This window comes from Salipaludibacillus neizhouensis, assembly GCF_002886185.1.
Lineage (GTDB): Bacteria > Bacillota > Bacilli > Bacillales > Salisediminibacteriaceae > Salipaludibacillus > Salipaludibacillus neizhouensis.
This window is the reverse complement of record NZ_KZ614147.1, coordinates 75,097-132,767: the sequence shown is the minus strand read 5'-3', so window position 1 is coordinate 132,767 and position 57,671 is coordinate 75,097. Positions and strand designations below refer to the sequence as shown.

Below are 57,671 nucleotides of genomic sequence, written 5' to 3'. Positions count from 1 at the left end.
TTTAGCACGTAAAGCAGCGTCTGCAAAATGTTCAACAACCTCTTGTATTTTTTTTGTGGAAATTTCTTGAGGGATAGCATATTCTCCACTACCACCATGAGATACCAGTTTCTCTCCTTTTGGTTTAACAGCAGAAGGAGCAATAGAGTGAGCAGTATAACGATTATACTGAACTAATGCACCAGCATGTTGTAACTGTAAGAAGATTTTCCCGCCTGCTTTATGCACTGCCTCCACGACTGGTCTCCAAGCTTCTGCTTGCTCATCTGTTGCTATTCCTGGTTGATTTTCATAGGCTTGACTATGTGTTAAATCAGGATACGTCCCCTCAGTAATAATTAATGGAAATCCGCCTTTTACAAACCTTGCATAGTATTGAGCCATTTTTTCATTCGCAAATCCATTCGGTTCAGCACTTGTTCGAGTCATCGGAGAAATCACCATTCTGTTTGGTAGCTCAATTGAACCAATATTGTGAGTTGAAAAGATAGCTGGGTAGGTGGTCATCATGTATCACTCCTATTTATAATTTTCCTTACACATAGAAGTTTACATAGCTGTAAGCATTTAGTAAAATGATTAAAAGTGATATATCCATCAATATAAATGATAGGGGAGGAGAGAGAATATGGAACTGACAGATTTAAAAATTTTTCTTACTGTTGCTGACGAAAGAAATGTTTCAAAGAGTGCAGTTATATTAGGCTATGTCCAATCGAACATAACAAACCGTATAAAAAAACTGGAAACAGAGTTAGGAAGTCCCTTATTCTATCGTCATCCTAAAGGTGTAACGTTGACAGATAAAGGAGAGATCTTTTATGACCACGCTGCATCAATTATGAAGAGAGCAGAAGAAGCGATAGCTGCTGTTCAAGAATCAGAGGATTTTTCTGGCACGTTATCTATTGGTATGGTAGAAACATTGGCATCACATAAATTTATGAGTATTCTTTCTGATTTTCAACAAAACTATGCCAATGTTTCTCTTTCTCTAAATACAGGCACCTCTCCTAAACTACTTGAGCAAGTTCAGAAATATCAATTAGATGCAGCTTTTGTAACAGGGGAGGTAAAGGCAACGAATGTCTCTGTGGAGTATACTATAGAAGATATTGTTAGTGTGATTACAAGTAAGTCAAAACAAGAAGAAGATTATTCTCGAAATTGGGTGGTTTTTCCTGAGGGTTGTCCATTTAGAAAAACATTAAATCAATGGATGGAAAGAAGAGGAATGAAACCAATAAACTTTATAGAAGTGACTACATTAGACACACTATTAAATTGCGTGAAATCTGGTTTGGCTTCGGCGGTTCTCCCCATGTCAGTCATTTCAGAAGATCAAAAGAATGAATACAGCATGACGCTTTTACCAGTAGAACACCGATATATGAATACTCATTTGGTTAGACCAAAAGATCTTTCCATGAATAAAGTGCTGTCGTCATTTATTGAAAAAATACAGCAGAATGAACTTTAGAAATACTAAAAGATCTTACAATATATCATCTATAGGTGTTCGCATACATATAATAGGTTCATTTATATCCGCTCATTGCTTGACAATCAGCGGTTGCTTTAATGAGTGTCCTGCTGTGGAATATTATATATCCAAATATGAATAATTATCACAACACGGAGGAATAGACAGTATTCACCTCCGCATTGAAGCTTTATAATTAGTTACATTATCCTAAAAATCTAAAGCGCTTTTTATTTTGTATTCTGTCCCTTGCATTGTCAGCAGTCATTTAATTCGATTAAGGAAGTAGGGTGGATAAATGTGTTTCGGGATGGTACTTCTTTAAGGGTGTTGATCGCTTCAATAGTTCCACCATATCCGGATTCGCCAACAGTGGCCGTGCAAAGGCTGCCAATTGAATTTCACTGCTGCTAATGGCCTCTTCTGCGATATTCGGAGTCATTTCTCCTACTCCAATGGAGGCTTTATTCCAGTACTTTCTTATGAGTGCATGAAGTGTTAACGTGTGGTTCGTTAAAGGCTTCTTAAATGAAGGGGAGGAGGGATGAATGAGAGAAATTCCCGTCTTATAAAAAACATTTAATATTTCTTGAACTGTATCCTCCGGGTTCTCCCAATAATACAAAGGCAAGTCGTCTTTGTGTTCAGAAAAACGAACAATTACTTTATCAATCCCGATAGAGTTACCAACAGCTTTTATTATTTGTTCCAGGAATAGAAACTTTTTTTGCCCATATTCATCTTTTCTAAGGTTGGTTATATAGGATTGAAATTGATCAATCAGATAACCATGGGCTGCATGAATTTCCACCCCGTCAAACCCTGCATTCATTGCATTTTCCGCAGCAGCAGCGAAGTCGGCAATCGTTCTTTCGATATCGGTAATCGTCATTGGCCGAGGCGTTTCATAAGGCATGCGAATGTTATGAGTCTGTCCGTTTGCCTGCACTGCTGAAGGAGCAATTGGTTTTGTTCCCCCTGTGAAGTAGGAATGACTTAACCTTCCCACATGCCACAGTTGCGCAATGATCAGACCACCTGCTTTGTGTACTTCTTTGGTGACATCCTTCCAGGCTTCTACTTGCCGAAGAGTATATAATCCAGGTATGCCAACGGTTCCCTGTGCTTCTTTACTAATCGAAATTCCCTCTGTAATAATCATTCCTACGCCATAGAAAGCTCGGATTTTGTAATAATTAATTGTATCTGGATGAATGATCCCTAAATCATTTGCAAATCCTCTGGTCATGGGAGCCATTACTACCTTAGATTGAAGAGAATAATTTCCTATCTGTACAGGCTCTAATAATTCCACTGCTATCCCTCATTTCTTTTTATTTATAAGTTAAGTTTATAGCGAAATACGGATATAGTACATACGATTCCACTTGAATAATGAGTCATTAACTTATAAAATATTGATAAATGAATTAAAATACTTATAATTTATAAGGGAGGTGACGTCGTGGATGAAATAGACCATCAAATAATCATGTTATTACAGAAAGACAGTAAAACTTCCATGACTCATTTAGGGAAACAAATTTCGTTATCACAACCTGCAGTAACAGAAAGAGTAAGAAAATTAGAAGAGAAAAGTATTATTGAAGGATACAAAGCAGTAGTAAATCGAAAAAAAATCAATAAATCTATTACTGGGTTTTTATTATTTCAAGCAAAGAACTGTACAGATTTTGTTTCTTATTGTGAAGAGGTAGAGGACGTACTGGAAATTTATCGGATCAGTGGACAATACAATTTTCTGGTGAAAATCGTTGCTGAAACTTTGGAGGATTTGGAGAGCTTAGTCAATGATTTAGGTCGGTACGGAGAATCGACTACCTTAGTAGTACTATCTACGCCGATAGAAAACAGACCTATTGTCCCATCTGCATTATTAGAATAATAATTTTGCTTTGGGATTATATCTTCTGTTATTTAAGGAAAGCTACCGATTGTTTCAATAGAGTCTCTTAATTTCCAGGCAGCGAGCATAGAGTGGATTCGACAATTCGTGATAGTTAACGAACTTCAAGCAACAGCCTTTGATTTTTCACAATCAGGCGCAATCCCAGAATTGCTTACCGTTTGTTTAAGTGAATAACATCACATAATTAAAAGAAAACAAAACGCCCTTCTAAATAGAGTGTTAGTTTCAATTCGTTTAACTTATACTTTCTACTGTAATGTTATTAAAAGAAACAAGATCTTATTACTCTATTATATTGTGAACAGTAGTTCTATTATTTTCTTGAATTAAAATAGTTTTATTAAACTACTCTTGTTTTAAATTTAAACTTTCTGATTTGCCATGCCATTCAATAATAACATTAATTTCTTCATTATTTTCATAAATATTACTTCCGCTATTTTCACTTTCTACATAGCCGTATTCACTTAATTCTCTGCCCGTTACTGAAATATTGGCAATACTATAATTTATATTTTCAGGTATTGAATCTTCACCAGTATATCGAATGGTATAGTCAGCAGTTTCTTCATATGCGGTATATTTAACTTCCCAATTATCCCCTTCACCTGAAAAATGCGTGGTGGTCTGTGTCTGTAAAGAACAACCTGCAATCACCAGAATAGCCATAGAAACTATAATATAAAAAAACAATCTCATAATCCTATTCCTCCCTCTTCTTATTGGATTTCTTCACAAATATATTAGTTATAGCTAAAGACACACCTTTTAATTGTGTTAATATCCCCAATAGCGTTCTAAAGAGATTACGGTACTTCCACTAACGCACTCCCGATACTTGAATAAGCAATTATGGATTATTCAGCTAAATCTAATTCATAATAATAAAATTCAGAATCCCTTTTATATTCATTTTTTTCATATAACCTTTGAGCAGAATAATTATCTGCTGCTGTTTCCAAACTAATATTTTTAGAATCTGTTTCAATTGCGTATTCTTTTGATTAATGCAAAAGCAATTCTCCTACTCCTTTTTTTCTTGCTTTTGTATCAACATATAAGTCATTTAACACCCAAGCTCTTTTCATAGATATAGATGAAAATGTAGGATAAAGTTGAGTCAATCCGACATAGTTTTGATTGTCTTTAACGAAAAATATAACGGACTCCTTGTTTTCTATACGTTTTATGTAAGTCCTAGCACCCTCTAAGTCAGATTATTGTTCATAAAACATTCGATACAAATTAAATAAATTTGACACTCCACCTAAATCTTCAATGGTAGCTTGAAATATTTTCATAAAACTCCTCCTAAGAATATTTAATTTAATAGTATTCAATATCTTTTTTTAAAATTTCACAATCCTCCAGGTTGTTGAAGAATCTTCAACAACCTGGAGTTGAACTATTAAAGACGAATTATTTTAAAAAAATTCAAGTTTCTTAACTGTCTATTTATCTTTTATCCCTTGTGCAAGTTGTTTAACTTTCATAGGACCAATATAGAGGAGCATTTTCAGCTAGGGTGCCACTTACCTCTCCTCCTTCTTTCCTCCAGTATTCAAGCCCACCGACTAGTTCCTTAACTTTATATCCTAATTTTGAAAGTTTTGCGCATGCTCTGGTTGCACCATTACAAGCTGGGCCCCAACAATAAGCAACTATTACTTGATCTTTCGATAACATTCCTACTGTTGTTTCTGAAATTTTATTCCCTGGCAAAGAATTAGCTTGTGGAATATGGCATTCTTGATAAGATAATTCATCTCTAACATCAATAACTGTAATGCCTTTATATCCCTTTCTTAAATCAATTAATAAATCTGCTACATCCGTTTCAAAAGATAATTTTCTCATAAAATGCTCATATGCGAGCTCTGTTTCGCTAGGCTGGATGTCCAACGTCAATGAATACTTCGGTTCTCTTTTCAATATAATTCCTCCCCTTATTTAACTCTTCTTAAGTATAAGATGAAAATAAGTTATCGAAGCAGATAGTTATTGATATATACTATCAATATTATTGATAGTTGGGAGTGTGAATGAGATGGAGTTATTGTATTTCAAAACATTTGCTCAAGTTGTGAAAAGTGGAAATTATACTCGAGCTGCGTATGCATTAGACTATGCACAATCTAGCGTTACCACGCATATTCAAAAACTTGAAGAAATCTATGGAGGAATACGATTGTTGGAGAGACATGGAAAATCAATGGAATTAACGCCTGCTGGGGAACTTCTTTATAGCTATGTAGAGAAAATGCTGTCTTTGTATGAAGAATCACATCAGCGATTAAGTACGCAAGAAGTAAAAACAGTAAGGGTTGGTTCTATTGAAACGTTAGCAATTTATGAATTGCCCAATATTTTAGCCGAATTTAAGAAGAAGTATCCTGATGTGATGGTACAGATTATACCTGATTCAGAAGAGATAATAATCGAAAAAATTTACAATAAAGATCTTGATTTTGGACTGATTATTGATAAACCATTTAAATCGGAAAGAATTAACAGTCTTTCTTTAAAAAAACAAGCAATGCAAGTAGTTGTTCCACCTGATCATGCTTTTACAAAAGAGGATTTCATTACAATTGATGACTTTAAAAATGAAACTATTATACTAACAGAGGAAGGATGTACATACAGAGCCTATTTATTGAAACAGTTGGAAAGAAACCACATTGATTTCACTCTATCTATGGAGCTAAGCAGCATAGAGACAATAAAAAAGGCTATACAAAATAAATGGGGAGTTGGCTTTTTACCTGCATTTAGTATAAAGGGGCATGAGGAAGTTGTTGGGATGCCCTTTCAGGATGAAAACTTTCAATTTTATAGTCAATTACTTTATAGAAAAAGTAGTTCTCATGGTTCTGTATATCAATACTTGATAAGTCTTTTTCAAAAAGCCTAATTATTCGCTAAAACACGAAGAGCTTATGCTTTTTTATCTTTCATATTCCTTAACGTTTTAAAGACGTATTCTCTTCACGTTACACATTGGTAAACACATGGACAACTAATGATAAATATCGTGTCAGCGCTGGTAAAAAATAATGCAGAAGCGGAAAATTCTTTGGCTGAATTCAATAGTGGCTCTCTTTCCGCATTTATTGGCTCAGTCATCCACAATACTCAAGTAACTTTTAATTTGTGCAAATTTTGATGTAAATGCGTAATAATTGTTTATTTTATTCTAATTTAGTTGTATTTAGAAACAATAGATGAAGCTAATTTAAGATTTTGCAAGGAATTTCAATAGTATTTGTAGAATATTGTAAGTATGAGGGATATTTTAGAGTTTTTTTCTAATATCTATCCAATCACAATAGAATTGTGTCAGGGGACTAAAAACTATGTCAAATAAACCTATACCTCTTCATGAAAAGCTCTATAGATATCGGGAGCAATTCCAAGTAACGATTTCCGAATTATTTGAATCAACCGGAATATCTGAAGAGCGTCTTAAAAGTTTTGAGGGAAATGAACTAAAGCCAACTGGTGACGAAATATTAATACTGTCTGATTACTATATGTGTGACTTTAGATTTTTTATTTCTAATAAGAGAGTAGCACCTTTTGATGAAACAGAATATTTATTTCGAACTTTTGGAGGGGATTTGTCTAAACAAGACCGTTGGGCGATTCAAGAGGTCTTATTTTTAGCAGAATGCGAGTCTTTCCTCTTAGAAAGAATGGGTATTCTTGATTCAAAGCCATTCCCATTTGTAAAAGTCGGCACACACTTTAAAACTCATGGAAGTGAAGCGGCGTCAGGTTTGCGCATGCATTTAGGATATAAAGGAAACGAAATACCGGTTGATATATATAAAGACTTAAGGTCAATTGGATTAAAGGTATTTCGTAGAAAACTTCAAAACTCTGATATTTCTGGGTTGTATATAAATCATCCAGTAGCTGGAAAGTGTATCATTATAAATTATAATGAAGACATGTATCGGCAAAGATTTACAGCCGCACACGAAGCCGCACATAGTATTTTGGATGATAATAATGACGTTGTCGTTTCATTTAAAAAATGGTCAAAAGATAATCTTGTTGAAATACGAGCAAATACGTTCGCTTCAAATTACTTATTACCTCCCAATTTTGTTAAGTCAATTCCAGTAAAATCTTGGGATACCAAAAAAGCATTGGAGTGGGCCGATAAATTGAACGTCAATACAGAAGCCTTTGCAATTGCATTAAAAAACGAAAAAATTATAAGTGAAAAAGTTGAGGGTGAAATAAAATCTGTCAAGTTATCACAAAACATAAAATTGGATCCCGAACTTAGAAAGTTTTCAAAAAATGGTTTGAAGAGACAAAAAACATTACTTGAACAGGGTTTATCATCTTACTATGTAAACTTATGTTTAAAAGGCTACAGAGAAGGTATTATATCAGCTTCTAGACTTGCAGAAATGCTTTTAGTGAATGAAACTGAACTACGTAATCTTATGAATTTGTATAAAGAGGAGTTAAAATATGGCGATTAATTTTAGTGATTTTCAACTTGTAAATGTTATTGATACATGTTCGATTTGGAATTTACTTTCTTCTGACAAATTATATAGTGCAGCTTTAAATAGTGGATGTAGTTTTACTTGCACAAGGTTTGTAACATATGAGTGTCTCCATAAAAAACGTAAGCTAATATCTAGTGAAGATTTAGAACTCCAAGAGAGATTAGTAAAGGAGCAAAAAAAAGGACGATTTGAAGAATTTCATATAACTATAGAAGATCTTCAGGATGTTGAAATTTTGCAAAACAGCCATTGTATATCCAAAGGGGAATTGTCATCTATTGCATTTGCAAAAAGAATAAACCAAGCTTTTTTAACAGATGATCAAGAGGCTAGACAACTTGCAAGTAAATTTATGCAAAATGAATTAGTACAAACTATACCTCACCTTTTTGGGTGGTTTTTTTATAAAGGACAATTTTCTGATTCGGATAAAGAATTAATTATTACCCAGCATGAAAAATTAAAAAGAACATTATCAAAGCATTTTGAAAAAGCTTATTTATTAGCACTAGAAAAGAGATTGATGCATTTAAATGACTAACTTAAAGAGAGAAGAATACCTGTTACTTGCTCCGACGTCCTTGAAGAAAAGGAAATATAAGTTTACAAATGGTGGAGGGACTGGAAACCCACCTTATGATATTAAGGAAGCTGAAAAAATATTTTTACACCAGTTGGCGTAATTTTTAAATAGTGAGTTAGGTAGACTTTTTATTATTAAAATTATTTTTAATACGAGGATTGATATAATGTTAACGGAATATCAATGGATAAAAGATTCAATAGGAAAAGAAGATGGAGGGAATTTATTACTTGAGTGGTTAGATAATGCTAGGAATCATGATGAAAGTGTTCTATTTATTTGTGGAGCAGGACTTTCAATGACAGGGGCTACTCCAGCCCCTTCAGGTTGGCATGTTGGAGAAGCGTACGAAAATTATCTTAGAACAAAAGGTATTGACATTCCAAGTGAAAAGTCAGGAGATATTTCTAAATTATATGAATACTTTTGTTATCCAGAAGTCAAAGGAATAAAGGTGTTTTCCAATGAAAAACACAATGAGTTTATTGATGCAATTACATCCAGAAATCATTTATTCCGGTTTTCAGGAAGACCTAATTTCCAACATCATTCTTTACTTAATGAAGTGTTAGAGGCTAAAGGAAACATAAGGATTTATTCATTAAATTTAGATGAATTTTTTGATGTTGCTTCAATTTTTTCTGAAAATGGACCACACAATTTAGTTGTAAATGGGGCCAATCTTAAAGAGGAACCCATATCTAATCGGATTTTTAGGGATTGGAAAATTCTTGCTGCACATGGCAAAAATATTAAAAATGAACAGTCAGTTTGGTCAGAAAATATATTAGTTAATTCTATGGATGATGAAGTCCCTAAACATCTGTTAGCGGAGAAGCAAATAATTACAAAAGCAATAGAGTGCATAAAACAAGGTCCTTATTTTGAGAAGGTAATTTTTGTTGGTGTAGCTGCTCCACTAACTTATTTAATAAATGATTTAAAAGAGAAACTAACAGAGAATTTTCAATGGGCTTGGTTTAATCCGTTTAAACCGCCACAAGAGTGGTTGATTAATAGTGATTTAGAAAAGACATTTAACGAAACTAACGGGGTATGGGTGGAAACAGGTTTAACTGAATGTTTATGGAACGCACATTCCACATTTTATCAAAGATGGTTAAGTACATCATGTAACGAGAATATAACTGATATCCCATTACTTCAAAAGTATTCAAATGAATCTCATAAAAAAACTTTAGTGGAAAGTATTTATAGAGCAAGACGAATTTATGATAAAGGGTTACAAAGTTTTGTAGAAAATAAAAAAAATCCAGAATTTCTAAGTGAAATTAGTGATAGTAGAGATGTGTATAGCTATCCTCAAATGTTGACTGGTAACAGATATGAAGATTCAAATTTAGGGGAATCTTTGCATAAACTATTTTTGAGTCGAATAGAACTTTCTAGATCTCCAAGTGAAAACTTCCCTGAATTAACTGTTGCAAATAAAATATCAGATTCTGCGCCTATTTCAGCACACATTTTTAAATTTAATTCATTAGTACCAGAAAACGAAGTGGCTATTGGAATAGCGAGAACATTTGATGGTGTATTCATAAACTCGAACCATAGACATATTATAATAATAGATGTTCAACTTTATAATATTGAAAATTTAATTAGAGCTGTGGAAACAGAAGTTACTAGGAGATTCCCTAGTGATTACAAATATATAGACGTTACAACTGCTGACCAACTTGACATGTATCTAGATTCTCATGATTTTTCACTCCCACCAGAGAGAGCGAGGAGACCTTAATGATAAACAAAATCAATTCCCAAGAACTAATTGATAGTTTGTGTGAACTAATCTCCTCTGAAAATGAAAAAAACGGTGAATTTTATACTACAATATTACCTAGTAAAATTCAGGCTTTAGAAGGAAAAAGAACTCCTGAATTTGGTCATCCAGTAAATTGGATGATATCGGGATTTGCAGGAAACCATGCATTTGTTATTGGTGATCTATCTAGTGATAATATAGTAAAGGATGACCTTACCGAACAGAATTATTATCCTCCAATTCTAACTCAGGCACTTGCTTCATTGGGGTCTGAATATGTTTATTCACAACTTGCAATCGTATTGTTAAGTGATGATGTCGATGTAACAACCCTTAATTGGGTATATGAATGGAAGGATGACCCACGTTACTTTAGAAAGATAATAGTTCCTATTACTGGTGGTGACAAGATAAAAAATATTGCCAATCAGATAGTGGGTAATATACTATTTCCGTGGAGTTCAATAAAATCGTCATTATTATCTGATACGACCATAACAGGGCTATTTAATGATGATAATGAGGAGGAGGATAATGAATGAATAGATATAGATTAAAAAATATTGATATTGAAGGGTTTAGAATATACTCAGAAAGAAAGTCTATTAGCTTTTACAATAACTTAACAGTTATTTACGGGAGAAATGGGAGAGGTAAAACTACACTTCAAGATGCTATTAGTTGGTTGTTTAATAATGATTTAGTAAGGTATTCAATGTATAATCGTGAATGGTCTAGGGTGAAAAAAACTCATACTAGATCACTTATTCATCCTGAAAAGAGCACATCAATTACTGGATGTTTTCAAAATGTTAGTACAAGTAAAATAGAACAGATAACAAGAAACGAATCTAATTTCAAGTGTCCAGAATCTTTAGCTGTTTGGTTTAAAAATAATCAAAGAGATGATTTATTATGGGCAAATTCTCTTTCACAATCAAAACTTCAAGAGTTAGCAGTAGCCAAAGGTAGAGAAAGACTTGAAAATCTAGCCCCTTTATTAGATTTAACGAAAGTAAATAAACAAGTCAAAGATATTGAAGAACAAATAAAAGACAAAAAATACATATTAAAAGACAAAAAGATAATCATAGGAAAACTAAACAATAAAAATTATTCAGAGATGTTATCAAAGGTAAGAGAGTCTGGAAATTTATTAAATAGAACTGTATCCACTATTATTTTAATTGAAGATAGTTTACCTAGGGAAACAAATGAAGTATACGAAGAAATTAAGGAATGGAGAAAGTGGTTAGAGAAGACACTTAAAAATATATTCGATAAACAAAGTGTTATTCAAAGAAAAATTACTAATATTAGAGAAAGATATTTTGATGTTGAGCCATTAATAAATGGTGATAAAATAGAAACGGTTGAAGAGTTAGAAAGTAAGTTAAAGATAATTTCTATTGAACAGAAGGAAAAAGAAGAAAAAATTAAAAAATTAGAGTACAAAAGAGATTTATTAAAAAGAGATAATATTGAAATTAATAATTTATTTAGTAATCTTAAAAAGCTCCGAAATTCAAAGGAACAATATTTATATAAAAAAAATCAATTAAAAGGTACTTTGTTAGAAAGTGAAGAAAGATCAAAAGAATTAGAAGTAATTCAGAATGAAGTAAATTTGAAAAGTCAAAAATTTAAAAAACTAATGCAAAAATATAAAGATCTGTTAAAAGAAAAAAACTTAATTGAGGATAAATACAAAGAGTTCCTTTCCCTACAAGGCCATATAAATAATAAAGTCGAAACAATAAAAATAGATAAAGAATGGTTAAAAGAAAATTCTCCAGAGTCAAATAATCAATTACTAGAGAGTTTAGAAAGGAAATTAATTGAAATAGGAGGTAGCACTGAAATATTAGCAAAGCAAAAAATTGATTTAGAAGATTCTTTTAGTGTATTAACTAATTATATTACTAGTCAATATTGTCCTTTTTGTGGCGTAGAGCATAAGTCAACTGAAAAATTAGAAAGTGCTAAATCAGTAAAAAAAGAACATTGGATGAGACAGTTATATAATTTAGGTGAAGAAATAGAAGATGTGACAAATGAAATTGCGGAATTTAGAAAATTTAATTTTAAAAAGGAGTCCAAAGAAAGGTCAATTAATTATAATAGGAAGGACATAAAAAAATCAGAATTGAAAATAGATGATATAAAAAAAGACTTAGAAGAAGTAATCTATGTATATAAATTAAATAATAACTCAACTTTAAATATTTCAGAGAGCACCTTTGTTGATTTATTAGACAAAAATCAAATAAAAATTGAACAGGTTGACAATCAAAAAACTAGCTACAACAATGAACTTCTTAAAAATGAAGATCTAATGAGAGATATTGAGAGTGAAGTTCAGGAAAACAAAAAGATTTATAATGAGAATAATGATCATATTAATAATATTGAAAAGAGAATTGAATCACTAGAAAAGAATATATATTTAATACTTGATAAGTATGAATATACTTCTTTAAATGAACTGAATGAGGAGCTCGTATTAGATATTATATCCAATCAATCATTAATTGTTAACCAAAATTTAATAAGAAAAAATAGCGAGTTTAAGGAAATGAATTTTGAAAAAATTGAAAGAAAGCTTTATGTCCAGTATGGAAAACAAGATACTACTTTAGAAGAAGCAACTTTAGAAATTAATTACTTATTTGATCATCTTGATATCCTAGACTATAATTTACAAGAGTTACAAAACAAAACTGTATTGGAAAAGGAATTACAAATACTAAATAATGAAATTAGGGATTTAAAAGTTGAAAGAACAAAAGTAAGGGAAATCCAAAGAATAGAAACAAATAAAGAAATAGGGAAAATGTCGAGGAGAATATCTTCAATATTTGAAATATTATCAGATGTATCCCCTTGGAAAACGATTAAACCTGATGCAGTGGTACCAGATGAGAAAGAGCGCACAAATTTAATTTTTAGACCAATTCCTCATAATATAAAGAATGGTCTTCAAGAATATATCAGTAAAACAAATTCCAATAGTACATTTGCTTTTAGTGGTGGTCAACTATCATTGCTTGGACTATCAATTTTTCTTTCCCAGGTAGCAGATGAGGAAAAAAAAGCAGGTTATAATAATCCTTTCTTGGATACTTTATTTTTGGATGATCCTATTCAGATGTTGGATACGCTTAGAGATGATGCACTTGTTTCTCTCTTATGTGATATTTCAAGAGATAGACAAGTTATTATATCTACTAGCGATATTGATTTTGCAAATAAATTGATACTATCTAGCAGACCTATGTGGCACAATAAGTCTAATAGTTGTGGTGTAATATATTTTCAGCAATTGCAAGAAAGTGGTCCAGTGGTTTCCCAATTAGAACCTCATGATTGGGTTTCTTCTCAGAGAATTTATTTACCAAACATAAAACAAGTTAAATAAAGAATTAGAAAATAAACATTACTTTTAGTAAGTCAAAAAAGTGTGTGCTTAAGGAGAATAAACAAACCCTAAATTGTCCTGAGGGCTTTCTAGTTTTCTGTAGCTGCTATAGATAGTTTTTCTGTTTGTCAGCGAAAGTGCAGTGGTATATAGCATTAACAGGTTAGTATAGTTACTACTTTTTTTCGCTTAACATGTATACTTAACCAACCGCCATTTAATAATAATAAAGTTAATATGTGGTGAAACCTGAATATGTAATTACATTGGTGTTTAGTTGGTATCCAACTTTTTTGTCACCGGTTTTTGTTGTAATAATAAGCTAGTATCCAACTTTTATTTTTTAACATAAATAGTGACATTGCTCAAAGTCAGTAGAATCAACCTTTTCAGTATCCAACTTTTTTGTCGTTTAACAACTTGTGTTAAACGACAAAAAAGTTGGATACTAACAAAAAAAGTTAGATACTAACTAAAAAAGTCGTATACCAACAAACAAAGTTGGATACCGACAAGTCGTTACACACTATGTACTTCTTCTCAAAGTTGGGAATTCCAAGATTATATAATGAATATTAAATGATTAAACAAATAAAAAAATGGTTAAGATGCTGTGTCTTTGTAAAAAACATTTGCGCTATGTAAAAATCTCTTGTCACCTGTAAAAAACATTTGAGTTGGGATACCCATCACACGCTCTTTCCCACTCTTTTTTCCAAGCCCGAGATACGACCTTCCCGTCGTTTTCTCCGGCTTTTTTTCATGCCTTTCTGAACCGACGCACATTCCCCTCACGTTTTCCCCACGCTTTTTTTTCACGCTTTAAAGACGCTCTCCAGCCGTTTTTTTGCATCTTTTCCTCTTGCTTTTTAAACTTACTATATCGTTTAAAACGCTCAGCGTTATGTTAAAAGAATTGGAAACTGACGGACTTATCATACGTGAGGAATTCCCACAGATACCTCCCAAAGTTGAATATTCATTATCCGAGCGTGGTCGCTCATTGATTCCAATACTACATATGATGTGTCAGTGGGGGGAAGTCAATCGGTAATCAGTCGAATAAGTTTTTTCAAGTCTAAAAGATTCCCAGAGTATTAGCACGGCTTCCAGCTTGTTTATGGCAAACTAAATATGTAGGGGACGGCAGTTAATTTATGAGGGCCCCGCGGGGCCCTCATAAATTAAAAAACGCCACTTGCTAACTTCTCAAAATAACTTTAAACTCCTCGTTGGACCAACAACGTTTGACAGGAGGATATTAGGAGATGTTAGAAGTGACTCAGATAGATTATATCAGACGCGAAGTGAATCAGAAAGGCAATAATTATTCCAGTGTAGCTACCAGGGTCGAAGTGGACCCACGTACAGTAAGGAAATATGCCAATCAAGAAGAGTTTCAAGTGAAGTTGCCACAAAAGAGGAAAGCAAGAGTGATGGATCCAGTGAAACCTATCATAGATAAATGGATTGGTGAAGATCTGAAGAAGAAAAGGAAGAATCATAGAACAGCTAAAAGAATGTATGAGCAGTTGGGGGAATTTCATAGTTTCAGAGGCTCCGAGAGATCTGTCCGTGACTATGTTTCGAAACGGAAAAAGGAGTTAAAAGATTATCAAGAAGGTGTAGCTCTACCACTAGAGTCTTTCCCAGGAACAGCTCAAGTGGACTTTGGTACAGCATCATTTAAGTACCAATCAAAAATCATTGATTTGCCATATTTGGTTGTGTCCTTCCCTTTTAGTAACACCTTTTATTTTCAAGTATTTCCTTCGGAAAATACAGAATGTTTACTTGAAGGATTACAACGTATATTTCGTCATATCGGTGGCGTTCCAACAACTATTCGATTCGATAACTTGTCACCTGCGGTCTCAAAAATCATGGGAAAAGGAGCACGGAAACTGACCGATACCTTCGAAAGGTTTGTCTTACACTACGGTTTCCGATATGAGTTTTGTAATCCAGGAAAGGGAAATGAAAAAGGGCACGTAGAAGCGATGGTTAAATACGTGCGGAACAATTTTCTTTTGCCTGAATGTACGGTGGCTAACTTAGATCACTTTAATAAGACGCTTTGGAATAAGGCAGAGGAAGACCGGCATCGCGTGCATTATAAGAAGCAGATACTTCAATCAGAGTTATATAAAGAAGACCAAAGTAAGTGGCTTCACCTTCCTGAGAAAGATTTTGAATGTGCTTATTACCAGGAAATGAAGGCTGATAAGTATGGCATTGTGAGTTTGGACAATAAGGAATATTCTACCTCTCCGAGGTTTGCGAAACAAAGAGTAAAAACACGTCTTACCTTTAATACTGTCGTGGTATTAAATGAAGACAATGAACCCATTGTCACGCATTCTCGGCTATATGGTGTGAAGCGAAAATCGATGATATGGCAGCCTTATCTTGAATTATTATCAAAACGTCCGAAAGCTATTAAATATTCAAGCTTATATGATCAATTCCCTTATGCTTGGTCTCAATACTTAAAAGATTGCACAGAAGAGGAACGGAAAATGGGGTTACGTTTACTAGCGAAACTCTTAAAAAATGATGATTTCACATTACTGAACAAAGCGCTCCAATTGGCTTCCTCTCATGGTCATCCTAGCGCAGATCAAATTAAGCACTGTTTTTATTCGTTAATGAATCAAGACCGTTCTCATATGGAAATTACTCCTCGTATGAAGGTGCCCGTCTTGCCCAACGCATCTCGCGGCCTTTCTCATTATGATGCCTTTTTTCAAGAAGGAGGTGATCGTAAATGAAAGAGCAAATCGAATCCTACGCCAAACAGTTGAAGCTTAGCTGGATTCGTGAACATTATCATGAAATTGAAGCTGAAAATAACCAAGAGTACTTATTGAAGCTATTTGAAATGGAAGCTAAAAATCGTGAAGAGCGAAAGATTAACTTACTATTAAACCAAGCTCAGTTGCCGAAAACAGGAACGTTGCCTTTTCAATGGGAGCATATACAAATTCCACAAGGAATTGATCAAGAAACGATATTAAATGGGGATTTTATTAAAGAGCAAGAAAACCTCATTTTATACGGAGGAGTTGGTACAGGGAAAACCTATTTGGCGGCATTGATATCCTTAAATGCCATACACAGGTTTGGCAGTCGGGTGAAGTTTTTTACAGTGGCAGCTTTAGTTAATAAGTTAATAGAAGTCAACCAACAAGGAACTCTTCCGAAGTTCATGAAGATGATTGAAAAGCTGGATCTTTTGGTGCTCGACGAATTAGGATATATCCCCTTAAATAAAGAAGGTGCAGAACTGTTATTTCAAGTGATATCTATGTGCTACGAAAACCGTAGTCTATTAATAACAACTAACCTTCAATTCGGTCAATGGAACCATGTTTTCGGTGATCCCATTCTAACAGAAGCCGTTATTGACCGATTGATTCATCATTCTCATTTATTAATGTTTACGGGAGAAAGCTTTCGATACAAAGAATCTTTATTACAACAATAACTAGAGACGGCAAGTGGCATGCATTTTTAATTGCCATTCCATACATTTTTTACTTGCCAAATACATCCAGCTGGTGTTGAATCATTGTTTGAAGAAAAACGTTGGATCACTCCTATAAAATCGGGTTTCCCCTTCTCTCCGTTGACATACAGAAAGAATCTAAATTCATTTCTCCAGAGGTACTTACCTTTACATCAGTATCTCACCTAAAAGTGCGTACTTACATACGATGTGTCTGTATCCTATACTCAAGTAGAAACAAATTTGAAGGAGGAACACCACTATGAAAACACTTGTTGTAGTAGCACATCCGAGTATAGAAACATCTACCATAAATAAACGCTGGGTAGAAGAACTGAAAAAATATCCAGAGGATTATACAATACATGAATTATATAAGTCCTATCCGACAGAAAAGGTAGATGTAGAGAAGGAACGGCAATTGATTGAATCACACGAAAATCTGGTTCTGCAATTCCCAATTCAATGGTTTAACAGTCCGTCTCTTTTAAAGAAATGGATGGATGAAGTTTTTGATTACGGCTGGGCTTATGGTTCCAATGGCGGGGATAAATTAAAGAACAGGAAAGTTGCTTTGGCTGTTTCAGCGGGGATTAGAGCAAGTGATTACAGTAAAGAGGGCAGATATGGTCATACATTGGAACAGATACTGATTCCGTTTGAAACAACCTTTTTCTACTGCCAGGCTAATTATCGTCCCATCCATGCATTTTATGGAGAAGAAAATAAGCCAGGTGGAACAGAAGAGGAAGAGTTAAAGCCAGGAGAAAATGGATTAGAACACAATACAACAGAGTATATAGCATTTTTGAATAATCTATAATCACTCATACCCGGAAGGAATCAAATTACTCCGAGCTTTTATGTTTATTACTTAATAGTACTCACAAATTTTATTATCATATGAAGGTACGGTAGAATAATCTACTTCGGGGATAGCTCTCTTCTAATCAAATAGAAGAGAGTTTATCTATATGTCTATTATTTATGCTCCTCCGTTTTGATTCAGTTCTCCCCAATCACACATCATATTCAAAATAGGAAGAAGAGATTGTCCACGTTCAGAAAGTGAATACTCTACCTTTGGAGGAATTTGTGGGTATTCTTTTCGTATCACAATCCCGTCGACTTCCATTTCTTTTAACATCACACTTAATGTCTTATACGAGATAGAGGCTATACCGCGCTTTAATTCATTAAATCGCATTACCTCATTTTCAGACAACCAGTATAAAATAATCATTTTATATTTGCCGCCAATGACAGACAGCGTATATCCAAAGCCAGTATCTTTTAAGGTAACGTCATTCGGAACACAGGTTTTCTTCATTTCGTTTTCCATATATTTTCTCTCCTTAACTATTTTTCATTATTTCTTATATATTTTCTGAATAATTTTTATTTTTTTCTATAAATTTCCCGTGTGATAAACCCATGCACACATATTACTTAATATATGCTCCAACGTTTTCCCGTGTGTTGATAAAGAATATTCTACCCTTGGTGGAATCTCCTGATAAACAACACGGTTGACCAATCCATCTTTTTCTAATTCTCTAAGTTGTTGTGTTAGTACACCCTGTGTTATTTCAGGCATTAACCCGCTTAATTCCCCAAAACGTTTTGTACCCTTTTCTAAAAGGATAAATAATATATGCGGCTTCCATTTACCGCCGATTGCTTGGAGTGCTGAAACAATTCCGTATTTTGATAGATCTTTCAAAAGAACCTTCCTGCTCTTTAATTAGAACTTATCTTCCTTACTCATGGTACGACAGAAATTCCTAATATGTAAACTTGGATCTTTAAAATTGTTAGTTACAGCTTTTTTATTTATGCCTAATCCGACTTATTGTTTGGAGTTAAAATAACTTATTTCCTCAAAACCGTTAACTAGGTCCGAATACGGTCGTTTCAATCCTGTATCAATCCAATTCATTAAAAGGTTCCACATTCCTCCTGCGTTAAATGCTAATGCGAACTCGAAATTTTCTTCACTTATTAAATACGGAAATTTGTTTTGAACTAACCGATGGATATCAGGCAAACGGGAATTAAAAGCTTCTAATAGAAACGTGGATAATCCATTTCTACGCAGAGAACAAAAGAACTCTAAATTATCATTACAAAATTCCAAAAAGATATTTGAAACTTTTCTCATATCCACGTCTTCGGTTTGCTCAATTCGATTAATATAGTCCTGTGACAGAACATCGAGATGGAAATTAAGAATATCTTCTTTTGAACTGAAATTCCGATAAAATGTACTTCTGTCTAATTCAGACTTTTGAGCAATTTCTTTTATTGTAATTTTGTTGTAGGGTTTTTCTTTCATTAGTTCTAACAAAGCAACAACCAGCCATTTTTGTGACTTTAGAGCGATCGGGTTATCAGTTGAATATTTCATAGTGCCTCCTATTCCTAGCATACAATAGAGGTATGTTGTACTTATCGGCTTCCTATTGATATTTACCTTTTTCTAGAATACGATATAACTACAAGTACAACAAGTGTTGCACTCTAAGGGAAAAATGCTCAAAACAAAAATTAGAATTGGTTTTATAAAAGGTATAGGGAAATTAGATAAATCAGAGAGGAGTGTGGGACGTGTCAAAACTAGTTAATAAGGGGATTGTAAAGGCAGCCAGCTTTATGAACATGAAGAATAGAATCAACTACTTTAAGGTAGCACCAGAAGCGTTAGAAAGAATCATGGATCTAGAGAAGTACGTAAAGAAAACATCGATTGACCGGCAATTGAGAGAACTCCTGAAAATAAGAGTCTCTCAAATCAATGGTTGCTCTTACTGCCTTAATATGCACACTAAAGAAGCAAAGAAGCTGAGAGTAACGGATGAGCAGATAAATCACTTAGACACTTGGACTGAGACGAATATATACAGTGAAAAAGAAAAAGTTGCATTGCAACTAGCAAAAAACATGACACTAATTTCAGAAAAAGGAATTAATGATGAATTATATAATCTAGTCAGAAAATATTATGACGAAAAAGAATATGTAGATTTAGTTATAATCATCAATCAAATCAATATGTGGAATAGGATATCCATTTCTATGGGAAACAAAGCTAACAATTTTTGAATAGGTTTGGCTTCACTAAAATTGGGATTTCCCTCTTAGCTAACTCTAGAAAATTGCCGATGAGATTCTAATCAATTATGAACAAGCTAGGGGCTTTTGCCAAAGAACATATGCCTCAAATCTGAGATAAGGGCAAAGTCAGATGGTATTTTCAAATAGAAAAGTCATAAGTAAAAGGATTGTCGATTTAGACAATCCTAATGTTAGCCTAAATAATGGACACGGTAAATTGGGAGAAATTCTAGTATAATCATACCTAACAATCTAACGGGAGTGTCCAACATGAGAAAAACGTATGATAAGGAATTTAAAGTTCAAGCAGTTCGTATGGTAAAGGAGGACGGGAAAAGAATAGCGGAAGTCGCTAGAGAATTAGATCTGGCAGAACAAACACTGCATAACTGGATAAAGAAATACGAGATCGGTAACGAAGCAGCCTTTGTAGGTAGCGGAAATGTAAGTGCCGAAGACAAAGCTGAAAGTGACTTTAAGAAGCGTATTCGAGATTTAGAAGAGGAAAATGCCATCTTAAAAAAAGCTATGGGCATCTTCGCCAAAGACCAGAAGTAATTTATGACTTCATTAAACAGCACCGACACGATCACCGTGTAGCGAAGATGTGCCAAGTATTAGGTGTTTCTAAAAGCGGCTACTACGCTTGGTTAAAGCGTCCTAAGAGTAATCAAAAAAAGAAGCGAGAAAAGTTAACCTCACGTATTAAGAGAATCCATTTAGAGTCAAGGAACACATACGGAAGCCCAAAGATCACAAAAGTATTACAGGGCGCAGGGGTCAGGGTTTCTCAGAAAACAGTGACACGGATCATGAAGGAAAATGGCATCCGTTCTAAAACGGTTAAAAAGAACAAAGCAACAACCAACTCTAAGCATATTCTACCGATCTACCCGAATCTATTAAATCAACAGTTTACCGTAGAACGTCCAGGCCAAGTGTGGGTAGCTGATATTACGTATATATGGACGAGCGAAGGTTGGCTGTACTTAGCATCGGTTATGGATCTTTATTCAAGACGTATTATAGGCTGGGAAATGGATGGACGGATGACGAAAGAACTTGTTGTAACAGCTCTAAAACGAGCGATGATTACACAGCCACCAACATCTGGCCTTATCCACCATTCCGATCGCGGAAGCCAATATGCCTCGAAATCAAATGTTTCACTTTATCGGTTGAGTATAATCTTCATTCGTTCGATTTCCATAAATATTTTCGAACGAATTAAGACTGGAAATTAGCTTTATAAAATTTGAAATTCATTCAACTAACATGTCTGTTCATGATTACATCTTATCGATACCTGAAATAGCGATCCAAGATAAGAGTATAATTGATCCACAACCAATATTAATTATAGATAGAGATTTCAAAACGTGTTTAGACAAACCTATAATACCCATAATTAAACCTAAATTTGTATAGTTAACCAAATGAAATCCTGCAAGTATTCATTGTAAGACCCTACCAATCCTAGAATATTAGTCAAAAACATTAAAAAACATAATATTTGTAACAATAGGATTGCTTGAATCCCTTTTGACATATAACCATCCAACTTGTTTACCCGCTCACTTATGATTATCAATTGGTTCCATCAAATTATAGCTATCACCACCCAGATGACCAAGAACATCAATAATTTTTTGAAAAAAAACGGGATGGCTATCTCCTTTATAAATTTCGTTATAAAGCTTACCATCCTTGATGAAAATGACTCGTTTACAATAGCTTGCTACGACTGGATCATGCGTTACCATAAGAGTGGTTGTCTTTTCACTCCGGTTAATATTAGAAAGAGTGTCCATTACAGCTTTGGATGATCTTGAATCAAGATTTCCAGTAGGTTCATCAGCTAAAATTAAGGAGGGTTTATGAATAATCGCTCGAGCGATAGCAGTTCGTTGCATTTGTCCGCCTGAAATTTCATAGGTTCTTTTATTTAAAAGAGATTCTATACCCAGTTGTTGAGAAATACGCGCAATTTCTTTGTCCATTTCTTGAGATTTCACCCCGTTTAAAACCAAAGGCAAAAAAATATTTTCTTCCACCGTCAGGGTGTCAAGAAGGTTAAATTGCTGAAATACAAAACCAATTTCATTCCTTCGAAAAATTGCTTTATCTTTATGAGTCATAGCATGTGGATTACTCCCGTTTATCGAAACTGTCCCATGAGATGGCATATCAATTGTTGCTAATAAATTAAGTAAAGTCGTCTTCCCACTACCTGAGGGACCCATAATTCCAACAAATTCTTCTTTATCGATTGAAAAATTGATGCGATCCAGAGCGCAATGAGAAACCCTTCCTCTATAAATTTTACTCAATCCTTTTACATCTACAATTTGCATATAGCTCCCCTCCTAAGTAAGCATAGTGTAACGCTAACACAACGGTTGATGAATTGATTAACCTTACAATTCACTTACAAACTTGTAATTCAATTTACTCGTTTAAAATAAATTTGAACGATTGTGCCTTGATTGAGATTAGATTCTATTTCGATACGATGTCCTAATTCATCAATAATTTGTTTAACAAGAAAAAGTCCCATTCCTGTAGATTCTTGAAACGACCGTCCATTTTCACCAGTAAAGTAAGGATCAAAAACACGTGGTAAATCACTTTTAGGTACCCCGACTCCATAATCACGTATCGAAACAACAATTTCATCTTTCAATTGTTTGGCCTCAAATTGGATTTTCTGCCCAGCACACACCGTGTATTTAATGGCATTAGTGATGAGTTGTGTAAAAACAAAAGATATCCATTTTTCATCTGAATGGATGTAAAGTTTTGAATCAATCATAATTTCCGGATAGATATGATTCCTTATGAATAATCGTTTCTGTACAGAAGTTGTTTTTCGAATCAAAGAATAGAGACTAAGAGATTCCACACAAAAGTCATTCTCAAAAGAATCCAGTCGCGAAGTATATAAAACGATATCCAATCCGTTTTTCATCCTCTCAATCTCATCGTTAAGAGACGAAGAAAATTCATCATCTCGCTCTTGTGCCATGAGGTGCATCACGGAGAGAGGCGTTTTCATTTGATGCACCCATTGATTTAGAAATTGTATGTGATGGTCAAATTTTAATTTATAGCTTTCCATTTCTTTTAGATAGTATTGGCGTAGTTCATCGTGAAACTGATCTAAATAGCTAGGTAGTGGAGAAGCTTGACGTTCCATACTCAAATCATTCAATGATGTTAAAGGTGTTGAAAGGCGTTTATAAAATGTTTGATTTCGTATGTAGCGAACGACTAAGTAACAACCAAAGAGTATGAGGCTTAAACTCGATGCATACAAAGCTGTAGGTCCATGTCGATAGCCATCAAGCCAAAAAATCATCAATATGAGCAATAATTGTCCGACATACAAACAGCAAAAAGAAACATGATCACGGAAAAATAGCTTCATTCTCCTTTCCCCCAATTAGGAATGAGACGATATCCTTTGCCCCTCACGGTCAGAATGGCATTTTTAATGTTTATATTTTGAAGCTTTTTTCGCACACGGTTAATATTAACGTTAAGCGTATTATCATCTACAAATGCTTCCTCATCCCAAATTTTTTCAAGCAATCGGTCACGACTAATGACTGATTCAGGCTTGCTTAAAAATTCACTTAGCATTCTTGTCTCTGTATGACTTAGCTCGACCATATGGACACCGAAACTTATAACCATGCGATCCACATCAAGGGAAACTCCCTCAAAGTTTATCGTTCTACTAAGTTGGTTCGTTGCATAATCACCATAAGATCGCCTTAACTGACTTCTTATTTTTGCAAGTACAATCTCGTAATCAAAGGGTTTTGTAATAAAATCATCTCCACCGTTTTCCATAGCCATCACCTGTTCCATCTTTTCGTCACGAGCAGAAATAAATAAAATGGGACAAGTAGAGAACTGACGTATTTGTCTGCACCAGTAATAACCATCGAATTTTGGTAAATTAATATCCAATAAAACAAGATGTGGAGAGAAAGCTTTAAACTCTTCAACCACGCTTTCAAATCTTTGAACAACGCTTGTTTCAAATTCATATTTCTGAATATAGTCTTGTAGGAGAGAGACCAACTTCTCATCATCCTCTACAATGAACACACGAAACATAGATTTCACTCCTCCAATGAATTTCCCCGTACCAATAACTTGATTGAATAGGTGCCCCTTATTTGGAACAGTTAATTATAGCATATATTTCCATGATTTATAAATATGGTTAAACCTTTAAACAAGATCTATCTTCATTATCTTACAACATCGTAAGGTAATGAAAGGTTAAACAATGGTAGTCAAATCGCATTCCCCATATAGTACAACTATAGACAATTTGCTCAGAGACGTCTTGCATCGAACAAGACGAGTACCGGTGTCTTTGACAGTACATAAAGGCAGGGATAATGATGAATAAGGATGTTGGAGAAACATTAGTTGCTACAAAAGATTTAACAAAAAAATTTGGAGATCAGTATTCAGTTGACCATGTGAATTTAGAAATTAAGCGCGGTCAAATTTTTGGTTTTCTTGGCCCGAATGGTGCAGGGAAAACCACTTCAATCCGTATGCTCCTCGGACTAATGAAGCCAACAGAAGGCGAAGTAAGGCTATTTGGCCAAACATTTCATAAAAATCGAATTGATATTCTTCGAAGAGTAGGTGCTCTCGTCGAAGCGCCTTCTTATTATCGAAACTTAACTGGATTCGAAAATTTAAAACTCTCTAGTAAAATATTAGGATCTTCTAACGCCCGGATCGAAGAGGTGCTGGGAATTGTTCGATTATCTGAAGTTTCCCACCAACCAGTGAAGCAGTATTCTCTAGGAATGAAGCAAAGACTAGGAATAGCCCTCGCTCTGCTTGGTTCTCCAGAGCTATTAATATTAGATGAACCTACAAACGGGCTTGATCCAAGTGGCATCCATGAAATTCGGCAGTTGATTAAACGAATGCCCGAAGACTTTGGTATAACGGTGTTAATTTCTAGTCACAACCTTGCCGAAATCGAAATGATTGCTTCCCACGTAGGCATCATTCAGTCCGGAAAATTAAAGTTTCATGGCACAATGGAAGAGTTGAAGAGAGATCAAAAACCACGTGTTGAAATCAAAGTCAATAATTTGATGGGGGCAAAAGATCTCCTACGCCAGCAAGATGTTCAAGCAAGGATTGTTGAAGATATGCTACTGGTCGATCAACCAACTGACACGGTTTCAGCAATAAACAGAAAACTTGTTAGCAATGGATTCGAAGTCTTCCATTTGGTAGAGAGCGTCAAATCTCTAGAGGAAATCTTCTTGGATTTAACGGGAAAAGAGGGGGCCATCTAGATGTTTCATAATGTACTTTCAGCTGAATGGGCAAAGCTTCGCAACAATCGGATTGTTTTTCCAGTCATTTTAGCTCCAACTCTAATTTTGCTATTACAATATGCAAATTTTAAAATTCGGTATACAAGTGTAGTGAAAGAAGGAGATGTACCTTGGACGATTTTCATTGAACAACATGCAGTGATCTGGGCCGTTCTAATACTTCCAATCCTAGCAGCCGTGTTATCTAGTATGCTTATCATGAGCGAAAATTCAGATAACAATTGGAAATACCTCTTGGCTCTTCCGATCAAACGAAGAGATGTGTATTTTGCAAAAATCACGTTGGTCATCTTTTTCTTACTGGTAAGCTCCCTTTTGCTTGGCATTGGTATTTTAGGTAGTGCATCGATCCTCCACTTACCTGGCGATATACCGTATAGTCAACTAATACAAACACTTAGTGCTGCATTGATTGGCACTTTTGCTGTGCTAACCATTCAATTTTGGCTTAGTATTAAATTCGATAATCCCGGTATTCCCTTAGCCGTATCCATCTGTGGAACGGTAGCAGCCATATTTCTATTACAATCAGCCCTGACACGATGGCTACCTTGGGTGTATCCTTATTTGGTACTTCCGATCCGGTTAAATGAAGGAATTAATATTACCTGGTATATGGGGCAGTCCATGGTGGTTGGTCTCTTATGTTTAATCATAGGGTATCGTGAATTTGCCCACCGAGATATTTAAATATATGAAACAGAAACGAAGGTGAATAGAGCATGACGCTTGGTAGAGTATTAATGATGGAGATGATGAAGTTAAAGCGCTCTTATGTTTGGCTATTAATGTGTGTAGCACCACTATTAATGGTGACGTTTGGGGCTTATAACTTTGTCCGTTATCAAGATGTCTTCCTACAAGGAAATGCGGTTCCCTGGGAAAAACTACTAGGGCAAATCGTAACATTTTACGGCCTCTTACTTCTTCCGTTATCGATCGCGGTGATGGCCGTTTGGCTTGCCAGAATTGAACATTCAGAAAATAATTGGAAATACTTGTTTACTATGCCAGTGAATTTGAAATCGATTTATATTACTAAAACAATTATTCATATAGGACTCGTCGGTCTATCCATGGTCATTCTTTATATTGGAACTATAGGAGCTGCGATTATTGTGGGTGTTGGGAATATCCCCTACGGTACGACGGCCGTTAATGTCCTCATTTGTTGGATAACTTGTCTACCCATCCTTGCTTTACAGATGATTCTAAGTATAAAATTCCCTAATATTGGAATACCCATTGGTATAAGTTTAGCTGCATCGATTACAAGTGTTGTTATTACAAACAGCGCCTATGGAAAGTATTATTTCTGGTCTCATCCCTCTCTGACTTTAATCCCAAATTCAGAAGGGATGAGGAATCTTACTATACCCTATTCACTCACCATATCCTTAGTAGCCTTTAGCTGCATTATGGTAATAGGATATAGGTTCTTTCGAAAACATGAAGCATAACTATACCTAACATTAGCTCACCAGTAAGGAGGCTATTATGACTTTTCCAAGATTAGCATTCATTAACGTTGTGAGAAACAAACAAGTTTATTTAGCCTACTTTCTTAGCAGTGTATTCTCGGTTTCTGTTTTCTTTATTTATGCTCTTTTTGCATTCCACCCTGCTTTCACCACCGAGATCATTGGCGGATATGTCTCTGTGGGTATGCATTTCGCAGAAGCGATTATTTATGTGTTTTCCTTTCTCTTTGTTCTTTATTCGATGAGTTCATTTTTGAAATCCCGAAAAAAAGAATTTGGAATTTTTGCAATCAATGGAATGTCGGATAAACAATTGCGTAACCTGATTTTTTTGGAAAATATGCTCATGGGATCTGCAGCCATAATTTCAGGGATATGTATTGGACTACTGTTTGCAAAACTACTGCTTTTAATTAGCGAATATGCCTTAGGAATGTCAAATGAGCTCCCTTTTTATTGGCCCTGGGAAGCCATTCTCCTAACTTCCATTTCTTTTGGTGTGCTGTTTTTAATCATTTCATTCTTTACGACTTCTTTTGTCCGGGGTAGTCAATTAATTGATCTCTTCACAGGAAACTCAAAACCGAAACGTGCACCCAAAGCATCTCCTGCTTTATCCATTTTATCTGTTTTTCTTCTAGGAGGAGGCTATGCTATCGCGTTGCTCGTTCAGGAAGCTATGGTTTTCTTCGCCATGATACCAGTGACCATAATCGTCATAATTGGAACCTACTTCTTTTACACCCAGCTTAGTGTATATATTCTTCACAGCATAAGAAAACAAAAGAAAATCTATCGACACAAAGTGAATATTATCATTGTATCGAACCTAATTTATCGTTTACGCGATAACGCTCAAATTTTATTTATGGTAACGGTTGTTCTTACCATAACCTTTTCAGCGATTGGAACCATTGTTGGTATTCGAACCATGCTTCTTGAATCAACGAAAATTACTCAGCAAGGTATTGATATTGTCTTGTTTATTGGCTTTTTTATAGGGGTAGTATTTTTCATATCTTCCGCAAGCCTATTGTATTTTCGACTTTACACCGATATGAAGGAGGACAAACGCGAGTATGAAATGCTTGCAAAACTTGGGATAACAGAAAAAGAGTTATCAACCATCATTACGACTAAATTAGGAGTCCTATTTTTTATTCCATTATTCGTTGCCACCATTCATGGCTTCATATCCCTTATTGCAATGCAAAATATGTTTAGTTATTCACTTATGAAAGAATCCATGTCGGTCATAGGTATGTTTATAGCCTTACAAATAATCTATTTCATTATAATAAGATTTCAATATCTCACAAAAATTAAAAGCATGTTATAAGTGAAATTATAGAATAGGAACTTTGGGAAACTTAATCTAGCGTTTTTAAAAATAAACACTACAAGAATATTGATAAAATTCGAATACCGTAGACGGTTGGTTTAAACGATTGGAAGAAAAAAATCATTATGTGAATTGAGCAGGAAATGAAAAAGCGTATGATCACCAGGATCGCGATATTGCTTTATTCATTTTTAACAAAAGAGAAGGAAAGTTGGAGTTAGAAGGAATATTAAATTATTTAGAATCTCCCGTGAGTCCTTATGCCATACGGCCGTTTCCTAAGGAAGAGACAGAAAGTGGTCGGGCATATAAGAGAAGAAATGGAGCAAGTCGCTAGGGAAATTGCAGCTCTCCAGGTAGAAGAAATAAAACAACACTATCAAAAAGTTAAATGCTTATGGGAATTTCTGAAAGCGGAAAGACGTATTATCAAGATTTTCAAGAAATCAACCATCACATGTTCCTTTCAAACACTATGAAGGAAGAAAGTGAGTTATTGGTTTCAAGGATTAAGAAACGCTCAATCCCTATTCCAACTCTAAAAGAATCTCTAGTGTCAGGAGAACAATATTCCATTAACAGTAATAAACAGATAACAGTAATACAGCAATTGATTATAATTGTAATGACAATAGTAATCAGTGAACAGTTGCATAATGCGTAATATCTTGAATTCAAGTCTTTCGGAATTAGGGTCGATTATTCAATTAGAATTACCGTCCTTTTTTGCTATAGTATAGGGCATGAATATAGTAGATTCAGTTTTGGTTAAGCGGATTAACCTTTATTTTCTTTCATCAATGGAAGCGTTAGTTATCAGTATGTATGTCAGAAAATTATGATAGTATAGGTGTTATGATAGATATACCAATGGTAATCGTATAATTAAGATCTCTGGTAATAATAGAAGTAGTTTATTAGATAGATGAAGTTTACGTGCAAGCAATAATGGAGGTTAGCATGGTTCAATTTACTGAAAAACTTAATAAGGTAACAGAATATATTAATAAAATGATGGATGATCAACAAGCTGTTGGTTTGAGTGTTGCAATTGTTAAAGACGCAGATATTATTTATTCCATAGGTGTTGGGAACCTATGCGGGCTATCGATGGGGATACAAGGATGAGCATTCAGAGTATTTCTAAGAACTTTGTAGCCCTGTCTTTAATGCAGCTCGTAGAGGATAACTTAATTTCCTTAGATGATCCAGTCGTGAAATATTTGTCATATTTCAGAACAAAGGATAAGCAATAGAGTGATACTATCACAATAAGGCATGTATTGTCTCATACGGCAGGATTTCCTTCAGATTTAGGAATTGCCAACATGATCGCTCCAAATATTAGAGAAATATTTTCAGATACACCCACAGAGTTTCAAGAAGCATTAGACGAATATAACCTTACAGAAGAAGAAATTAATAGGGTGAAATCCAGAGAGGATGTAACGAAGTGGTTTGAAAAAGTAGAGTTGGAATATCCGGTGGGAATGGGATGGGGTTATTGTACAGATTCCTACGTGATTCTAGCAGATTTGATAGAAAAAGTGACAGGTGAAAGCTGGGAAGTATATCTTCAAGAAAATATTCTTACTCCTTTGGATATGAATCGTACAAATAGTGATGCCCCTTTAGTACAAAATGATAAGAATAGCGCCAGATATTATTTAGGTAAGGATAAAATAGAAACTCCTTTTCCAATAAACTCAATTTCTGCTCCAATCGGTTATTTATATTCCACGGCAAATGATTTAGGGAATTATTTAATCTTCCATTTGAATAAAGATTCAAAACTCTTACGTTCAGACCTCATTGAAGAAATGCAGAAACCTGTTCACCTTGTCAGTGAAGAATGGCAATTCCATAGTGATGTAAGAAGCTATGGTCTCGCATGGTTTACTGATACATATAGAGGGTGCAGAATAGTCGAACATGGAGGTGGTAAACTAGCTGTAAGGTCGTTAATGACAATGGAACCTGAACTTAACTTAGGAGTGGTTGTGTTATTGAATTTTGACGGGACTATGCATCATGAAATTTGTGATAGGGTTTTAGACATTTTTATTGATTCCTAAACATATATCTTGAATTCGAGTCTTCAAGTATTGGGGGCTTTTCCTAAATTAAGAAAAGCCTCTAATCTTATTTGGAACTTTTTCCTTTATAGAGCGTAATACACATAAGGCTTTTCATTCAAGGGGGAAAGAAATGAATAAACTGATTTTACATATTGAAGGAATAACTGTTTTGCTCGTATCTGTATTTATCTATTCTCAATTGGATGCTGCTTGGTGGATGTTTTTTGCTTTTTTATTAGCTCCAGATTTTTCGATGCTGGGATACATGATAAATAATTCGGTTGGTGCCGTAACGTACAATATATTTCATTCCTATATCTTACCTTTATTCTTATCAGTAGTTAGTATTTTTATTGTAAATGACTTATTGTTGGCGTTTAGTATGATTTGGATTTCTCATATTGGGATGGACCGATTTATAGGTTATGGATTAAAATACACATCAAAATTTAAGGACACTCACTTACAAAGAGTTTAGTTAGCGTAGTTGCACCTTCAAAAGAACTTATAGAGAAGTATTTTGAACTAGATAATTTTGTTCCTCATATGACATTAGGACAAACAACTTATAGTTTATCAAAGCAAGAAGAGCCATTTATAAATGTGAGAGATGTGGTCAATTAAAAGAGTTATGAGAGGTATGTAGAGGGGCCAGTATATATCTATATATTTTGATTTCGAGTCTTCCAGTATTGGGGGCGATTGTCTAATAGAAAATAATTACCTTTCTTACTTAATAACTAGACAAATTTAAAGGGGGGGACATTAGTTGGATATCGGACAAAAGTTATATCAAGCAGCAAAAGAACTTATTAAAAAAAGATACTGAATAGGTTACACTTGATTGGACAATTTGGTTAAGGTCAATTAGACTTGGATCAAATAAAAACCTAGGAGAATCAAACATGACCAAACGAGTGAGAAGAAGCTTTTCAAAAGAATTTAAAGAACAAATAGTCCAGCTTCATGGAGCTGGAAAACCCAGAAGTGAGATTCTCAAAGAATATGAGCTAACGCCATCTGCCTTTGACAAGTGGGTTCGTCAACACTCGGAGAGCGGATCGTTTGAAGAGAAAGATAATCATACTCCTGAACAGGAAGAGTTAATCCAACTACGAAAAGAGAACCAAAAGCTCGCCATGGAGAATGATATTTTAAAGCAAGCAGCGCTGATCATGGGACGAAAGTAGATGTGATTCGGAACAACCGCCACAAATACTCGGTATCAGCGCCATAAATGCAGGTTTATGCGCTATTTTTGATAAACTTTAATTCAAAGCTGCAATTATTTGTTCATGAATAATAAAGTTTCAATAAATAATAAAGTCGTTTAAAAATTTGTGTGAAAAACATCCGCTCGCTTATAATTGAAATAAGCGAGCGAATTTTACAATAATTATTCTAGTTTACAGAAGTTATAGCAAAATGAAGTGCTTCCCGAGTCAAATAAAAAGTTTTCTTCGTTTTTTTTCGTTCCTGTGAAAAAGAAAAAGGCAAAAAAAGAGGGGGAATTGGGGGTGTTGGGGAAGAACTATTTAGCAGAATGGAAAGAAGAGAAGTGTATAGAGCCGAAAGGGTTTGGTGCGGATTTGGGCAGGGAACGAACTTTTAGGCAGTTTATTGCATTATATTGAATAAGAGGTTGCATAAAGCTCTTATTTTTTATGCAACCGCCAGGCTTCTTTAAAATTAAAAAAATGTAATTTAGGATTAATCATGACCACAGTAAATTTGTTGATCTTTATCTATACCGTTTATCATTGCATACTCATTACCCCATTCACACATTGTGTTTAATACTGGAACAAACGATCTTCCAAGACTTGTTAAGCTATATTCTACTTTTGGTGGTACCTCTTTAAATATTTCTCTTCGAACAAGTCCATCTCTTTCTAACTGTTTCAATTGATCTGTTAAGACTTTTTGTGTGATTCCAGGTATTAATTCGTAAAACTCTTTTGTCCTTACTGATTTTTGACTCAAGAAAAAAAGGATTAAACATTTCCATTTTCCACCTGCAATATTCATAAAAATATTGATTCCAGTATTATACTTAACCATGTTTTGTCCCTCCCGAATAGGTACAAAAAAGTGGCTATACCACATTTTTGTGCGTTATTTTCTCTTTTATTATTACCTACTATAATGAAAGGAGCAACAAATAAAAATTTTGGAGTTGATAAAATGAATGTAAAAAATATTTTGGAAAAAAGACGTTCAGTTAGACATTATGATTCAAGTTATAAAATAAGTTCAGAAATTCTAACCTCATTAATTGAAAGTGCAAGTAAGTCACCTAATGGTAATAATATTCAAGCAACTCGATATTTAATTATTGAGGATCAGGACTTAAGAAATTTATTATTCCCTATAGCCTTTAATCAACAACAAGTAGTAGAAGCATCAACTTTAATTGTGATGTTGGGGGATTATCAAGCATTTGATAAGAATAATATTATTGAGATACATGAAGAAGGATTTCAAGCAGGATTTTTTGATGAATCGCTAAGAGATTATCTAGCGAATGCTGCAATTAATTATTACGAAAATAAATCCAATGAAGATCTAAAGCTAGAATTAACTAGAGATGTAAGTCTTGCGTCAATGTCATTAATTTTGTTAGCAAATGAAGCAGGTTTTGAAACAATTACGATGTCAGGCTATGATTCTAAGAAATTAAAAGCAATCTTAAATGTTTCTGAAAGGTATTTAGATGTTATGCTTATCGCTATTGGTAAAGGTACTAAACCCGGTCATAATACCGTAAGGCATAAAGTAAATAAGGTAATATATAGAAACGAAATAATTTAGTGTCTTAAAATTCGAGTTATGAAAACCTCTCTAGTTTCAAGAGAGGTTTTTTGGTGCCTTTTTATTCAACGGGCGGTTTACTTGAATAACAGAAAAGAAAATGATCAAACTTTTTTATAAAAATTGTATATTAATTCACAAGGAATTAATACATCTTGATCAGTCTTTTTTCAAAATGTATTATTTCAATTTACCATAAAATGCAGCTCACACGATACTTTTAATCAAACTTTGTTTCAAAGCTACATGTAGTTGTGTAACGGTTCCGTTTAGGGAGAGAAAAACTAAAAAAATAATGAAAATAACAGTTGAATTAGTGTTACTATTGAAACGGAATTAACAATCTAAATCGCAAAGAAAAACGCTTGAATTCCAAGCGTTTTAAATTTATCTATTCAACTGTTCACTTGGTACAAGAAAAAGCCAGAATGACTGGGTTTCTTAGTCTTCTTGAGAACTCTTCAACATTGGTAAAATGTTCGCGTCTTGGCGTTCCTTCGCGTAAGTCAACTACTGAAAAACCACATTTAGTAAGAGTTTTAAAGTAATGTTCTATTGTTCGATTGTATTTCACTACTATTTGTTCAATCCAAGGTTCTTTTCTTTCCCCTTCGAGAAAATAGTCATCAACTATCCAGTTCCCACGCTTATCTCCTGCTTGTTTGCTTATAAAAGATGAAGTAGTGAGGGGATGTTGAACACTAAACACAAACTTACCATTATCTTTTAAGGTTTTAAGGGGTATTGCATAAAAAACAAGACTCCTTAAAGTCTTGTTCTAAACCATTAATCCCATATATTAGGGCGGTCAATACCCATTGTTCTCATATAATCTAATAACTGACCAGTGTGAACAGATTCGTGGTAAGCGATACGCAATAACATATCCCCGAGTGTCCTAACATAGCCTACGTTTGAACGGTCTATTTCTATATTCTCTAAATCGCTTTTACTAATTGTCTTAATGTATTTCAAGAAATTTTCACGATATGGCTGTGCAAATAAAATTTCGTTATCTACTGATGTAAAATCCTTGTTTTCAAAAGGATTAGATAGATTGGTTAATCCTTTACTGCCTCTTGCTATAAGAAGTTGGTGATAAAGAAACTCACCTTCTACTAAATGTCTAATCATTTCTGCACAAGTAAGAGCATCTTCATCAGGTTTCCAATTCAGCATTTGCTCAGGAATTGCTTTCCAAACCGTTATACTCCTACGTCTTACTTCCTCAAAGTTTAAAAGTATTAAATCATTTACATTCATTGAATGGTATTCCTCCTTGTTTTGTACGCTGGTAGATTATACCAAACTAATTATAACAGAGTAAGCACAACTTTTTAATGGGAAACAACAAAGTCTTCGAAAACAGCCTAAAATTACAATTTCCCTTTAGGTTAATTGGTATGCTATTTGCTGTGTTTATTTTTATTAATTAAAATGTAATTGTAATATTATGTTAAAATAGATGCAGAATTTGTGACGCATTGTCGTTAACGGGGTTAATTGAACAAGAAGGGAGAAAAAAGGAATGCAACCAATTGTAAATTATTGAAACACGATTCAGAAATTCTATCTACGTCTAGTACTTTTAAACAATTACGTCCTCATTTAAAAGAGGATACATTTTTAGAAAAAATTAGAGGATTACAAGATAATTATGGTTTTAATTTAGTTGCCGTTATTGAAAATAATGAAGTTAAAGCATCTGCTGGATATAGGGTTAAAAACAAACTATTCAAGACCGTTGTTAATTTGTTAGTTAACCTTTTTTTGCAGTTATTATAACATCCTATATTATCGATTCTTGGTTGGAATGGCTATCGCTATTATTCCATGCTTAATCAACATTAACTAATAAAAAAGAAAATGGGTGGGGGAGTATGGACAAGATATTACATGGTATAGCCAGTTTGATTAACAATAATGATAAAAAAATAATCATTGGGATTTCAGGTCATGGTGCTTCTGGAAAGACAACGTTTGCAAATGATCTTGAAAAACTATTGGAACAAAAAGATGTGAATTATATTAATACTGACCCATATATTATTGGCTCTAATCTTAGGAAATACTCTGTTATAGACTATGAATACATAAATAGGAATCATCATTATAAAATGACAGCATGCCACCCTACTGCTCATAATTTATCAGCTTTAGAGAGAGACATAAACATGATTAAGAATGGATTTGATCTTTATACAATAGGGACACATTATATGGAAAGCACTTTTCTCTCTTCAAAAAATAAAGTGACCATTGTTGAAGGAATGAGTGTTGCATTTATCAATCTAGATTTGTTTGATTTAACCGTTTATCTATATACTGATGGAGAAACGGAGTTAATGAGAAGAAGTGAACGAGATGTTTCGGAGAGAGGAACTGATATTAATTATCTAAGGCACTCTCATGAAGAGCGTAGAATTCAATATGATTTGTTTATGCATCCTTTTCACCGAAATTTTGATATTGTTTTAAGAAATTCCAATGAAGAGGTAATCGTGGAAAAAGTTAATTTTAATGTTGAGTAAGTTTATAAGTTAGATATATTTAAAGATTAATGTATCAGATGTTCTTGAACAATAGGATCACGAACCAGCATGTGGGGAGAGGAAGAAGGACTAACATTCCATTATTTTGGATATCGTCTAAGGATGTAATTGATATTATAAGAGGTCATGGAGATTATTTAGATCTAATATTTACTTAATTTTATTACAGGAACCGATTCCCGAATAGAGAATAAGGATCTTCTTGTTGGGAAAAGTACGTGTTTAATATATAAAGTATTTGGGGGAGGACAATGAAATTTTATACCGCATCAAGTTTTAAGAATATAGAAAATGTGCGTTTTGTTAGTAAGGAACTGATAAAGAGAGGCTATATTCTCACATATGATTGGACTAAAAATGAAAGAGCTTCAACGATTGATGAGTTAAAAGTGATAGGTCAGGAAGAAAAAGATGCAGTAATTGAAGCAGATTTTATTATAGTCCTACTTCCTGCAGGGAAAGGAAGTCATATTGAAATGGGTATAGTACTTGGGCAAAGCAAAAAAGTATTTCTTTATTCACCAAATGAAGAAGTAAATAACTATACTACAACAAGTACGTTTTATCATCTATCTGAGGTAAAGAAGTGCATTGGAACCCTGGATGATTTAATAAATATAGTATTTAAAGAAACTAAAAAACATGATTAATAAAGTAAGGTGTTTTCACTTAAATAAATAGCTGTAGAAACAAACATTTTTTAGCAGGTTTTCAAATAAATAATTTGTAAGACATTGGGGGTATGAAAATGGGAATTAGAAATTCAGCAAAGGCTGTTATAGTTCAAGATGATAAATTGTTAGCAATTAAGAAGCAGGATAAAGACGGCTACTATTTTCTTTTACCTGGCGGCGGTCAAGAACATGGGGAAAACCTTCATCAAACATTACAAAGGGAATGTATAGAGGGAATCAATGTTGATATAGAAATTGCTGATCTAATATTTATCCGAGAATACATCGGGAAAAATCATGAGCATTTTGAATTTGATTCAGAAGTGCATCAAACGGAATATATGTTTTTATGTAAGATTAAAGAAGAAAATAAAGAAATAGGCAATGGAATAGTCCCTGATGATGGTCAAATCGGTGTAGAATGGTTGCCGTTATCAGAGTTTTTGAACTACAGACTTTACCCTCAGACAGTGAGGAAATACATAATTGATTATATTGCGGGTAAGGATTTACCTGTTTATTTGGGGGATATAAATTAAAAATACAGGTGGAACGATTTGGAGGAGGGGTAATGCGGAAAGTGGAATTAATGCCGTTTAACGAAGGTTGACTGTGAATTGGATGACAGCTCAACAAGTATATGAACATCCTAATGCTCCCGAGTATTTAAAAGAGAGTATTAAACGGGCAGAGAAAAATGAAGAGTAAGTTTGTAAAGGCGTAAGTATGAATAAAAACATCTACGTAATTAGACAATGTGAAGCGGAGGGGCAATCTTCTGATGAGAAAGTCTAAGTAATCCAGATGAGTATGGAGGGTTTGATTAGTTTGCAAACAAATTTGTATTTTGTTAGACATGCTCATTCTACATATAACTCAGACGAGTTAGGAAGACCTTTGTCTAAACGTGGGTTTATCGATGCAAACATTGTAACCGAATTACTTAAAAGAGAAGCTATCGATTATGTCTATTCAAGCCCATATAAACGTGCAATCCAAACAGTTGAAGGGATTTCAAAATACATAGATAAAGAGATTAAGCTATTGGATGGTTTTAAAGAACGCATCTTAGCGGAACACCCTGTAGAAGATTTTGAAGTAGCCATTACAAAAGTTTGGAAAGACTATGATTTTTCATGGAAAGGCGGAGAATCGAATAGGATTGCTCAAAAAAGGGGTATCAATGCTACTTTCAAAGTATTAGATAGCAATATAGGTAAGAATGTAGTAATCGGTACTCATGGTAATATAATGGTGTTAATTATGAACTATTTCGATAATCAATATGGTTTCGATTTTTGGAAAGAACTCGAAATGCCGAATATATATAAACTATCGTTTAACGGAAAGAAACTCATAGATGTTCAAAGAATATGGGGGAAAACATAGTGAGGTTCACCCTTGATGGGATATAATAGTAAATTTGAAAGTAGGTGTTGTGGATATGTTTGCACCTCAGAATATTCTTAACGTATGGAGGAAATTTGATGGTTTTCCTATGGAAAGATTAACTAAATTATGGTTTTATAATCAAGAGAGTCATAAAAAACAACGGGATGTTGCATTAATGAAGAAACATCGAAGTCAGTATGGTATATCTGGAAACTGTTTTGACCTTGCAATATGGTTGCTCGATGAATTACAAAAAGATGGAATTACTGCATATCCAATTGGTCAACAATTAAACAGTGAAAATGCTCATGTTGCAGTAATCGCTGTGGATGAATCAGGAAATTTTTATTTGTGTGATTTAGGTGATCAATGGATAAACCCAATCCTGATTGATAAAAATAATGAAAATTATACAGATAAAAAACTTAGCGGGTTTTTTCCTGGTGCAGACGTGCAGGTGATACCAAAAGGACAAGATTTAGAAATTCTTTATCACAGACCAAATGGTAAGGTTTCTAAACAAGTATATAATATTGACCCAATAGATATTGACTACTTCTTGCTGGCCGCTGAACATTCTCAGAATTTGATTAATCCAAAGCCTTTATTAGAATGTAGAATTCCTTATAAAAATGAAATAGCACATTGGGAATTTAGCAATTGGGAAAGTTTTTTAAGTACAAGTGAAGGTTTATTTGTTGAACAGGAGTTAGATTCAATAGAAAAATGGGCGTATAAAATAAATGAAGTTTCTGGATACGATATAAAATTTTTGATTAATGTTTTGGAACAATATAAAGAATTTTCACAGTAACAAAACTACGTTGCTTTAATGGATAAAACGGAAATAATGAAAGTATTATGTTCACTTCTTATGCAAGTTTGCCATACAAGATTTAGACAGAAATGAATAGGGTACCTACGTAAAAAACATTTGAATTATGATATCCATCATACGCTCTTTCCCATGACATTCCTTCGCTCTTTTCCTCGATCTTGAAGGGATCAGAACACGCTTAATTTCCCTTCTATCTCATGCTTTGTGGACAATACTCAACCTCAAAACATTAATACGAAAAAAGAGTGAAAAAAAGCTCGATTTTTTCCTCTGCGTTCTGACCTTTATATTGTAAAACTTAATACAAAAGACAATTGACAATCAAAAAGAAGTAATATAAAGTTTACCTAACGAATATTAGTTAGGGAAAGAGGTAAGATGAATTGAGTAATTCAACCAAAGACGAAATCAAAAAAAAAGCTCTTTTGTTATTTGCGAGTCAGGGCTACGATGGAACATCTATGAAGGATATTGCAATGCAGGTGGGAATTAAAACACCTTCAATTTATGCACATTTTAACGGGAAAGAGGAGTTGCTTTTTTCAATATACGAAGAATTAGCTAACGAGTATATGGACTTAATAAATGAAATGATGAATGCGGCAGAAGATATGAGTGAGGAAGCTCAGCTTTATTATATCTTTGAACGGTACATTACTTACTACATGAAATATCCAGAAATACAGTCGTTCTGGAATCAAATTACGGTTTTTACTCCACCCCAATTAAAAGAAACGTTTTTTGACCATGTAACGAATTACAATTACTACACACAAGATAAGATAGAAAAAATCTTTATAGAAGGAATAGAAAAGGGGGTGTTTCGAAATGGAAATCCCAAACAAATGGCTTTATCTTTTCGAATTATGATGGAGGGGGTTTTTAATTACATGATGGTAGTGCAAGAAATTAGCGATGATAATTTTATACGAGACTTGTGGACAGATTTGTGGTTGGGCTTAAAAAAATAATGATACATGAAAAGGAGAGGGCAGATGAAAGTAAAAGTTAATATAAGAAGGGCAACTGAAAAAGATCATTCTTTTCTTGCTTGGGTGATTTTTAGGGCAACCCAGTCCCATCTCGAAAAGTGTCCCTGGCCAACAATTTTAGATGAAGACGAGGGTGGATCGTTAAATTTTTTAGAGCATCTGGTATGTACTGGACCAAGCCACTGGTGCCATTTATCCAGATTCTGGATTGCTGAGGCAGAAGATAAACCAATAGCAGCAATGAGTTCATATATACCTGATAAACACGGAAATGACGTCTTAGAAAGAGCTGCTTTTCAGGTGATCTCTGAATTGGGGTATTCTGAGCTACGCATAAACAGCATCCTTGAACGGCTTTTGGCTTTGGAATCGGGGTTTCCCGATGACTTGCCTGGGGCTTGGGGGATCGAATGTGTTGCTGTTGACCCGGAATATCAGGGGCTTGGTATAGTTGATATGCTTTTTGAGCAAGTACAACAAGAGGCACTTAAAGAAGGGTTTAAACGTGCCCAAATCTTATGCTTAATCGGGAATACGGCGGCAGAGAAAGCTTGGAAGCGCAATGGGTTTACGGTTCAGGGTGAATACTTAAACGCGGATTTTGAAGCTTTAATCGGTACACCGGGCGTCAAGCGTTTTGTAAAGGAGCTTAAGCATGAAAGATAAAATATTAGTTATTGGTGGGTATGGAAAGGTAGGGCAGGTTATCTGCAAAGACCTGGGGAGTAAATTCCCAGGTAAAGTTATTGCAGCTGGCAGAAACTTTGAGAAAGCAGAGCGGTTTACTCAAACAACTGGCGAAAATGTTATTCCACTAGAATTCGATCTCTTCGCTAATAATGCTAAAAACAAAATATTGAAGCAGGCATCTATTGTGGTAATGTGTATAGACCAAAGTGATACTAATTTTATAAAAGACTGTTTGATAAATGGCATCCACTATATTGATATTACTGCATCCTATAGTATTTTATCAAAAATTGAGGCACTAAATTATACAGCTAAAGAGTCAGATGCTACTGCTGTTGTGAGTGTTGGTCTATCACCTGGACTGACGAATCTATTAGTACAACACAGTAAATCTTACTTTGATACTATAGATAAAGCTGATATTTCTTTAATGCTTGGGCTGGGAGAGAAGCATGGAAAAGCAGGAATTGAATGGATGATTGATAATATAAATGCTTCCTTTGAGGTTGTTGAGGATAGCAGAAAGAAGAAAGTAAAAACCTTTGAAGACGGAAGAAAAACTACTTTCCCTGACAATATAAAAGATAGAACTGTCTACCGTTTTAATTTCGCAGAACAGCATATTTTACCGAAAACCCTTCATATAAAAAGTGTCTCAAATCGTATTTGCTTTGACTCTCGATTTGTTACAGCTTCTTTTGCTTTACTTAAAAAGTTAGGTATATTAAATGTTCTTAAAGTGAAATTAATAAGGAATGCAACTGTTCGCATATTTGAAAATGTTCACTTGGGATCAGATCTGTTTAGTGCCAAAGTAGAAGCTTCAGGAAAAAAAGATGGAAAAGCGACAGAATTTGAATGCTCGGTAATTGGAAAAAATGAATCTAGAATTACTGGTAAGGTAGCAGCAATTTTAACAGAATTCATGTATACAAAGGAGTATCCATCAGGGGTTTACCACATCGAACAGATTGTTAGCTGTCAAGATATTATTGAACAGTTACCTGAAGATATCAAATTCTATGTTAATAGAAAGCGAACCTAACGCAAGTGACATTGAAAGAATAGTTTTGTTTTTCCTTCTCTTAGGAGATAGAGATTTGTATTTTAAGGTGACTAACTTTTATTCACTTGTAGAAGAACACCATCCTCTATCCAATTTTCAATCATAACATTGAAGTAATCCGGATTAGCTAAAGAGATTCCATGACCAACTTTAGGGATAATCATTCCTACACAATTAGTATTGCTTGAAACGATATCTTTTGCTGATTTTTTCATTATTGTCTTTTCTCTCGCGCCAACAGTAACCAATATATTACACTCCGCTTTATGAAAGCCTTCTGGTATCTGGAAAGATATATTCTCTTCTAATATTCTAACAAGTGTTTCTGATTTCATTGATGAACTCTCTTTATAATATGTTTCAAAGTATTCCTCCTGGAGATAAAGTGTTTTGGCTTGAAGTTTTGAAAATTTTTTATTCTTGATAAGCGGAAATGTTAATTTAATAGAAGGAGCGATCATTTTTTTTATAAATGGAGAGGGTCTAACTAACGCACTATTTATTATTGTATAATGAATCAAACTTGGTTTCATACTCAGCATTTGAATGGTAACTTGTGCCCCCAACGAGAATCCTATGACAATGACTTGTTTTTCATAAGCTAATTTTTCTATTAATTCAATAATCCTCTCAGCACTATTTCTAATTGTAAAGTTCTCAATATTATCGCTTTTGCCTTGCTCTGGTAAATCTATTGCAAGACAATGGTAATGACTGAAGTGTTTAATTTGCTTATTCCACATCCAACTACTTACACCACCACCATGCAAAAATACCATTAATGAAGCATTTTTATCTCCATACTCTTGATAATGTAGACTCATACCATTCACCTCTCTAATGTATATTGCTAAACTATTTCTACTAGTTTTTTTCGGTTTATAAATAGTCCGGTAAATGATGTTTATACATTTTTATTGCATTAGAATTAGACTTTAAGGTTTCTATTGTTTTATAATTTGGTTCTGCATAAATAGATGGGTAATCTATTTCGTCAAATTCTTCTTGAACAGAGAATGCCAATTTTTCCTCCGTTGTAGAAAATTCTGCTTGAACTCCAGGTTTATTTCCACGAGCATCTAACCGAATCCATTGATTAAATTGACTAAGAAAGATTCCGTTAAGTGTGTGGAGAGAATACCCCTTGTCTGGTGTGTCAAAAATCATTAGTCGTTGATAACAAAAACCCGTAGGTATACCTTTTGATCTTAATAGAGCAGCTAATAAATTTGATTTAGCATAACAAATTCCTTCCTTTACTTTCATAACATCTGAAGCTTTACATGTTACTCGTGTACCTTGAATATCCCAAGAGTGCGAAATTTCATCTCGTACAAATAAGAAAGCTGTTTTAATCCGTTCCATTTCTGTCTGTCTATTATTAAATAATTCCTTCACAATTTCTTGAATGAGTGGGTGTGTAAAATTTATTATATCTGTTTCTACCAAATAGTCTTCAAGGTTTAACGATTTAGGTATAAGCTTCATAAATTAAATGGCTCCTTTTCCTTTTATTTGCATAAAAACATTCGGTTTATCTAACGCTTCAAAACCATATTCCGAGTATAAAGAATGACCATCATCTGTACTTAACATTATTCTACGAATATCTAACTCATGGTAATCAGTAATGGTTTGAATTAACCACTTTCCTAACCCTTGGCTACGATATTCCTTTATGACAAATACATCAGTTAGATAAGCAAAAGTAACTAAATCCGATATGACTCTTGCGAAGCCAATCAAGGTCTTTTCATTATAATGATTTACATGATACATACCGAAACAAAGTGCTGAATTTCTAATGGATTTAACTACTTCATCCATAGAAATCCCTTTTGACCAATACGACTCTTTACTCAAAAAATTATAAATTACATTAATATCTAAATCGTTTTTATCTTTTGTTATAAGAAAATCTCTATATTTCCATTCTTCATTAAGCAAAAAAACACCTCCATTAATGTATAATAATAATGCAATTAGTATATTTATACAACATTAGTTATAGTTTTTTCTTAAAGAAACCTGCCACGTAAGTTTAAGATTGGCAGCGATGCTTGTTCCACTATTGCTGTTAGCTTAAAAGAAAATTTATTCAAACAGAAATACTTTTGGGTCTTTGTTATAACAGTGAACAAGCATAGCGTGTAACTGACCTCTGTGATGATAAACGTGAGCTAAAATTTCTAATAACCATTCATATCTGGAATATGTAACACCCCAAAATGAAGTAATTTTTTGTTGAAGTTCTCTCTCTGAATAATTCAAATAGCCTTCTTCAAGTAGTTGATAGTTATGTAAAATACCAGTCTTTATGTCATTTAAATTCTCGTATTTAACAGATGAATAGAATTGGTTTATTTCACTTTGTGCTGCACCATTTGCGATTAGCAAATCTGCTCTACATATATTGGCAATGTGTTCTAACAACTCACCGATTGAATGTTTATTAGTAAAACCTCCATACATATTAGTTGGACATTCATTTGGTGGTGTTAATACACGGTTGTATGCAACTGAATATCATAGTGAAGTTTGTGGTCTTGTCTTGGTTGATTCTACACCTGAAGATTATAGAGAAAGATTTCTTCCAACGATGCCAAAGGAGTTTCAACAAGCATACAACAAACAATTTGTTTACGAAGGTAATTATGATGAATTTGTGGAAAGTTTAAATCAGCTAAAAGAATCTAGAAGGACATTAAATGTACCATTAATTGTGCTTTCAGCTGGCAAAAAAGCTCATTATTCGAAGGAATCACAAGTTCTATGGAATAAAATGCAGAAAGAGATTCTTGGGATATCATCAAATAACAAATTCATAATTGCTGAAAATAGTGCCCATTATATACAGAATGATGAGCCAGACATCGTCGTGAGTGCAATAAAGGCAATGATCGACAATATTTAAAATTTGAATTTGATAGGTTGTACTTAAACCAACGAGTATGCGTTACTTTTACAGTAAACATGTAAGAAAGAATCATAGGGGGCAGCATAATGTATCACGAACTAAATGAAGTGGAACATCGTCCATATCCGCTTCCAAAAAGTCCATGGCTTATGACGCAAGTATGGGATCAGTTGCTATTCATGCATTGGCCTATTCCTGTTGAGGAACTTAAACAGCATATACCACCAGAACTTGAGCTAGATACATTTGATGGGACGGGCTGGATTGGTATTGTTCCATTTGCAATGAATAATATTAGAATGCATGGATTGCCACAGATTCCTTATGCTCAGTCCTTTCTTGAATTAAATGTGCGAACATATGTGAAATATAATGGCAAAGCAGGTGTTTATTTTTTCACATTAGATGCAAATCATAAGCTAGCGGTAGCCGGTGCACGAAAATTATTCTCCCTACCATACGTTAGTGCTGACATGGAAATGACAGAAGTAAATGGAAGGGTTGATTTTAAAAGTGAACGAACCCATCGAGGTTATCCGGATGCAAGCTTTCATGTAGCGTATCGCCCAACTTCGCCGGTCTTTACTGCTACCAAAGGAAGTATTGAGGATTGGTTAACAGCTCGATATTGTTTATGGACAACAAAAGATAAGCATGTTTACAGAGGAGATATTCATCATGCTCCATGGGATCTCCAAAAAGCAGAAGCAGAAATAAAAATCAATAAGATTGCACCATTTTTAAAGGATGCCTATTTCGATAATGATCCGCTGCTTTTATATGCCCCATCGAATCGTGCCTTTGTGTGGAAGTTAGATCGTATCCGTTAATATAGTTAAGCAGGGGAAGGTCCCTTGATTCAAACCTACTGCTAGGGGAGCGGAAGAACCTTTCCCATATCTTATAGTTTTTCTTGTCCTAGGTGGATCAAATTAGATGGCAAATGTGGCTCTAACCTATGTCCTTCTTCAATGTTTAACCATAAATGAAAAAAAGCCCTACAGATTATCATTTAGATAATCTTGTAGGACTTTTTTATACTATCAGTTAATTGATAAATCGTTTATTTGCTTAATATCCGTTCGCTTTATGAGTTAAGGTCGAAACGATCTGCGTTCATGATTTTGACCCAAACAGAGACAAAGTCGTTAACAAATTTCTCTTTGTTGTCATCCTGGGCATATACTTCGGAAAGTCCGCGGAGAACGGAATGTGAACCGAAAACAAGATCTACTCTCGTTGCGGTGCGAACAACGTCCCCAGTTTTGCGGTCGCGTCCTTCATAAATACCGCCGTCTAATGGTTTCCACTCGATTCCCATATCAAGCAGGTTCACAAAGAAGTCGTTTGTAAGGGTGCCGACACGATCTGTGAAAACGCCGTGCTGTGTACCACCGTGGTTAGCTCCCAGAACACGCATACCACCAACAAGTACTGTCATTTCATGAGCAGAGAGACCCAATAACTGAGACTTGTCTACAAGAAGCTCTTCTGAAGTTACCGCATACTCTTTCTTCTGGAAGTTACGGAAACCATCCGCTACTGGCTCAAGAACTTCAAAGTTTTCAACATCAGTCTGCTCCTGTGTAGCATCGCCTCGTCCCGGTGTAAATGGAACTTTTACATCAAAGCGTGCATCTTTTGCCGCTTTTTCGACTGCTGCAGTTCCGCCTAAAACGATTAAGTCAGCAATACTTACCTTTTTATCCAGTCCATTCTGAATATTTTCAAGGACAGATAGCACTTTTGAAAGCTGTCCCGGTTCGTTTCCTTCCCAGTCCTTCTGTGGAGCAAGTCGAATGCGGGCACCATTTGCACCGCCACGATTATCTGAGCCACGGAAAGTGCTTGCGGAAGCCCATGCCACTTTAACTAGCTCGCTTACTGTAAGCTCAGAGTCAAGGATTTTTACTTTCAAATCTTCAATTTCTGCATCTGTTAATTGATAATCAACGGATGGAATCGGATCCTGCCAGATGAAGTCTTCTTTTGGGACTTCTGGACCAAGATAGCGATCACGAGGACCCATATCACGGTGAAGTAGCTTAAACCATGCGCGTGCAAAGGTATCAGCAAATTCATCTGGGTTCGCATGAAAACGACGGGAAATCTTTTCGTAGGCCGGATCCATGCGCATTGCCATGTCTGCCGTAGTCATCATGATTTTTACTTTTTTATCTGGATTTCCTGCATCAGGTGCCATATGTTTCTCATCCGGATTGACAGGTTCCCATTGATGAGCACCGGCAGGGCTCTTCGTAAGTGCCCATTCATATCCGAATAGTACATCAAAGTAAGTCATATCCCACTTTGTCGGAGTTGGAGTCCAAGCACCCTCAATTCCACTAGTGATTGTGTAAGGACCATGTCCAGTTTCATGAGTACTCTTCCAGCCGAAGCCTTGTGATTCAAGAGGAGAGCCTTCTGGTTCTTCACTGACATGAGTAGGTTCTCCTGCACCGTGTGCCTTACCGAATGTATGACCACCGGCAGTGAGTGCTACGGTTTCTTCATCGTTCATTCCCATACGCTTAAAGGTTTCACGGATATCACGGCCACTTCCTAGTGGATCAGGCTCGCCGTTTGGACCTTCAGGATTCACATAGATCAAGCCCATTTGAACGGCAGCAAGAGGATTCTCAAGCTCGCGTTCACCGGAATAACGCTCGTCTCCGAGCCATTCTGTTTCAGGGCCCCAGTTGACATCTTCTTCCGGATGCCAGATATCTGGACGTCCTCCGCCGAAACCAATAGTCTTTCCGCCCATTGATTCAATCGCTACATTCCCTGCAAGAACGAGTAAGTCGGCCCAAGAAAGCTTGTTGCCGTACTTCTGTTTAATCGGCCAAAGTAGACGACGTGCCTTGTCGAGGTTTCCGTTGTCCGGCCAGCTGTTAAGAGGAGCGAAACGCTGAGATCCGCTTGCACCGCCTCCGCGGCCGTCTCCCATACGATATGTTCCTGCCGCATGCCAAGACATGCGGATAAAGAATGGACCGTAATGTCCGTAGTCTGCAGGCCACCAATCCTGACTATCCGTCATAAGATCAAGAAGATCTTTCTTCATTGCATCGTAGTCGAGCTTCTTAAATTCCGAGGCATAATTAAATTCTTCCCCAAGTGGGTTAGTTTTTGTGTCATGTTGATGAAGAATATTCAGGTTTAGAAGGTTTGGCCACCAGTCTTTGTTTGAGGTGCCTTTAATAGATTTACCAGGCATACCTTGATGGTTAACCGGGCACTTTCCAACGTTCTCATTGTCTTTCATGTCCATATGTTTTTCCCCCTTTTGTTTCGAGAAGAGTAAGTAGCAAATTCTGCCTCTCCCCGTAAAAAAAATAATCTAAAAACAATATTCATTCTTACTTTATAATTATAATAAATAATGACTCAAAGAAAAAGCAAAATGCCTTAAATTTTTAAATTAAAATTTGTCTTGTGAATAAATGGTTGTTGAGATGCTCTTATAAGAAATACTATTAGACTCTGTATCTAGTTTTCCTCTACGGAGATTTCAATATCATTCACTGGAGCACCATAGTCTATATTAGCTTCGCCTTCCCCTATTTCCCCTATATATATCAATAGCCGTTCAATTTCCGTTTCAGAGTGAACAATTACTTTTTCAAAAAGTTCGTCTTCACTAACAGCCTGAGACTCCTGATTTCCGGAAGTAGCCACATCGGGATTAATAGTGTTATTCGGTTGGTCAGAATTAATTTGGATCATTTCGCATCCTGCTAGAGTTACAAACACTACTCCCACTACGAGTGTATATTTTTGATTCAAGAAAATTCCATCATTAATTATTTTCTTTTCATTAACAATATGTCTTAACCATGGATATAGTCGTTGTGAGTTTTGAAAGGTTAAGTAAATAAACCATCAGAAGGTTTCTAATAGCTAGTGACGTGGTGGCAATTATAGACATTCGCCGTGGCAAGAGATTTAAGAATCAATAAATTATCAAAAATTATGGAACTATAAATGAAATAAAACGTCTAATTATAAAGAAGCTTTTAGAAAAGTAGTCTAAATGAGAAGTCGAAAACCGGAGAGGTGGAGGGAAATAATGAAAAGACATTTTATACTAATTATTATTCTCTTCTTTATGCTGGAAATAGATTAGATTTCTTAGGCTTTAGGCTACTCGGACTGGATGCCGATGTAATTTTTTGGTTCGAAAGTGATCCAAAATATATTATAAGTACTAAATTAAAAGAGGTGTTATTGAATATCTAAAATAACAGGGAGGGGGCGGAAGAAAAACACATTCGTTCATATTTTATTTTTTATTTTTTGGAACGAATAGAACGTTTAATTGGATAAGAGGTGAGAAGGATGAACTGTTGTTGTGAGAATGGAGAAACACATGATATTAGAATAGAAGGAGATGTTGGTGCAGATCCGATTTGGTGTAATAGGTGCAGTTGTAATCTGGACCTAGAAGACTTTCCGGTTTCCGAAGAATTAGCAAAGGAGTTGTCTTACTGGGCACTAAAATATGGAGATTGGATCGATTGGGAAACAGATAAACTACTTCCTAATGGGGTTGAACTTGAGGCTGAATTTAATCAAATTGGAGTCGTTTGACGAAAAAGGTAAAGCAAGAAATGGAAGATAGTTATAGAATTAAATTTCTGCCATCTACCAGTGCGAGATTTTATGAGGGAAAGAGAAAGTTTTTAGGAAGTGATAGAAGAAATTAATGCGTAGAATAAATCGGAATGTGGTGACTAGAGTGTTAAACATCAATCTAATGAAATGGATGGTGGAAGTGGATATAAACAAGACAAAGAATTTTTATAGTAAAGATATAGAGTTTTGTGATTGTTTATACTGTGAAAATTATATGGAAGCCAGTAAGCATGTAGATTCATCGGTGTTGGAGATATTTGTTGCGTTGGGAATAGCCCCTTCTAAGCCAAGTCATTTATCTGAATTCGGCGAAATGGAAAAGTGATTACGTTTATACCTTGGAAGTTACCATGTAGTGGGTACATTAAAGGAAGGCACTTATAGTTCAACTTTTAACTGGAATGAGGTCAATACAGCTAAAGTTGGAAAATTTACGTTTAGATTTGAGAAAGATGTCTTGTTTGTACACGAGGATTTCCCTCAGCCTGTGCTGCAATTAGAGTTCGAAGCTCGAATCCCGTGGGTATTAAAGGAGAAACCCGAGATGCATGTGGAGTAAAGGTAGCTGTCAATTTTCTTATCTCTTAAAAAAAGCTCTCTCCGAAAAAACAGTGGAGAGAACTTCATATGTGTATATACCAGACTAAGTGAACATTTTCGTTTGATAAAATAGAAGTTTTTTATCTATTCTTTAAAAGGAGGTTCCAAGTAGTTTTATATTTGCCAGACAATGCATGAAACTATAACGAAAGTTCTTCTTGTTCTACAGAGCGACCTTTCCGTGATTTAATCGTAAAGAACATGAACGTTCCTAGGTGAAAGAGAACAAAGTAGCTTAATAAACTAATCATTTCGGTTGTTATTGTACCTCCAATAGAAATGGCTTCTCGGTATGCTTCTATGGAGTGTGTCATCGGTAAGAAGGGACTAATGGTTTGGAAAAAACTGTTTAATAGTTCAACTGGGAATGTTCCGCCAGAGGCAGTTAGCTGTAGCACCATAATTACTAAAACGATAAAACGGCCCGGATTGCCGAATACTACCGAAAAAAACTGAACAATTGCCATAAAAGCAAGAGAACTGACAATAGCGACCATAAATAATTGCATGATACTTTGAGGTTCTATGCCAATCATCAAAACAATACTTACCATGATTACTGCTTGAAGAACAGAAACTATGAATAATAAAGAAAACTTACTAAACCACCATGAGATTCCAGAGGTAGGATGCATAGATGGTCTACCGACCGGAACCAAAATACAGAAGATGACAGCACCTAAAAATAGAGAAACGGCCATCATGTAAGGAGCCATACCATACCCATAGTTAGGTAAACTCGTGACTTCATTTGCTATCAATGAAGTAGGTGATGAGAACATTGTTGCATTTTCATCATCACGATTCACGTTAGAGATATCATTGGCCCCATCTTCTAAACTGGAAGCGAGCTCTTCTGTTCCGGATAGTAATTGCTTCGATCCGTCATACAATTCAGAAGAACCAGAGGAAAGGTCATTGGCACCTAGATATAATTCGTTAATGCCAGAATTTAAAGACCAAATAGCTGTTTCTAGTTGCGGAACCCCATTGGCGATTTGTTGTGCACCATTGTTTAACTCATCATTATTAGTAATAAGTTGCTCGGAACCTTCTTGAAGATCTTCGCCACTTTCCACTAACTGATTTGCTCCGCTGTTTAGGTCTGATCCAGAGCTCATTAATTCTTCCATACCATGAGTTAATGTACTGGACCCCTGGGTTAATTGACTTGAGCCAGAAGATAACTCATTGCCTGCATCTTCTAATTTCTGTGAGCCTTCCAATAAATCATTGGACTTTGAAGATAAGCGAGATGTCCCTTCCTGTAATTGAGAGGAAGCTTCCTTCAATTGATCTACTCCACCAGTATATTGTTCAATACCTCCTGAAAGAGAAGTTGTTCCACTTTGTAAATCAGATGCTCCATCGTGAAGTTGCGAAACTCCTGCCGCAACTTCGCCAATACCAGTAGAAAGGGAACTGCTGTTTTCATTTAAGGAATGCAAACCTACAGATAGTTGAGATGCCCCAGCTTGTAATGAGCCATTTCCTTCTGAACTAAAGACAGTTTTTAGCTCGTCATAGCCGCTTTTAAGCGATTCGGCGCCTTTAATTAGCTCGGTTAAATCTTGTTCTGGTAAGTCATTTTGAATCCCTTGAATTTCTGTAATGGAAGTAGAAAGAGATGAAAGACTTTCAGATAGAGCAGTAGTGGTAACCTTTGAAGACTCAGGCTTCGAATCAGCAAAAGCAGTCTTTAATTGCTCTGATTGTTCTTCTGTTAAATCCACTCCGCTGTTATCTATCCATTCCGTACCCATAGTAGCTACTTCAGTGTTTTCTAATTGGTCTTTCAACGAAGCCACTTCATTTTTTACCAAAGATAGAGATTCCTCAACGATTGCAGTATCTACTGAAACCGTTGATGCTTGATCAAGTGTTTCTTGTAATTGCTCCAGTCCAGTGACTAATTGATCTGCTTGCTGTGGGACTCCCTCTATGGAGCCAGCAACCTCTTGAATACTGGCTTGTAAATTGGCACTTCCGTTAGCTAGCTGTTCAACACTATCAAAATAGGTTTGGCTTTGCTCTTCTAAAGAATGAGCCCCATTCTCTACCTGTGTCATACTGTCAACTAACTGAATTGTTCCCTTCGTCAATTGTGTACTTCCATCTTGTAAAGTCTCATTCCGAGAAGCAAGAGCGGCAACGCCTTTCTTCTGCTCTTCCATTCCTTCTTCAAGGGAATAAACTCCTTTGACATATTGTTTGAAGCCGTTATTGACTGTACTCATTGAAGAAGTATAACCTTGGATACCTTGATCCAACTCATCGACTCCACTAGTGTATTGAAAAATTCCATTATTTAATTGAGCAACACCATTTACATACTCATTGACTCCTGCGTTTAATTCGCTAGATCCATCTACATATTGGAAGAGTCCTTCTTGTAAGGTGAAGACGCCAGAAGTGTATGATTGTACTGCTTCAGCAAGCTCTTGACTTCCATCAATAACATCACCAACATTTAAAGCAATCTCTTCACTTCCTTCTTCCGCTGAAGCGAGACCATCTTCAAACGTAAGTGTACTATCGGAAAGGATAGCAAGATTATCCGATAATTCACGATTTCCGTCTTTTAAATCCGTTGTTCCGTCCACGGCATCTTGAAATCCATCACCAATGGAACCGAGTTGGTCGAATAAAGCAACCGTGTACTGGTGTGTGACAGACTTAGCAATTTCTTGTTTTAGTGATTCTGCTGCAGTTTGACTAATGTTTGCCGCCATAAAACTACGTCCATCACTTGTATAATACTCTAATTTCATTTCCTCCGGATTATCACTTAAAACAGAGGCAGCATTTCTTGAAAAATTATCAGGGATGATCACTGTCATATAATAATCTCCATTATCTAAGCCATCCATTGCATTATCACGATCAACTATATGCCATCCAAGATTGTCGTTGTCCTCTAGATTTTCAATTAGTTCCTGGCCGACACGAAGAGTGGAATCTTCATAGTTCGCTTCCACATCTTCATTGACAACTGCAACTGGTAATTGATCGATATTCTTATAAGGATCCCAACTGCCAATAAGAAAAAGGCTTGCGTAAACCATGGGAATAAAAAGAAGTCCAAAAACAACGAGTAACATCCTAGGATTTTGTAAAAGCATTCGCCATTCCGATTTAACCATATTCATGTCAATATCGTCCTTTTTTAATAGCATTTTGCAGAGACTGAAATAGCTCTTGATCCACTGGTTCATTCCAATTAATTCGACGGTAGCTTGCTGTGCCAATGGTTTCACAGAGTATCGTATCTAAAGTAACTTGATGAAGGGTCGATAAATATTGTTTTTGGGCTTGATCAAAGATATCTTGTAGAATACCCTCGCCGGTACTAGCCACGTTAGATTCTGGAAAAATGGATTGGAGTAGCCCATCTAACTCAATAAACTTCTCATCTCCTTCAATCGCAAGGAGTAAATCCGATACAGTAATCTGATCAGCTCTCTTTGCTAAAGTAAAGCCACCATTGTTTCCAGATACGGAATTTACTAATCCTGCAACAACTAATTTACGTATAACTTTTTTTAAATATGAGGGAGAAGTATCTAATCGAGAACTTATAATCTCACTTTTAACTGGGGCTTCTTCTATTTGAGTTCCTAACATGGCAAGGATACTCGCGCCTTGCTCAACGCCACTTCTAATTTTCATTGTTATCATCCTTTAGTTAAAGTTGAGTACATTTTATATCTATTATGGATAAAGTTTATCCATAAAGAAGAGTATAGTCTTTCTTCTAACTTTTGGCAAGTCATTTATTTTAAAGATTAACTACCGGTTAATATCTTTATTTCTTACCCTTGTTAGAATGGAAAAGAGATGTTTTTCAACAGAGAAGAGTTTAATAGGGGGTGGGGAAACAGGCTTCAAAACATAGAAGGAGATTCCGGGTTTTGAAGCCTAATAGGCGTGCGGAAAGCGAAGCCATTATAAGGTTAGGATTGTCTCGAAAAGTCAGAAATGACCTTTTAGACATCCTCTTTTTTCTTTTGTTGTTGATGTCGAGTGACTTTTTCTCGGTTGCCACATATCTTCATCGAACACCATTTACGTCTTCCGCGAGTGTCGATAAATAATAAGACACAGTCTGGATTAGCGCACCGATGTATATTCCTTAACTGATTGGAACTGAAAAGCTTTAAAGCATTGAAGGCAATTAATGCAACGATCGCATTGGCAGGCTTTCCAATAGGGGTAGGTGTGAGTTCATTATTTATCAATTGATAGCTAAAGGGCGCTTGTTGAATGAATAATTCCATGTGAGTGATCCAACTAGATGAAAGTTCCTGTCCGTCCGCCAAATTCTCGTAACTTTCTCTGAGATAGGAACGCACTTCACGTAGAAGTGGTAATGCATCCTTGGCCCAACGTTCTATATCGCTAGTAAATTGCTCGTTAAATAGAATGTTATGTTTTGTTAATGTATGAAACCAGCTAATGACATTCTCGGGATCCGTCAGTAAGTCATGTCGTATTCCGTTACGAACCAACTCTGTGTTAACTAAATCAATCGAGATTTGTCCTGAAATGAGTGGGAAATTTGTTTCAACAGTCATAAAATCAACTACCTTTTCTTATTATTAACCTATTATAACAGACTTGACAGGTTAACTAAAATAGATTACATTATTAACCATTAAAGATGTTTTTTAAAGGTTAATTTAAAAGAGGGGGATAGGTTTTATGCAACACTCATTTTCGGGTTCGAAAATTGTGTTCGTAACATTTTTAACATTGATGGGTGCATTTGGCTTAAATTTAACGGCGGGACAATTCTTTGCCCCATTAAATGAGGCATATGGTTGGGACTTAACTGTCCTTAGCTTAGCGGTATCCGTTAATATGATCACTTGGGGAGTTTTTCAGCCGGTGATGGGGAAGTTGATTGATCGGTTCGGTCCAAAGGTTGTGATTGCGAGTAGTGCAGGTTTGATGGGGATCGCGTTTATCCTTTCAGCAACAATCACTCAATTATGGCAATTCTTTCTTTATTATGGTGTGTTCACAGCAATTGGTTTCGCTGGTTGTGGATCTATGGCTAATTCCGTATTAGTTTCTCGTTGGTTCATGAAAAAACGGGTGAAAATGCTAACAAGAAGCTCCATGGGTATGAATATCGGGCAACTAATTCTTCTGCCGCTAACTGGATTTTTAATTGCGAGTTCCGGCTTTCGCTCTGCATTTGTCGTACTGGGATTAATTATGCTCGTTATTGTGGTTCCACTTGTAGTATTTGTAGTCAAAAATAATCCGAAAGATGTTAATCAATCTCCTGATGGCGATGCGACTTCTTTCTTTACAGCTGCAAAGAGTGCTTCATTAAAGGAAGCATTACAGAGTCGAGAGTTTTGGGTTGCTACGCTAGGATTTGCAACATGTGGTTTTACTTTGTACTTAGTAACGATGCATCTTCCTAATTTTGCGGTTGACCTGGGAGGAGGGAAGTCACTTGGAGGTCAGCTTCTAGGATTAGCAGCTCTTGCAAGTGCATGTTCGATGTGGGTGACCGGTCAACTAACCCGATCCATCGGGAAAAAGAAGTTACTCGTTATCCTTTATATCATGAGACTTTTAGCTTTTATATGGCTTGCCATGTCCCCGGGGATTTGGCAACTGTACGTGTTCGCCATTGTTTACGGCGCCTCTTCTATGCCGATCATTCCACTTGTAACGGGTGTCATAAGTGATAAATTCGGAAAAAATGCAATGGGGAGTATCCTTGGTTTCAGCTGGTTTATTCATCAGGTATTTGCAGCGCTAGGCGTTTATCTTGGTGGCTATTTCCGATCACTCACAGGCGATTATACTTTCGTATTTTGGATGGGGGCAGTTTTATTAGCGATTGGAGTAGTTTTAACAACATTTATTAAAGATACTTCTGTTCCTGCCAGTAGCAAAACAGTGGCACAGTATTAGAATCATTGGAGTGTTAAAAATTAAAAGGAGTGTGATCAAATGAGTCATTATCTCATTGAGCAGTTCAAGTTTGCACGAATGAGTGCAATCAACTATGTAAAAGATTTAAATGGGAATCAGGTAGAAGCTGTGCCAACAGGATTGAATAATAACATCAAATGGAATTTAGGTCATCAATACGTAGTGGTAGAAAAATTTGCGTTCCTCTTAACTGGTGAAAAAGCGAAAATACCGGCGAATTTTCAGAAATTATTTAATCCAGGAACTTCACCAAAAGATTGGTCCATGGAATCACCAAAAAAGGATGAATTAATTGCTTTATTAACGGAACAAATGAAAAAGGTGGAATCTTTATTATCTGATAGATTGGAAGATCCAATTGAGAACGTATATAAAACCTCAACTGGCCTGGAAATTTCTAGTGTTGGTGGATGTTTGAGTTTTTGTTTATATCATGAAGGAATGCATTTCGGTGCAATTAAACATATAAAGCAATTATCACAAAAATAAAGCTGTTCTCTCAGTAATCGATCCGAGTAGCGGTCTTTCGCTCTAATGAATACAGCGTAAATAAATTACCTATAATACCTATTAATATAAAAAATTTTTACTTCCATCGCCTATGTATTTGATAGATACTATTAAGATATGAAAAATAATAGTATCTATCGAAGAAAAGAGGTCAAGTATGTCGATTAAAATAAACCCAATTTATGCTATTCTTCAGGAACACCCAACGATGATTTTGGACGGGGCGTTAGCTACAGAGCTTGAGAGGCATGGCTGCGATTTAGATGATCCCCTTTGGTCAGCGCGGGTGTTAATTGAAAAACCTGAGTTGATTTATCAGGTTCATGCGGATTATTTTCGTGCTGGAGCGGACTGTGCGATAACCGCAAGCTATCAAGCTACTGTGGAGGCTTTTTCCAAGCGTGGGATTGAAGAAAAAGAAGCGTTAGAGCTGATGAAAAAAACAGTATCTCTTGCAAGCGAAGCAAGAGATGACTTTTGGAAAGGAGAAGGCACACAGACTGATCGACCTAAGCCGGTGGTTGCTGCATCGGTGGGCCCTTACGGAGCTTACCTTGCAGATGGGTCAGAATACGTTGGAAACTACGGTGTGACAGATGAAACGCTGCGAAACTTTCATCGTACGAGAATGAAAACATTAATTGAAGCCGGAGCTGATTTGCTAGCCATTGAAACGATTCCTTCCTTGCAAGAAGCGAAGGTATTAAGCGATCTATTAAAAGAGTTTCCCGAAACCTATGCTTGGTTAACCTTTTCTTTGAAGAATGAAACGGCAATTAGTGATGGTTCATCGTTAGAAGAATGCGCGAAAGCTTTCGATGAAAATGATCAAATTGCTGCCATTGGTATCAATTGTGCGCCAGTTTCTTTTGTGACGGAAGCTATCACTGCCTTACGAGTATTCACGGGAAAACCAATCATTGTGTATCCCAACTCTGGTGAAACGTATGATCCAGATACAAACACTTGGCACGGACAAAAGTCGCACGATAGTTTCTCTGTAAAGGCTGAAGAATGGTTTGATGCAGGTGCCCGTATTATTGGTGGTTGCTGCAGAACAGCACCGCATCACATTGAAGAAATTTCAAAAAAATGGCGACCATCTTTAAAGGTATCCTCGTAGTCAAAAAACACCTCCACACTTGTTGAAGCAAGTATGGAGGTGTTTTTTCTGTTAAGTTGTGATTAAGGATTATTTGAGAGGATCGTATTGTTAGTCGACACTATTCTATTCGAAAGAAGCTATATTCCATAGAGGACCATATAGAAAGCAAGAATCCATATGGTGACAGCGGAAATTTTGTTAAATAAAATGCGAAATTTAAAGCTTTTGTCTTTATTTCCAATGAATTTGCCAATCAGAGCCAATATAGCAAAGTAAAACCAGGAAACAGAGGCTG

The 57,671-nt window shown here is 35.3% G+C and carries 58 protein-coding genes and 6 pseudogenes (2 of these 64 only partly in view); 41 read left to right on the top strand and 23 right to left on the bottom strand.

Translation table 11 applies throughout. The annotated features are described in order from the left end of the window. Positions 1-507, bottom strand: partial view of an oxidoreductase gene (locus CEF18_RS17510; RefSeq protein ID WP_110937845.1) — the beginning only. The gene continues 588 nt to the left of window position 1, outside the view; only the first 507 of its 1,095 coding nucleotides appear in the window; it begins with the start codon at positions 505-507; its stop codon lies off the left edge, out of view. Between the two features lie 121 nt (positions 508-628). On the opposite strand from CEF18_RS17510, the gene CEF18_RS17505 reads away from it, so the two are divergent. Continuing rightward, positions 629-1,480, top strand: a complete 852-nt coding sequence (locus tag CEF18_RS17505; RefSeq protein WP_110937844.1) for a LysR family transcriptional regulator — start codon at positions 629-631, stop codon at positions 1,478-1,480. 280 nt (positions 1,481-1,760) lie between these two features. On the opposite strand, the gene CEF18_RS17500 is transcribed toward CEF18_RS17505, so the two are convergent. Next, positions 1,761-2,798, bottom strand: coding sequence for an oxidoreductase (locus tag CEF18_RS17500; RefSeq protein ID WP_223292396.1), 1,038 nt, complete (start codon positions 2,796-2,798; stop codon positions 1,761-1,763). A 150-nt stretch (positions 2,799-2,948) separates the two neighbouring features. Here CEF18_RS17500 and CEF18_RS17495 point away from each other — a divergent pair, with 150 nt between their 5' ends. Continuing rightward, complete coding sequence (locus tag CEF18_RS17495; RefSeq protein WP_110937842.1) at positions 2,949-3,389, top strand: Lrp/AsnC family transcriptional regulator; 441 nt, start codon at positions 2,949-2,951, stop codon at positions 3,387-3,389. Between the two features lie 369 nt (positions 3,390-3,758). On the opposite strand, the gene CEF18_RS17490 is transcribed toward CEF18_RS17495, so the two are convergent. The 3 genes and pseudogenes from CEF18_RS17490 to CEF18_RS17480 form a co-directional block, all read right to left on the bottom strand. Then, positions 3,759-4,112, bottom strand: coding sequence for a hypothetical protein (locus tag CEF18_RS17490; RefSeq protein ID WP_110937841.1), 354 nt, complete (start codon positions 4,110-4,112; stop codon positions 3,759-3,761). A gap of 158 nt (positions 4,113-4,270) precedes the next feature. Then, positions 4,271-4,603, bottom strand: a pseudogene (locus tag CEF18_RS17485) (GNAT family N-acetyltransferase). 292 nt (positions 4,604-4,895) lie between these two features. Then, on the bottom strand, positions 4,896-5,345 hold the full coding sequence (locus CEF18_RS17480) for a rhodanese-like domain-containing protein (protein ID WP_223292395.1): 450 nt from the start codon (positions 5,343-5,345) through the stop codon (positions 4,896-4,898). A 115-nt stretch (positions 5,346-5,460) separates the two neighbouring features. Between CEF18_RS17480 and CEF18_RS17475 the strand changes: the two genes are divergently transcribed. The 11 genes and pseudogenes from CEF18_RS17475 to CEF18_RS17425 all read left to right on the top strand — a co-directional run bounded on the left by CEF18_RS17475 (position 5,461) and on the right by CEF18_RS17425 (position 18,060). Continuing rightward, positions 5,461-6,327, top strand: coding sequence for a LysR family transcriptional regulator (locus tag CEF18_RS17475; RefSeq protein ID WP_110937840.1), 867 nt, complete (start codon positions 5,461-5,463; stop codon positions 6,325-6,327). Between the two features lie 442 nt (positions 6,328-6,769). Next, on the top strand, positions 6,770-7,912 hold the full coding sequence (locus CEF18_RS17470; protein ID WP_110937839.1) for an XRE family transcriptional regulator: 1,143 nt from the start codon (positions 6,770-6,772) through the stop codon (positions 7,910-7,912). After that, positions 7,902-8,483 carry a hypothetical protein gene (locus CEF18_RS17465; protein ID WP_110937838.1) on the top strand — a complete coding sequence of 194 codons (582 nt, stop codon included), beginning with the start codon at positions 7,902-7,904 and terminating at the stop codon, positions 8,481-8,483. The genes CEF18_RS17470 and CEF18_RS17465 overlap by 11 nt, the downstream gene beginning before the upstream one ends. After that, positions 8,476-8,625: a hypothetical protein gene (locus CEF18_RS26060; protein WP_183041253.1), complete on the top strand. Its 150-nt coding sequence runs from the start codon at positions 8,476-8,478 to the stop codon at positions 8,623-8,625. Before CEF18_RS17465 ends, CEF18_RS26060 begins: the two co-directional genes overlap by 8 nt. Positions 8,626-8,691: 66 nt before the next feature. Next, on the top strand, positions 8,692-10,287 hold the full coding sequence (locus CEF18_RS17460; protein WP_110937837.1) for a hypothetical protein: 1,596 nt from the start codon (positions 8,692-8,694) through the stop codon (positions 10,285-10,287). After that, positions 10,287-10,853 carry a hypothetical protein gene (locus tag CEF18_RS17455; protein WP_110937836.1) on the top strand — a complete coding sequence of 189 codons (567 nt, stop codon included), beginning with the start codon at positions 10,287-10,289 and terminating at the stop codon, positions 10,851-10,853. Before CEF18_RS17460 ends, CEF18_RS17455 begins: the two co-directional genes overlap by 1 nt. Further along, positions 10,850-13,729 carry an AAA family ATPase gene (locus CEF18_RS17450; protein WP_110937835.1) on the top strand — a complete coding sequence of 960 codons (2,880 nt, stop codon included), beginning with the start codon at positions 10,850-10,852 and terminating at the stop codon, positions 13,727-13,729. The genes CEF18_RS17455 and CEF18_RS17450 overlap by 4 nt, the downstream gene beginning before the upstream one ends. Before the next feature lie 877 nt (positions 13,730-14,606). Further along, positions 14,607-14,783, top strand: a pseudogene (locus CEF18_RS17440) (winged helix-turn-helix transcriptional regulator); the annotation flags it as partial. 214 nt (positions 14,784-14,997) lie between these two features. Further along, positions 14,998-16,500: an IS21 family transposase gene (gene istA / locus CEF18_RS17435; protein WP_110937832.1), complete on the top strand. Its 1,503-nt coding sequence runs from the start codon at positions 14,998-15,000 to the stop codon at positions 16,498-16,500. Continuing rightward, the gene (gene istB / locus CEF18_RS17430; RefSeq protein ID WP_110937831.1) at positions 16,497-17,216 is read left to right on the top strand and encodes an IS21-like element helper ATPase IstB; all 720 of its coding nucleotides are present in this window, start codon (positions 16,497-16,499) and stop codon (positions 17,214-17,216) included. The genes istA and istB overlap by 4 nt, the downstream gene beginning before the upstream one ends. 283 nt (positions 17,217-17,499) lie before the next feature. Beyond that, positions 17,500-18,060 (top strand): NAD(P)H-dependent oxidoreductase, encoded by a 561-nt coding sequence (locus CEF18_RS17425; protein WP_110937830.1) that lies wholly within the window; start codon positions 17,500-17,502, stop codon positions 18,058-18,060. A gap of 162 nt (positions 18,061-18,222) precedes the next feature. Here CEF18_RS17425 and CEF18_RS17420 read toward each other — a convergent pair whose 3' ends face one another. The 3 genes from CEF18_RS17420 to CEF18_RS17410 form a co-directional block, all read right to left on the bottom strand. Beyond that, complete coding sequence (locus tag CEF18_RS17420) at positions 18,223-18,567, bottom strand: winged helix-turn-helix transcriptional regulator (RefSeq protein WP_110938791.1); 345 nt, start codon at positions 18,565-18,567, stop codon at positions 18,223-18,225. Positions 18,568-18,645: 78 nt separating this feature from the next. After that, the gene (locus CEF18_RS17415; RefSeq protein WP_110937829.1) at positions 18,646-18,960 is read right to left on the bottom strand and encodes a winged helix-turn-helix transcriptional regulator; all 315 of its coding nucleotides are present in this window, start codon (positions 18,958-18,960) and stop codon (positions 18,646-18,648) included. Between the two features lie 126 nt (positions 18,961-19,086). Beyond that, positions 19,087-19,644: a TetR/AcrR family transcriptional regulator gene (locus CEF18_RS17410; RefSeq protein WP_183041185.1), complete on the bottom strand. Its 558-nt coding sequence runs from the start codon at positions 19,642-19,644 to the stop codon at positions 19,087-19,089. A gap of 251 nt (positions 19,645-19,895) precedes the next feature. Here CEF18_RS17410 and CEF18_RS17405 point away from each other — a divergent pair, with 251 nt between their 5' ends. Together CEF18_RS17405 and CEF18_RS27340 are read left to right on the top strand one after the other, a co-directional pair. Next, on the top strand, positions 19,896-20,339 hold the full coding sequence (locus CEF18_RS17405; protein ID WP_110938790.1) for a carboxymuconolactone decarboxylase family protein: 444 nt from the start codon (positions 19,896-19,898) through the stop codon (positions 20,337-20,339). 282 nt (positions 20,340-20,621) lie between these two features. Then, positions 20,622-21,529: pseudogene (locus tag CEF18_RS27340) on the top strand (IS3 family transposase); the annotation flags it as partial. 396 nt (positions 21,530-21,925) lie between these two features. Here the strand turns inward: CEF18_RS27340 and CEF18_RS17390 are convergent. From CEF18_RS17390 to CEF18_RS17380, 3 genes are all read right to left on the bottom strand, one after another. Beyond that, complete coding sequence (locus CEF18_RS17390) at positions 21,926-22,705, bottom strand: ABC transporter ATP-binding protein (RefSeq protein WP_110937825.1); 780 nt, start codon at positions 22,703-22,705, stop codon at positions 21,926-21,928. A gap of 89 nt (positions 22,706-22,794) precedes the next feature. Next, positions 22,795-23,778: a sensor histidine kinase gene (locus tag CEF18_RS17385; RefSeq protein WP_110937824.1), complete on the bottom strand. Its 984-nt coding sequence runs from the start codon at positions 23,776-23,778 to the stop codon at positions 22,795-22,797. Further along, the gene (locus tag CEF18_RS17380; protein ID WP_110937823.1) at positions 23,775-24,476 is read right to left on the bottom strand and encodes a response regulator transcription factor; all 702 of its coding nucleotides are present in this window, start codon (positions 24,474-24,476) and stop codon (positions 23,775-23,777) included. The genes CEF18_RS17385 and CEF18_RS17380 overlap by 4 nt, the downstream gene beginning before the upstream one ends. A 290-nt stretch (positions 24,477-24,766) precedes the next feature. On the opposite strand from CEF18_RS17380, the gene CEF18_RS17375 reads away from it, so the two are divergent. The 8 genes and pseudogenes from CEF18_RS17375 to CEF18_RS17335 all read left to right on the top strand — a co-directional run. Next, on the top strand, positions 24,767-25,693 hold the full coding sequence (locus CEF18_RS17375) for an ABC transporter ATP-binding protein (RefSeq protein ID WP_223292394.1): 927 nt from the start codon (positions 24,767-24,769) through the stop codon (positions 25,691-25,693). Continuing rightward, the gene (locus CEF18_RS17370; protein WP_110937821.1) at positions 25,694-26,425 is read left to right on the top strand and encodes an ABC transporter permease; all 732 of its coding nucleotides are present in this window, start codon (positions 25,694-25,696) and stop codon (positions 26,423-26,425) included. Positions 26,426-26,457: 32 nt separating this feature from the next. Next, positions 26,458-27,195, top strand: a complete 738-nt coding sequence (locus CEF18_RS17365; RefSeq protein WP_110937820.1) for an ABC transporter permease — start codon at positions 26,458-26,460, stop codon at positions 27,193-27,195. A 37-nt stretch (positions 27,196-27,232) separates the two neighbouring features. After that, a complete protein-coding gene (locus tag CEF18_RS17360; protein ID WP_110937819.1) occupies positions 27,233-28,555 on the top strand; it encodes an FtsX-like permease family protein in 1,323 nt (440 codons plus the stop codon). A 963-nt stretch (positions 28,556-29,518) separates the two neighbouring features. After that, positions 29,519-29,686 carry a hypothetical protein gene (locus tag CEF18_RS26055; protein WP_183041183.1) on the top strand — a complete coding sequence of 56 codons (168 nt, stop codon included), beginning with the start codon at positions 29,519-29,521 and terminating at the stop codon, positions 29,684-29,686. Continuing rightward, positions 29,656-30,633: pseudogene (locus CEF18_RS17345) on the top strand (serine hydrolase domain-containing protein). The gene CEF18_RS26055 and the pseudogene CEF18_RS17345 overlap by 31 nt, the downstream one beginning before the upstream one ends. Before the next feature lie 133 nt (positions 30,634-30,766). Next, on the top strand, positions 30,767-31,114 hold the full coding sequence (locus tag CEF18_RS17340; protein WP_110937815.1) for a DUF4260 domain-containing protein: 348 nt from the start codon (positions 30,767-30,769) through the stop codon (positions 31,112-31,114). A 427-nt stretch (positions 31,115-31,541) separates the two neighbouring features. Further along, positions 31,542-31,867: pseudogene (locus tag CEF18_RS17335) on the top strand (transposase); the annotation flags it as partial. A 479-nt stretch (positions 31,868-32,346) separates the two neighbouring features. Here the strand turns inward: CEF18_RS17335 and CEF18_RS17330 are convergent. Beyond that, positions 32,347-32,697 carry a winged helix-turn-helix transcriptional regulator gene (locus CEF18_RS17330; RefSeq protein WP_110937814.1) on the bottom strand — a complete coding sequence of 117 codons (351 nt, stop codon included), beginning with the start codon at positions 32,695-32,697 and terminating at the stop codon, positions 32,347-32,349. Positions 32,698-32,727: 30 nt separating this feature from the next. On the opposite strand from CEF18_RS17330, the gene CEF18_RS17325 reads away from it, so the two are divergent. Continuing rightward, complete coding sequence (locus CEF18_RS17325; protein ID WP_223292393.1) at positions 32,728-33,447, top strand: nitroreductase family protein; 720 nt, start codon at positions 32,728-32,730, stop codon at positions 33,445-33,447. A 786-nt stretch (positions 33,448-34,233) separates the two neighbouring features. Here CEF18_RS17325 and CEF18_RS17315 read toward each other — a convergent pair. Next, positions 34,234-34,710: a DinB family protein gene (locus CEF18_RS17315; RefSeq protein WP_110937812.1), complete on the bottom strand. Its 477-nt coding sequence runs from the start codon at positions 34,708-34,710 to the stop codon at positions 34,234-34,236. 240 nt (positions 34,711-34,950) lie between these two features. Between CEF18_RS17315 and CEF18_RS17310 the strand changes: the two genes are divergently transcribed. The 9 genes from CEF18_RS17310 to CEF18_RS17265 all read left to right on the top strand — a co-directional run bounded on the left by CEF18_RS17310 (position 34,951) and on the right by CEF18_RS17265 (position 41,630). Continuing rightward, complete coding sequence (locus tag CEF18_RS17310; RefSeq protein ID WP_110937811.1) at positions 34,951-35,232, top strand: hypothetical protein; 282 nt, start codon at positions 34,951-34,953, stop codon at positions 35,230-35,232. Between the two features lie 95 nt (positions 35,233-35,327). Beyond that, on the top strand, positions 35,328-35,978 hold the full coding sequence (locus CEF18_RS17305) for a uridine kinase family protein (protein ID WP_110937810.1): 651 nt from the start codon (positions 35,328-35,330) through the stop codon (positions 35,976-35,978). A 272-nt stretch (positions 35,979-36,250) separates the two neighbouring features. Further along, positions 36,251-36,649 carry a group-specific protein gene (locus CEF18_RS17300; RefSeq protein WP_110937809.1) on the top strand — a complete coding sequence of 133 codons (399 nt, stop codon included), beginning with the start codon at positions 36,251-36,253 and terminating at the stop codon, positions 36,647-36,649. Between the two features lie 98 nt (positions 36,650-36,747). After that, positions 36,748-37,212, top strand: coding sequence for an NUDIX domain-containing protein (locus CEF18_RS17295; protein WP_110937808.1), 465 nt, complete (start codon positions 36,748-36,750; stop codon positions 37,210-37,212). Between the two features lie 289 nt (positions 37,213-37,501). Beyond that, positions 37,502-38,062 carry a histidine phosphatase family protein gene (locus tag CEF18_RS17285; RefSeq protein WP_110937807.1) on the top strand — a complete coding sequence of 187 codons (561 nt, stop codon included), beginning with the start codon at positions 37,502-37,504 and terminating at the stop codon, positions 38,060-38,062. 55 nt (positions 38,063-38,117) lie between these two features. Then, on the top strand, positions 38,118-38,879 hold the full coding sequence (locus CEF18_RS17280) for a hypothetical protein (RefSeq protein ID WP_110937806.1): 762 nt from the start codon (positions 38,118-38,120) through the stop codon (positions 38,877-38,879). Between the two features lie 407 nt (positions 38,880-39,286). Continuing rightward, positions 39,287-39,874, top strand: coding sequence for a TetR/AcrR family transcriptional regulator (locus tag CEF18_RS17275; RefSeq protein WP_110937805.1), 588 nt, complete (start codon positions 39,287-39,289; stop codon positions 39,872-39,874). 24 nt (positions 39,875-39,898) lie between these two features. After that, positions 39,899-40,561: a GNAT family N-acetyltransferase gene (locus CEF18_RS17270; protein ID WP_183041180.1), complete on the top strand. Its 663-nt coding sequence runs from the start codon at positions 39,899-39,901 to the stop codon at positions 40,559-40,561. Then, the gene (locus CEF18_RS17265) at positions 40,551-41,630 is read left to right on the top strand and encodes a saccharopine dehydrogenase family protein (RefSeq protein ID WP_110937803.1); all 1,080 of its coding nucleotides are present in this window, start codon (positions 40,551-40,553) and stop codon (positions 41,628-41,630) included. The genes CEF18_RS17270 and CEF18_RS17265 overlap by 11 nt, the downstream gene beginning before the upstream one ends. A gap of 71 nt (positions 41,631-41,701) precedes the next feature. Here CEF18_RS17265 and CEF18_RS17260 read toward each other — a convergent pair whose 3' ends face one another. The 4 genes from CEF18_RS17260 to CEF18_RS17245 form a co-directional block, all read right to left on the bottom strand. After that, a complete protein-coding gene (locus CEF18_RS17260) occupies positions 41,702-42,475 on the bottom strand; it encodes an alpha/beta fold hydrolase (RefSeq protein WP_110937802.1) in 774 nt (257 codons plus the stop codon). A gap of 55 nt (positions 42,476-42,530) precedes the next feature. Continuing rightward, positions 42,531-43,139: a transglutaminase-like domain-containing protein gene (locus CEF18_RS17255; protein ID WP_110937801.1), complete on the bottom strand. Its 609-nt coding sequence runs from the start codon at positions 43,137-43,139 to the stop codon at positions 42,531-42,533. 3 nt (positions 43,140-43,142) lie between these two features. Next, positions 43,143-43,598 carry a GNAT family N-acetyltransferase gene (locus tag CEF18_RS17250; RefSeq protein WP_110937800.1) on the bottom strand — a complete coding sequence of 152 codons (456 nt, stop codon included), beginning with the start codon at positions 43,596-43,598 and terminating at the stop codon, positions 43,143-43,145. 147 nt (positions 43,599-43,745) lie between these two features. Continuing rightward, the gene (locus tag CEF18_RS17245) at positions 43,746-44,123 is read right to left on the bottom strand and encodes a DinB family protein (protein ID WP_110937799.1); all 378 of its coding nucleotides are present in this window, start codon (positions 44,121-44,123) and stop codon (positions 43,746-43,748) included. Here CEF18_RS17245 and CEF18_RS17240 point away from each other — a divergent pair. Both CEF18_RS17240 and CEF18_RS17235 read left to right on the top strand, forming a co-directional pair. Beyond that, a pseudogene (locus CEF18_RS17240) lies at positions 44,107-44,565 on the top strand (alpha/beta fold hydrolase); the annotation flags it as partial. The gene CEF18_RS17245 and the pseudogene CEF18_RS17240 sit on opposite strands and share 17 nt — an antisense overlap. 89 nt (positions 44,566-44,654) lie before the next feature. Then, positions 44,655-45,398 (top strand): YqjF family protein, encoded by a 744-nt coding sequence (locus CEF18_RS17235; protein ID WP_110937798.1) that lies wholly within the window; start codon positions 44,655-44,657, stop codon positions 45,396-45,398. Positions 45,399-45,655: 257 nt separating this feature from the next. Here the strand turns inward: CEF18_RS17235 and katG are convergent, their stop codons facing one another. Next, entirely contained in the window at positions 45,656-47,842 is a 2,187-nt protein-coding gene (gene katG / locus CEF18_RS17230) for a catalase/peroxidase HPI (protein WP_110937797.1), read from the bottom strand. Between the two features lie 218 nt (positions 47,843-48,060). Then, complete coding sequence (locus CEF18_RS17225) at positions 48,061-48,297, bottom strand: hypothetical protein (RefSeq protein ID WP_110937796.1); 237 nt, start codon at positions 48,295-48,297, stop codon at positions 48,061-48,063. 612 nt (positions 48,298-48,909) lie between these two features. On the opposite strand from CEF18_RS17225, the gene CEF18_RS17220 reads away from it, so the two are divergent. From CEF18_RS17220 to CEF18_RS17210, 3 genes are all read left to right on the top strand, one after another. After that, positions 48,910-49,161 (top strand): hypothetical protein, encoded by a 252-nt coding sequence (locus CEF18_RS17220; protein ID WP_310793587.1) that lies wholly within the window; start codon positions 48,910-48,912, stop codon positions 49,159-49,161. A 115-nt stretch (positions 49,162-49,276) separates the two neighbouring features. Continuing rightward, on the top strand, positions 49,277-49,531 hold the full coding sequence (locus tag CEF18_RS26580) for a hypothetical protein (protein WP_110937795.1): 255 nt from the start codon (positions 49,277-49,279) through the stop codon (positions 49,529-49,531). Positions 49,532-49,561: 30 nt separating this feature from the next. Then, positions 49,562-49,765: a hypothetical protein gene (locus CEF18_RS17210; RefSeq protein WP_110937794.1), complete on the top strand. Its 204-nt coding sequence runs from the start codon at positions 49,562-49,564 to the stop codon at positions 49,763-49,765. 181 nt (positions 49,766-49,946) lie between these two features. On the opposite strand, the gene CEF18_RS17205 is transcribed toward CEF18_RS17210, so the two are convergent. From CEF18_RS17205 to CEF18_RS17195, 3 genes are all read right to left on the bottom strand, one after another. Continuing rightward, positions 49,947-52,955, bottom strand: coding sequence for a YhgE/Pip domain-containing protein (locus CEF18_RS17205; protein ID WP_183041178.1), 3,009 nt, complete (start codon positions 52,953-52,955; stop codon positions 49,947-49,949). A 1-nt stretch (position 52,956) separates the two neighbouring features. Beyond that, positions 52,957-53,475 carry an Rrf2 family transcriptional regulator gene (locus CEF18_RS17200; RefSeq protein ID WP_183041177.1) on the bottom strand — a complete coding sequence of 173 codons (519 nt, stop codon included), beginning with the start codon at positions 53,473-53,475 and terminating at the stop codon, positions 52,957-52,959. A 317-nt stretch (positions 53,476-53,792) separates the two neighbouring features. Continuing rightward, a complete protein-coding gene (locus CEF18_RS17195; RefSeq protein WP_110937791.1) occupies positions 53,793-54,380 on the bottom strand; it encodes a CGNR zinc finger domain-containing protein in 588 nt (195 codons plus the stop codon). 127 nt (positions 54,381-54,507) lie between these two features. Between CEF18_RS17195 and CEF18_RS17190 the strand changes: the two genes are divergently transcribed. The 3 genes from CEF18_RS17190 (at position 54,508) to mmuM (ending at position 57,394) form a co-directional block, all read left to right on the top strand. Further along, entirely contained in the window at positions 54,508-55,740 is a 1,233-nt protein-coding gene (locus CEF18_RS17190) for an MFS transporter (RefSeq protein WP_110937790.1), read from the top strand. Between the two features lie 39 nt (positions 55,741-55,779). Then, positions 55,780-56,250 (top strand): DinB family protein, encoded by a 471-nt coding sequence (locus CEF18_RS17185; RefSeq protein WP_110937789.1) that lies wholly within the window; start codon positions 55,780-55,782, stop codon positions 56,248-56,250. Between the two features lie 178 nt (positions 56,251-56,428). Then, positions 56,429-57,394 (top strand): homocysteine S-methyltransferase, encoded by a 966-nt coding sequence (gene mmuM, locus CEF18_RS17180; protein WP_110937788.1) that lies wholly within the window; start codon positions 56,429-56,431, stop codon positions 57,392-57,394. 119 nt (positions 57,395-57,513) lie between these two features. On the opposite strand, the gene CEF18_RS17175 is transcribed toward mmuM, so the two are convergent. Next, positions 57,514-57,671, bottom strand: partial view of a LysE/ArgO family amino acid transporter gene (locus CEF18_RS17175; protein WP_110937787.1) — the end only. The gene runs 451 nt beyond the window's last position; 158 of the gene's 609 nt are visible here — the last part of the coding sequence; its start codon lies beyond the right edge, outside the window — the gene reads right to left on this strand; it ends in the stop codon at positions 57,514-57,516.

Coding starts and splice junctions, on each gene's coding strand:
- CEF18_RS17225 (WP_110937796.1), bottom strand. CDS start 48,297: ATGATCCAAATTAATTCTGACCAACCGAATAACACTATTAATCCCGAT.
- CEF18_RS17360 (WP_110937819.1), top strand. CDS start 27,233: ATGACTTTTCCAAGATTAGCATTCATTAACGTTGTGAGAAACAAACAA.
- CEF18_RS26580 (WP_110937795.1), top strand. CDS start 49,277: ATGCGTAGAATAAATCGGAATGTGGTGACTAGAGTGTTAAACATCAAT.
- CEF18_RS17475 (WP_110937840.1), top strand. CDS start 5,461: ATGGAGTTATTGTATTTCAAAACATTTGCTCAAGTTGTGAAAAGTGGA.
- CEF18_RS17190 (WP_110937790.1), top strand. CDS start 54,508: ATGCAACACTCATTTTCGGGTTCGAAAATTGTGTTCGTAACATTTTTA.
- CEF18_RS17465 (WP_110937838.1), top strand. CDS start 7,902: ATGGCGATTAATTTTAGTGATTTTCAACTTGTAAATGTTATTGATACA.
- mmuM (WP_110937788.1), top strand. CDS start 56,429: ATGTCGATTAAAATAAACCCAATTTATGCTATTCTTCAGGAACACCCA.
- CEF18_RS17490 (WP_110937841.1), bottom strand. CDS start 4,112: ATGAGATTGTTTTTTTATATTATAGTTTCTATGGCTATTCTGGTGATT.
- CEF18_RS17365 (WP_110937820.1), top strand. CDS start 26,458: ATGACGCTTGGTAGAGTATTAATGATGGAGATGATGAAGTTAAAGCGC.
- CEF18_RS17425 (WP_110937830.1), top strand. CDS start 17,500: ATGAAAACACTTGTTGTAGTAGCACATCCGAGTATAGAAACATCTACC.
- CEF18_RS17220 (WP_310793587.1), top strand. CDS start 48,910: ATGAACTGTTGTTGTGAGAATGGAGAAACACATGATATTAGAATAGAA.
- CEF18_RS17205 (WP_183041178.1), bottom strand. CDS start 52,955: ATGAATATGGTTAAATCGGAATGGCGAATGCTTTTACAAAATCCTAGG.
- CEF18_RS26055 (WP_183041183.1), top strand. CDS start 29,519: ATGGTTCAATTTACTGAAAAACTTAATAAGGTAACAGAATATATTAAT.
- CEF18_RS17245 (WP_110937799.1), bottom strand. CDS start 44,123: ATGTATGGAGGTTTTACTAATAAACATTCAATCGGTGAGTTGTTAGAA.
- CEF18_RS17185 (WP_110937789.1), top strand. CDS start 55,780: ATGAGTCATTATCTCATTGAGCAGTTCAAGTTTGCACGAATGAGTGCA.
- CEF18_RS17390 (WP_110937825.1), bottom strand. CDS start 22,705: ATGCAAATTGTAGATGTAAAAGGATTGAGTAAAATTTATAGAGGAAGG.
- CEF18_RS17460 (WP_110937837.1), top strand. CDS start 8,692: ATGTTAACGGAATATCAATGGATAAAAGATTCAATAGGAAAAGAAGAT.
- CEF18_RS17280 (WP_110937806.1), top strand. CDS start 38,118: ATGTTTGCACCTCAGAATATTCTTAACGTATGGAGGAAATTTGATGGT.
- CEF18_RS17195 (WP_110937791.1), bottom strand. CDS start 54,380: ATGACTGTTGAAACAAATTTCCCACTCATTTCAGGACAAATCTCGATT.
- istB (WP_110937831.1), top strand. CDS start 16,497: ATGAAAGAGCAAATCGAATCCTACGCCAAACAGTTGAAGCTTAGCTGG.
- CEF18_RS17295 (WP_110937808.1), top strand. CDS start 36,748: ATGGGAATTAGAAATTCAGCAAAGGCTGTTATAGTTCAAGATGATAAA.
- CEF18_RS17340 (WP_110937815.1), top strand. CDS start 30,767: ATGAATAAACTGATTTTACATATTGAAGGAATAACTGTTTTGCTCGTA.
- katG (WP_110937797.1), bottom strand. CDS start 47,842: ATGGACATGAAAGACAATGAGAACGTTGGAAAGTGCCCGGTTAACCAT.
- CEF18_RS17370 (WP_110937821.1), top strand. CDS start 25,694: ATGTTTCATAATGTACTTTCAGCTGAATGGGCAAAGCTTCGCAACAAT.
- CEF18_RS17380 (WP_110937823.1), bottom strand. CDS start 24,476: ATGTTTCGTGTGTTCATTGTAGAGGATGATGAGAAGTTGGTCTCTCTC.
- CEF18_RS17470 (WP_110937839.1), top strand. CDS start 6,770: ATGTCAAATAAACCTATACCTCTTCATGAAAAGCTCTATAGATATCGG.
- CEF18_RS17330 (WP_110937814.1), bottom strand. CDS start 32,697: ATGGTTAAGTATAATACTGGAATCAATATTTTTATGAATATTGCAGGT.
- CEF18_RS17410 (WP_183041185.1), bottom strand. CDS start 19,644: ATGAAATATTCAACTGATAACCCGATCGCTCTAAAGTCACAAAAATGG.
- CEF18_RS17260 (WP_110937802.1), bottom strand. CDS start 42,475: ATGAGTCTACATTATCAAGAGTATGGAGATAAAAATGCTTCATTAATG.
- CEF18_RS17235 (WP_110937798.1), top strand. CDS start 44,655: ATGTATCACGAACTAAATGAAGTGGAACATCGTCCATATCCGCTTCCA.
- CEF18_RS17505 (WP_110937844.1), top strand. CDS start 629: ATGGAACTGACAGATTTAAAAATTTTTCTTACTGTTGCTGACGAAAGA.
- CEF18_RS17455 (WP_110937836.1), top strand. CDS start 10,287: ATGATAAACAAAATCAATTCCCAAGAACTAATTGATAGTTTGTGTGAA.
- CEF18_RS17420 (WP_110938791.1), bottom strand. CDS start 18,567: ATGAAGAAAACCTGTGTTCCGAATGACGTTACCTTAAAAGATACTGGC.
- CEF18_RS17270 (WP_183041180.1), top strand. CDS start 39,899: ATGAAAGTAAAAGTTAATATAAGAAGGGCAACTGAAAAAGATCATTCT.
- CEF18_RS17255 (WP_110937801.1), bottom strand. CDS start 43,139: ATGAAGCTTATACCTAAATCGTTAAACCTTGAAGACTATTTGGTAGAA.
- CEF18_RS17305 (WP_110937810.1), top strand. CDS start 35,328: ATGGACAAGATATTACATGGTATAGCCAGTTTGATTAACAATAATGAT.
- CEF18_RS17315 (WP_110937812.1), bottom strand. CDS start 34,710: ATGAATGTAAATGATTTAATACTTTTAAACTTTGAGGAAGTAAGACGT.
- CEF18_RS17265 (WP_110937803.1), top strand. CDS start 40,551: ATGAAAGATAAAATATTAGTTATTGGTGGGTATGGAAAGGTAGGGCAG.
- CEF18_RS17200 (WP_183041177.1), bottom strand. CDS start 53,475: ATGAAAATTAGAAGTGGCGTTGAGCAAGGCGCGAGTATCCTTGCCATG.
- CEF18_RS17375 (WP_223292394.1), top strand. CDS start 24,767: ATGATGAATAAGGATGTTGGAGAAACATTAGTTGCTACAAAAGATTTA.
- CEF18_RS17450 (WP_110937835.1), top strand. CDS start 10,850: ATGAATAGATATAGATTAAAAAATATTGATATTGAAGGGTTTAGAATA.
- CEF18_RS26060 (WP_183041253.1), top strand. CDS start 8,476: ATGACTAACTTAAAGAGAGAAGAATACCTGTTACTTGCTCCGACGTCC.
- CEF18_RS17405 (WP_110938790.1), top strand. CDS start 19,896: ATGAAGAATAGAATCAACTACTTTAAGGTAGCACCAGAAGCGTTAGAA.
- CEF18_RS17300 (WP_110937809.1), top strand. CDS start 36,251: ATGAAATTTTATACCGCATCAAGTTTTAAGAATATAGAAAATGTGCGT.
- istA (WP_110937832.1), top strand. CDS start 14,998: ATGTTAGAAGTGACTCAGATAGATTATATCAGACGCGAAGTGAATCAG.
- CEF18_RS17385 (WP_110937824.1), bottom strand. CDS start 23,778: ATGAAGCTATTTTTCCGTGATCATGTTTCTTTTTGCTGTTTGTATGTC.